Source organism: Streptomyces sp. NPDC107522, assembly GCF_055657525.1.
In genome coordinates this window covers 1-57671 of sequence record NZ_JBVKAU010000003.1, presented here as the reverse complement: position 1 = coordinate 57671, position 57671 = coordinate 1, and the positions used below count along the sequence as shown (strand labels likewise).

50 protein-coding genes (1 of these 50 running past the window's edge) are annotated in these 57671 nt (G+C 69.8%); 29 read left to right on the top strand and 21 right to left on the bottom strand.

All coding sequences use genetic code 11. The features are described 5' to 3' along the window. Nucleotides 1–365 carry the end of a sensor histidine kinase gene (locus ACZ7L6_RS10290; protein ID WP_471921943.1) on the top strand. Its footprint begins 1096 nt before the window's first position, so the window shows 365 of its 1461 coding nt (coding positions 1097–1461); the start codon falls outside the window, past its left edge; its stop codon occupies nt 363–365. Between the two features lie 21 nt (nt 366–386). On the opposite strand, the gene ACZ7L6_RS10285 is transcribed toward ACZ7L6_RS10290, so the two are convergent. The 4 genes from ACZ7L6_RS10285 to ACZ7L6_RS10270 form a co-directional block, all read right to left on the bottom strand. After that, nucleotides 387–863, bottom strand: coding sequence for a MarR family winged helix-turn-helix transcriptional regulator (locus ACZ7L6_RS10285; RefSeq protein WP_471921941.1), 477 nt, complete (start codon nt 861–863; stop codon nt 387–389). Nucleotides 864–986: 123 nt separating this feature from the next. Further along, the gene (locus ACZ7L6_RS10280) at nt 987–1784 is read right to left on the bottom strand and encodes an AIM24 family protein (protein WP_471921939.1); all 798 of its coding nucleotides are present in this window, start codon (nt 1782–1784) and stop codon (nt 987–989) included. Next, a complete protein-coding gene (locus ACZ7L6_RS10275; protein WP_471921937.1) occupies nt 1781–2431 on the bottom strand; it encodes an AIM24 family protein in 651 nt (216 codons plus the stop codon). The genes ACZ7L6_RS10280 and ACZ7L6_RS10275 overlap by 4 nt, the downstream gene beginning before the upstream one ends. 1 nt (nt 2432) lies before the next feature. Continuing rightward, nucleotides 2433–3065, bottom strand: a complete 633-nt coding sequence (locus tag ACZ7L6_RS10270; RefSeq protein ID WP_274249757.1) for an AIM24 family protein — start codon at nt 3063–3065, stop codon at nt 2433–2435. Nucleotides 3066–3291: 226 nt separating this feature from the next. Between ACZ7L6_RS10270 and ACZ7L6_RS10265 the strand changes: the two genes are divergently transcribed. The 9 genes from ACZ7L6_RS10265 to ACZ7L6_RS10225 all read left to right on the top strand — a co-directional run bounded on the left by ACZ7L6_RS10265 (nt 3292) and on the right by ACZ7L6_RS10225 (nt 9510). Further along, nucleotides 3292–3636, top strand: a complete 345-nt coding sequence (locus tag ACZ7L6_RS10265; RefSeq protein WP_471921934.1) for a DUF3817 domain-containing protein — start codon at nt 3292–3294, stop codon at nt 3634–3636. Next, nucleotides 3633–3929, top strand: a complete 297-nt coding sequence (locus ACZ7L6_RS10260; RefSeq protein ID WP_471921931.1) for an MTH1187 family thiamine-binding protein — start codon at nt 3633–3635, stop codon at nt 3927–3929. Before ACZ7L6_RS10265 ends, ACZ7L6_RS10260 begins: the two co-directional genes overlap by 4 nt. 333 nt (nt 3930–4262) lie before the next feature. Further along, entirely contained in the window at nt 4263–5372 is a 1110-nt protein-coding gene (locus ACZ7L6_RS10255; protein WP_471921927.1) for a SchA/CurD-like domain-containing protein, read from the top strand. Between the two features lie 93 nt (nt 5373–5465). Continuing rightward, the gene (locus ACZ7L6_RS10250) at nt 5466–5930 is read left to right on the top strand and encodes a cupin domain-containing protein (protein ID WP_433047856.1); all 465 of its coding nucleotides are present in this window, start codon (nt 5466–5468) and stop codon (nt 5928–5930) included. After that, nucleotides 5927–7195 carry a beta-ketoacyl-[acyl-carrier-protein] synthase family protein gene (locus tag ACZ7L6_RS10245; RefSeq protein WP_471921924.1) on the top strand — a complete coding sequence of 423 codons (1269 nt, stop codon included), beginning with the start codon at nt 5927–5929 and terminating at the stop codon, nt 7193–7195. The genes ACZ7L6_RS10250 and ACZ7L6_RS10245 overlap by 4 nt, the downstream gene beginning before the upstream one ends. Then, nucleotides 7192–8457: a ketosynthase chain-length factor gene (locus ACZ7L6_RS10240; RefSeq protein WP_471921922.1), complete on the top strand. Its 1266-nt coding sequence runs from the start codon at nt 7192–7194 to the stop codon at nt 8455–8457. The genes ACZ7L6_RS10245 and ACZ7L6_RS10240 overlap by 4 nt, the downstream gene beginning before the upstream one ends. A gap of 18 nt (nt 8458–8475) precedes the next feature. Then, nucleotides 8476–8742, top strand: coding sequence for an acyl carrier protein (locus tag ACZ7L6_RS10235; protein WP_471921919.1), 267 nt, complete (start codon nt 8476–8478; stop codon nt 8740–8742). Nucleotide 8743: 1 nt separating this feature from the next. Continuing rightward, nucleotides 8744–9202, top strand: coding sequence for an SRPBCC family protein (locus tag ACZ7L6_RS10230; protein ID WP_471921917.1), 459 nt, complete (start codon nt 8744–8746; stop codon nt 9200–9202). Next, a complete protein-coding gene (locus tag ACZ7L6_RS10225) occupies nt 9187–9510 on the top strand; it encodes a TcmI family type II polyketide cyclase (protein ID WP_471921915.1) in 324 nt (107 codons plus the stop codon). Before ACZ7L6_RS10230 ends, ACZ7L6_RS10225 begins: the two co-directional genes overlap by 16 nt. A 77-nt stretch (nt 9511–9587) precedes the next feature. Here ACZ7L6_RS10225 and ACZ7L6_RS10220 read toward each other — a convergent pair whose 3' ends face one another. Together ACZ7L6_RS10220 and ACZ7L6_RS10215 are read right to left on the bottom strand one after the other, a co-directional pair. Then, on the bottom strand, nt 9588–10559 hold the full coding sequence (locus ACZ7L6_RS10220) for an amidohydrolase family protein (RefSeq protein WP_471921913.1): 972 nt from the start codon (nt 10557–10559) through the stop codon (nt 9588–9590). Nucleotides 10560–10621: 62 nt separating this feature from the next. Continuing rightward, entirely contained in the window at nt 10622–12253 is a 1632-nt protein-coding gene (locus tag ACZ7L6_RS10215) for an FAD-dependent oxidoreductase (protein ID WP_471921911.1), read from the bottom strand. 158 nt (nt 12254–12411) lie between these two features. On the opposite strand from ACZ7L6_RS10215, the gene ACZ7L6_RS10210 reads away from it, so the two are divergent. From ACZ7L6_RS10210 to ACZ7L6_RS10190, 5 genes are all read left to right on the top strand, one after another. Then, nucleotides 12412–13680 (top strand): cytochrome P450 family protein, encoded by a 1269-nt coding sequence (locus ACZ7L6_RS10210; RefSeq protein ID WP_471921909.1) that lies wholly within the window; start codon nt 12412–12414, stop codon nt 13678–13680. A 10-nt stretch (nt 13681–13690) separates the two neighbouring features. Then, nucleotides 13691–14038 carry an antibiotic biosynthesis monooxygenase family protein gene (locus ACZ7L6_RS10205; protein WP_471921907.1) on the top strand — a complete coding sequence of 116 codons (348 nt, stop codon included), beginning with the start codon at nt 13691–13693 and terminating at the stop codon, nt 14036–14038. Nucleotides 14039–14059: 21 nt separating this feature from the next. Continuing rightward, a complete protein-coding gene (locus tag ACZ7L6_RS10200) occupies nt 14060–14569 on the top strand; it encodes a MarR family winged helix-turn-helix transcriptional regulator (protein WP_471921905.1) in 510 nt (169 codons plus the stop codon). 65 nt (nt 14570–14634) lie between these two features. Continuing rightward, nucleotides 14635–14967, top strand: a complete 333-nt coding sequence (locus ACZ7L6_RS10195) for a DUF3817 domain-containing protein (protein ID WP_471921903.1) — start codon at nt 14635–14637, stop codon at nt 14965–14967. Nucleotides 14968–15041: 74 nt separating this feature from the next. Continuing rightward, nucleotides 15042–16742 carry an acyl-CoA mutase large subunit family protein gene (locus ACZ7L6_RS10190; RefSeq protein ID WP_471921901.1) on the top strand — a complete coding sequence of 567 codons (1701 nt, stop codon included), beginning with the start codon at nt 15042–15044 and terminating at the stop codon, nt 16740–16742. A 164-nt stretch (nt 16743–16906) separates the two neighbouring features. On the opposite strand, the gene ACZ7L6_RS10185 is transcribed toward ACZ7L6_RS10190, so the two are convergent. Further along, nucleotides 16907–17530 (bottom strand): TetR/AcrR family transcriptional regulator, encoded by a 624-nt coding sequence (locus ACZ7L6_RS10185; protein WP_471921899.1) that lies wholly within the window; start codon nt 17528–17530, stop codon nt 16907–16909. A 204-nt stretch (nt 17531–17734) separates the two neighbouring features. Here ACZ7L6_RS10185 and ACZ7L6_RS10180 point away from each other — a divergent pair, with 204 nt between their 5' ends. The 4 genes from ACZ7L6_RS10180 to ACZ7L6_RS10165 all read left to right on the top strand — a co-directional run bounded on the left by ACZ7L6_RS10180 (nt 17735) and on the right by ACZ7L6_RS10165 (nt 22113). Then, entirely contained in the window at nt 17735–18712 is a 978-nt protein-coding gene (locus ACZ7L6_RS10180) for a tetratricopeptide repeat protein (RefSeq protein WP_471921897.1), read from the top strand. Nucleotides 18713–19375: 663 nt separating this feature from the next. Further along, nucleotides 19376–20014 carry a DUF6230 family protein gene (locus ACZ7L6_RS10175; RefSeq protein WP_471921895.1) on the top strand — a complete coding sequence of 213 codons (639 nt, stop codon included), beginning with the start codon at nt 19376–19378 and terminating at the stop codon, nt 20012–20014. A 139-nt stretch (nt 20015–20153) separates the two neighbouring features. Further along, entirely contained in the window at nt 20154–20726 is a 573-nt protein-coding gene (locus ACZ7L6_RS10170; RefSeq protein ID WP_471921893.1) for a DUF6114 domain-containing protein, read from the top strand. Further along, nucleotides 20716–22113 carry a hypothetical protein gene (locus tag ACZ7L6_RS10165; RefSeq protein ID WP_471921891.1) on the top strand — a complete coding sequence of 466 codons (1398 nt, stop codon included), beginning with the start codon at nt 20716–20718 and terminating at the stop codon, nt 22111–22113. The genes ACZ7L6_RS10170 and ACZ7L6_RS10165 overlap by 11 nt, the downstream gene beginning before the upstream one ends. A gap of 121 nt (nt 22114–22234) precedes the next feature. Here ACZ7L6_RS10165 and pyk read toward each other — a convergent pair whose 3' ends face one another. The 3 genes from pyk to pta all read right to left on the bottom strand — a co-directional run bounded on the left by pyk (nt 22235) and on the right by pta (nt 27100). Then, nucleotides 22235–23665 (bottom strand): pyruvate kinase, encoded by a 1431-nt coding sequence (pyk, locus tag ACZ7L6_RS10160; RefSeq protein WP_471921889.1) that lies wholly within the window; start codon nt 23663–23665, stop codon nt 22235–22237. A 115-nt stretch (nt 23666–23780) separates the two neighbouring features. Beyond that, nucleotides 23781–24989: an acetate kinase gene (locus tag ACZ7L6_RS10155; protein WP_471921887.1), complete on the bottom strand. Its 1209-nt coding sequence runs from the start codon at nt 24987–24989 to the stop codon at nt 23781–23783. After that, nucleotides 24986–27100, bottom strand: a complete 2115-nt coding sequence (pta, locus tag ACZ7L6_RS10150; protein WP_471921885.1) for a phosphate acetyltransferase — start codon at nt 27098–27100, stop codon at nt 24986–24988. Before pta ends, ACZ7L6_RS10155 begins: the two co-directional genes overlap by 4 nt. 232 nt (nt 27101–27332) lie before the next feature. Here pta and ACZ7L6_RS10145 point away from each other — a divergent pair, with 232 nt between their 5' ends. Continuing rightward, nucleotides 27333–28358, top strand: a complete 1026-nt coding sequence (locus ACZ7L6_RS10145; RefSeq protein ID WP_471921883.1) for an ATP-dependent 6-phosphofructokinase — start codon at nt 27333–27335, stop codon at nt 28356–28358. A 24-nt stretch (nt 28359–28382) separates the two neighbouring features. Here ACZ7L6_RS10145 and ACZ7L6_RS10140 read toward each other — a convergent pair whose 3' ends face one another. The 6 genes from ACZ7L6_RS10140 to ACZ7L6_RS10115 form a co-directional block, all read right to left on the bottom strand. Then, entirely contained in the window at nt 28383–29123 is a 741-nt protein-coding gene (locus tag ACZ7L6_RS10140) for a helix-turn-helix domain-containing protein (RefSeq protein WP_471921881.1), read from the bottom strand. A 368-nt stretch (nt 29124–29491) separates the two neighbouring features. Continuing rightward, nucleotides 29492–30340, bottom strand: a complete 849-nt coding sequence (locus tag ACZ7L6_RS10135) for a carbohydrate ABC transporter permease (RefSeq protein ID WP_471921879.1) — start codon at nt 30338–30340, stop codon at nt 29492–29494. A gap of 4 nt (nt 30341–30344) precedes the next feature. Then, nucleotides 30345–31292 (bottom strand): carbohydrate ABC transporter permease, encoded by a 948-nt coding sequence (locus ACZ7L6_RS10130; RefSeq protein WP_471921877.1) that lies wholly within the window; start codon nt 31290–31292, stop codon nt 30345–30347. A 10-nt stretch (nt 31293–31302) separates the two neighbouring features. Further along, complete coding sequence (locus tag ACZ7L6_RS10125; protein ID WP_471921875.1) at nt 31303–32688, bottom strand: extracellular solute-binding protein; 1386 nt, start codon at nt 32686–32688, stop codon at nt 31303–31305. Nucleotides 32689–32758: 70 nt separating this feature from the next. Next, a complete protein-coding gene (locus ACZ7L6_RS10120; protein ID WP_471921874.1) occupies nt 32759–34657 on the bottom strand; it encodes an ATP-binding protein in 1899 nt (632 codons plus the stop codon). A gap of 163 nt (nt 34658–34820) precedes the next feature. Continuing rightward, on the bottom strand, nt 34821–35699 hold the full coding sequence (locus ACZ7L6_RS10115; protein WP_471921872.1) for a 5'-methylthioadenosine/S-adenosylhomocysteine nucleosidase family protein: 879 nt from the start codon (nt 35697–35699) through the stop codon (nt 34821–34823). 27 nt (nt 35700–35726) lie between these two features. Here ACZ7L6_RS10115 and ACZ7L6_RS10110 point away from each other — a divergent pair, with 27 nt between their 5' ends. Further along, nucleotides 35727–36266: a hypothetical protein gene (locus tag ACZ7L6_RS10110; protein WP_471921870.1), complete on the top strand. Its 540-nt coding sequence runs from the start codon at nt 35727–35729 to the stop codon at nt 36264–36266. Nucleotides 36267–36344: 78 nt separating this feature from the next. Then, the gene (locus tag ACZ7L6_RS10105; protein ID WP_471921868.1) at nt 36345–38744 is read left to right on the top strand and encodes a tetratricopeptide repeat protein; all 2400 of its coding nucleotides are present in this window, start codon (nt 36345–36347) and stop codon (nt 38742–38744) included. On the opposite strand, the gene ACZ7L6_RS10100 is transcribed toward ACZ7L6_RS10105, so the two are convergent. Continuing rightward, the gene (locus ACZ7L6_RS10100; protein WP_471921867.1) at nt 38741–39448 is read right to left on the bottom strand and encodes a response regulator; all 708 of its coding nucleotides are present in this window, start codon (nt 39446–39448) and stop codon (nt 38741–38743) included. The genes ACZ7L6_RS10105 and ACZ7L6_RS10100 overlap by 4 nt on opposite strands. Next, entirely contained in the window at nt 39445–41145 is a 1701-nt protein-coding gene (locus tag ACZ7L6_RS10095) for a sensor histidine kinase (protein WP_471921865.1), read from the bottom strand. Before ACZ7L6_RS10095 ends, ACZ7L6_RS10100 begins: the two co-directional genes overlap by 4 nt. A 183-nt stretch (nt 41146–41328) precedes the next feature. On the opposite strand from ACZ7L6_RS10095, the gene ACZ7L6_RS10090 reads away from it, so the two are divergent. From ACZ7L6_RS10090 to ACZ7L6_RS10060, 7 genes are all read left to right on the top strand, one after another. Then, nucleotides 41329–42747: a cation:dicarboxylate symporter family transporter gene (locus ACZ7L6_RS10090; RefSeq protein ID WP_471923345.1), complete on the top strand. Its 1419-nt coding sequence runs from the start codon at nt 41329–41331 to the stop codon at nt 42745–42747. 255 nt (nt 42748–43002) lie between these two features. Further along, complete coding sequence (locus ACZ7L6_RS10085) at nt 43003–44550, top strand: AAA family ATPase (RefSeq protein WP_471921863.1); 1548 nt, start codon at nt 43003–43005, stop codon at nt 44548–44550. Between the two features lie 302 nt (nt 44551–44852). Beyond that, complete coding sequence (locus tag ACZ7L6_RS10080) at nt 44853–45224, top strand: hypothetical protein (protein ID WP_471921862.1); 372 nt, start codon at nt 44853–44855, stop codon at nt 45222–45224. Between the two features lie 12 nt (nt 45225–45236). Then, complete coding sequence (locus ACZ7L6_RS10075; RefSeq protein ID WP_471921860.1) at nt 45237–49460, top strand: coiled-coil domain-containing protein; 4224 nt, start codon at nt 45237–45239, stop codon at nt 49458–49460. Nucleotides 49461–49538: 78 nt separating this feature from the next. Next, nucleotides 49539–49946: a MerR family transcriptional regulator gene (locus tag ACZ7L6_RS10070; protein ID WP_471921858.1), complete on the top strand. Its 408-nt coding sequence runs from the start codon at nt 49539–49541 to the stop codon at nt 49944–49946. A gap of 14 nt (nt 49947–49960) precedes the next feature. Further along, nucleotides 49961–50275, top strand: coding sequence for a thioredoxin family protein (locus ACZ7L6_RS10065; protein WP_471923343.1), 315 nt, complete (start codon nt 49961–49963; stop codon nt 50273–50275). A gap of 179 nt (nt 50276–50454) precedes the next feature. Then, nucleotides 50455–52671, top strand: a complete 2217-nt coding sequence (locus ACZ7L6_RS10060; protein ID WP_471921856.1) for a HelD family protein — start codon at nt 50455–50457, stop codon at nt 52669–52671. 228 nt (nt 52672–52899) lie between these two features. Here the strand turns inward: ACZ7L6_RS10060 and glgB are convergent, their stop codons facing one another. From glgB to ACZ7L6_RS10045, 3 genes are all read right to left on the bottom strand, one after another. Further along, complete coding sequence (gene glgB / locus ACZ7L6_RS10055; protein WP_471921854.1) at nt 52900–55593, bottom strand: 1,4-alpha-glucan branching enzyme; 2694 nt, start codon at nt 55591–55593, stop codon at nt 52900–52902. After that, nucleotides 55590–57065, bottom strand: coding sequence for a maltokinase N-terminal cap-like domain-containing protein (locus tag ACZ7L6_RS10050; protein ID WP_471921852.1), 1476 nt, complete (start codon nt 57063–57065; stop codon nt 55590–55592). The genes glgB and ACZ7L6_RS10050 overlap by 4 nt, the downstream gene beginning before the upstream one ends. 84 nt (nt 57066–57149) lie before the next feature. Beyond that, nucleotides 57150–57671 (bottom strand): alpha-glucosidase C-terminal domain-containing protein (locus ACZ7L6_RS10045; RefSeq protein ID WP_471921850.1); only part of this gene is annotated, 522 nt, incomplete at its 5' end.

The window sequence follows — 57671 nt, the reverse complement described above, 5'->3', positions numbered from 1 at the left end:
CGGTGGAGGCGTCGGCCGTGGAGGTGGCGGGGGCGCGCGGACAGGTGGCCCGGGTGCTCACCAACCTGCTGGACAACGCCCAGCGGCACGCCCGCTCGGCGGTCACGGTGACCGTCCGGAAGGACGGGGCGTGGGCCGTCGTGGCCGTCGCCGACGACGGGGACGGGGTGGCCGAGGCCGACCGGGAGCGGATCTTCGAGCGGTTCGTACGGCTCGACGAGGCCCGCAGCCGCGACGACGGCGGCGCCGGGCTGGGTCTGGCCATCGCCCGCGACGTCGCCGTACGGCACGGTGGCACGCTCACCGTGGGCCGGGCGCCGGCGGGCGGAGCCCTGTTCGAACTCCGCCTGCCGCAGGCTCGGTAGTCGCCGGGTGCGCCGCCCTGGCTACGGGCGCCCGCGCTGGCCGCGCAGGTGCTCCGCGATCGGCTTGAGGGCCTTGTCGAGCTCCGTCAGTGCCTCGGGGGACAGCAGGTCGATGAAGTGCCTGCGCACGGACGCCACATGGTGCGGCGCGACCTTCTGCATCGTCTCCATGCCGTGGTCGGTGAGGACCGCGTAGAGCCCTCGGCGGTCGGACTCGCAGTTCTCACGCCGGACCAGGTTCGCGTTCTCCATCCTGGTGATCTGGTGGGAGAGGCGGCTCTTGGACTGGAGGGTGGCGGACGCGAGGTCGCTCATCCGCATCCGTACGTCCTCCGACTCGGAGAGATTCACCAGGATCTCGTAGTCGTTCATTGTCAGGCCGAACGGCTGCAGGTCCTTCTCGAGCTGGTACGTCAACAGCCTGTTGACCTCCAGGTGGGTGCGCCAGGCGCACTGCTCCGCATCAGTCAGCCAGGGGGTGGCCGTCTCGGTCTCCATGAATGAAGTCTACCTAAGAAGTTGAAAGGCGAACTAGTGAGGGTTTTCTGTGACATACCCGTGCGTGCACGGTGGCATGACCGTGTGCGCACACGTTCGATGTCACACTCCGCAGACTACCGCTCACAGCCCGAAGCGACGCTGGAGGTCTCCCAGCTGTCCGGGAAGGCGCGGTACACCGGCCATTTGTGAAGGGCCTGTGTGGGTGCCACCGGAACCGGGTACTCCGGCGCCCGGCGGGACCGCCCCCGTGGCCTGCTCGGCCATGAGGGTCTCGGTCGACTGGAGCAGGACCGTACCCGCTCCGACGAACTCGAACTGATGCTCCTCTCCGGAGGCCCCACCGAGGCCTGTCAGTGCACGTAGACCGCCCATTACGCCGGTCATGTAGCCATGGTCGTAGTGGTGGCACGGCGACGGGCAGTCGGCCCAGCCGACGAGTGCCTGCGGGTCCACCCGGATCGGGGGTTCCATGAACACCACCGGACCGTTAGATGCGGCCACGAACTTTCCGGTTCCGATGAGTGTCAGAAAACCCGGCACAATCGATTGCTTGAGGGCAAGACTTGGCTGAAAAGCGAGCAGGTTGCCCGAGCGAATGGTCAGGTTGCCGTCTTCGAGGTCGTACGAGTTCACGTCGAAGGCCCGGTCGGCCAGCAGCATCTTGCCCGAGCCCTCCGCGACGACCCAGTCGCTCGCGTGCAGAGGCGAATGAAAGGACGTACGGACGAGTCGGTCCAGTCGGCCGTGCCCGACGCCGTTGAACTCCATCGAGCCGTAGTAGGCGATCATCTTCCCCTTCTGCAGGAACCACTGGCTCCCCTTGAGCTCCACGCAGAAGGTGTAGGCGTTGACGTTGTCGTCGGAGGGCAGTGTCGCGGGGTCGTGGATCGTGGGCCCGGCGCCCGGGTAGTGGCTCACAGCTTCTCCTCCGACGCCTGGACGTACACCGCACCGCTGCCGCTGAGCTCCAGCTGGAAGGCCTCGCCGGAGCCACGGCCCACCATGTCGCGCCAGCCCAGGGCGGTGGACAGCTTGTTGCGCACGTCGCCGTGGTGGGCGACGTAGGCCTGGGGGTCGACGTGGACCGGCCGCTGCGGGGTGATCGGGATCTCGAAGACGCCACCGTGCGCCATCACGGCCACCGCCCCGTGCCCCTTGAGGGTGGTCGTGAACAGCCCCTGCCCGCTGATCTGCCCCCGGACCATGCCCATGACGCCGCCCTGCGAGCCGAGGAACATCGTGCCCTGCTGGAGCGTGCCCTCGAAGGCGAGCAGGCGGTCCGCCTCGACGCACAGGGTGTCGCCGGCGAGGTTGATCACCTGGACGTGGTGGCCGCCGTGCCCGAAGAGGACCGTGCCGCTGCCCTCGACGGTCATCAGCGGGGTGTCCTCGTTCGCCACCCGGCGCCCGATCATCGACATGATCCCGCCCTGGCCGCCGGCCGTGTTCGGGGTGAAGGACACCTCGCCCTTGTAGGCGAGCATGGCCCCGCGCTGACTGAACAGCCGCTGCCCCGGCATGACGGTCGCCTCGACCATCTTCGAGTTGATCTCGCGGAAGCCCATGTCACACGTCCCCCGCGATCGTGTTGCGCTCGCTCGGCTGTACGTACACCAGCCCGTCCCCCTCGAACCGGATCTGGAAGGCCTCGCCGCCGCCCTCGCCCATGAGGGTGCGGAACGTCACACCGGACTGGAAGGACTGCCGTAGATTCCCCTGGTGGGCGACATAGGCCCCCGGGTCGACGGTCAGCGGGTACTGCGAGCTGACCCGCAGCACCACGGCAGGCCCGTCGGACATGATCGCCGCCTGCCCGTGCCCCTCGACGGTCGTGGTGAACAGCCCGTTGCCCTGCGAGGCGCCGCGCAGCCCCGTGAAGGACGTGCCGGTGCGCAGCCCCGCGTCGGTCGCGAGCAGGTTGCTCGACTCGACGTAGAGCTTGTCGCCCTGGAGGTTCACGAGGTTGATCTCGGAGGCGCGGTCGGCGAACCAGCACGTCCCGTGCCCCTTCACCTCCATCACCGTCATCTGCTCACCGGTGAGCCGCCGGGTCACCATCCCCCGGATGCCCTCACCGCCACCGCTCATCTTCTTGAAGGCCATCTGCCCGTCGTACGCGACCATCGAGCCGTTCTTCGCCTTCACGGCGTCCCCGGTCATGTCGACGGCGAGCACCTTGCTTCCCTGCAGTCGGAACATCGCCACGCAGGGAAGGTAACCGCTGGCGCATGCCGCCGACAGAGCCCGTGGTCGGACTTCACCCCTGACGCCACCCCTACTTCCTGCTCCATCCGGCGTCGACCCGACCCCCGAGCCCCACCCGGCGCCCGGCGTTTGCCACAATGGGCGAGCGTTTGTGCTTGCGTTCACAAGGTGATCCGAGCCGACCGACGTCTCTCCCACCGAACCCCACCGAAGGTGACCCGTGGACATCAAGACCGCCACCGCCCTCCGCCGCCTCCGACTCGTCTCGGCCCCCGAGGCGGTGTCGTTCCTGCTCCTGCTCGTCTGCTCGGTGCTGAAGCGGACCACGGACTTCAACGCGGTACCCGTGATGGGCGCGGTCCACGGCATTCTCTTCATCCTCTACGTGATCTTCTGGGCGGACGCCTGGAACCGCGCCAAGTGGCCGCTGAAGACCGCGGCGGTCTACTTCGTCCTCTCCGTCCTGCCGACCGGCGGCTTCTTCGCCGACCGCAAACTCAAGCGCGAGGCCGAGGACGCGGTCATCGCCGCCCGCGCCCGCAGGGAAGGCAAGGTCAACGCATGATCGTCGCCTTTTCCGTGACGCCGCTCGGCGTCGGCGAGGACGTGGGGGAGTACGTCGCCGACGCCGTCCGGGTCGTTCGCGAGTCGGGTCTGCCCAACCGCACCGACGCCATGTTCACCTCCGTCGAGGGCGACAGCTGGGACGAGGTCATGGACGTCGTCAAGCGCGCCGTGGCCGCCGTCGAGGCGCGCGCACCGCGGGTGTCGCTCGTGCTCAAGGCGGACATCAGGCCCGGTGTGACGGACGGTCTCACCTCCAAGGTGGAGACCGTGGAGCGGCATCTGGCCGAATAGGCCGCAGCGCACGGGCCACAGCGCGCCGGGGCGGACGTACGGAAGCCGTACGTCCGCCCCGGCGCGTCACTGTCTCCAACTCCGCGCTCCGAAGAGGCACTTCGGTTCGTGGTCCGCAACGGCCCGGCCGCCCCGGGACCCGGCTGACACCGCGTCGGCAGGTGATCCGTACCCGCATTCCGGCGTGTCCGGCGGGCAGTTCCCTCAATTGGCCCGCGCGGCTCGCGGACCCCGTGGCCCTGACCCACGATGAAGGCTCAGGGCCGGAACCCGCGTTCCCGCTGGTGGACAGGGACGGCCGCCGCTTGCTCCCGCGAAGGAAGGGTCTTCCGGATGACCACTTCGCCCTACACATCCCAGTCGGCATTCGACGGCTCCAGGATGCGCGTCACCCTGCTGGTCGATCTCCACGAAGGCGCCCAGCAGGAGTTCCTCGACGCCTACGAGCAGATGCGCGACCGAGTCGCGTCGGTCCCCGGTCACCTCGGTGACCAGTTGTGCCAGTCCCTGGAGAACCCGTCCCAGTGGCTCATCACGAGCGAATGGGCGACCGCCCCGCCGTACCTCGCCTGGGTGAACAGTGACGAGCACTTCGAGACGGTCAGGCCCCTGCAGAACTGCGTCCGCGAGCTGAAGTCGATGCGCTACGGCATCGTCCGTGAGACCGGTGGCGCCCGCCCGGGCATCGGCGGACTCCAGACGGACGTACGCGTCGGCGACGGGGTCACGCGCCACGCCCTGACCTTCACCGTCAAGCCCGGCTCCGAGTCCAAGGTCGCGGAGATCCTCGCCGGCTATGCGCCGCCCCAGTCCCGCGTCGACGACTCCACCCGGCTGCGCCGCACCACCCTGTTCCTGCACGGCAACCGGGTCGTCCGCACGGTCGAGGTGGAGGGCGACCTGATGGCCGCCCTGCGCCACGTCTCGCGTCAGCCCGAGGTACGGGCCGTCGAGGAGGCCCTCAACCCGCATCTGGAGCAGCAGCGGGACCTGTCCGACCCCGAGTCCGCACGGGCCTTCTTCGCCCGCGCCGCCATGCCGGCCGTCCACCACGTGGCACGCGGCGGACCCGAACCGGACGACATCACGCGGCACGCCCTCTATTACCCGGCCCGCAAGGGCTGCGGGATGGCCCTGGCCCGGCTGCTGTCGCGGCAGGACGAGACCGCGGCGGCCGACCCGGCCGGCCCCGTGCACCGCAGCACCGTCTTCCAGCGGGAGGACATCGTCGTCCGCCTCATCGACGTACGGGGAGACCCCGAGACCGATCCGGTCCGGGCGCTCGGCATCCACGGCCCGCGCAAGGCCGCCGTACTGGCGCGGCTGCTCGACAGCGCCGCACTCGGCCTCGCGGGAGCGCCCACGGGCGAGCGGGAGGCGACCCGCCTCCTGGCGCACGCCGACATGAGCCTGATCACCGACCGCAGGGCTGCGCAGTCCTGACCGCCAGGGCCTTGTCCGGCCCCGCGACGCCGGCCTGATCCGCCGGACGGGCCCCTAGGGACCCCACCCCATCGACCGACCTGGAGACAGACCATGGAGAAGATGCGCCCGCGCGTCGTGGACGTGAGAGAGATCGAGCCCAACCGGAAGCGCGGCGGCGACCTGCGCACGCTGCTCACCCCTGTCACGGTGGGCGCCACCAGCGGGTTCATGGGCCTGGCCATCATGCGGCCGGGCGAACGCATCAGCGAGCACTACCACCCGTACTCCGAGGAGTTCGTGTACGTCGTCGAGGGCAGGCTGGAGGTCGACCTGGATGGAGAAACGTTTCCCCTCCGTGCCGACCAGGGTCTGATGATCCCGATCGACATGCGGCACCGCTTCCGCAACGTCGGTGACGAGGAAGCCCGCATGGTCTTCCATCTGAGCCCCCTCGCGCCGAAGCCGAGCCTCGGGCACGTCGACACGGAGGCCCCGGAGATCAGCGACGACGTCGCGTCGTACCCGCGCATCCAGGAGGAGGGCGGGCAGCCCGAACGACCGGGGGTCCTGTCGTGACCCGGCGGGTGGCGGTCACCGGCATAGGCGTGGTCGCTCCGGGAGGGATCGGGGTGCCCGCGTTCTGGGACCTCCTCTCGAGCGGCCGTACCGCGACACGTGGCATCACCCTGTTCGACCCCGACGGACTGCGGTCACGGATAGCCGCCGAGTGCGACTTCGACCCGCTCGCCCATGGACTCGACCCCGAGCTGGTCGAACGCGCCGACCGGTACATCCAGTTCGCCCTGGTCGCCGCCACGGAGGCCGTGACCGACAGCGGCGTCGACTTCGCCGCGGAGAACCCCTGGCGCGTGGCCGTGTCCCTGGGCAGCGCGGTGGGCGGCACGACCCGGCTGGAGCACGACTACGTCCTCGTCAGCGAACACGGGCAGCGCTGGGACGTCGACCACCGCGCCGCCGAGCCGGAGTTGCACCGGGCCTTCTCGCCCAGCACCCTCGCGGCGGACGTCGCGGAGCGGTTCGGCGCGCACGGGCCGGTGCAGACCGTCTCCACCGGCTGCACCTCCGGCCTCGACGCGGTGGGCTACGCCTTCCACACCATCGAGGAGGGCCGCGCCGACATCTGCATAGCCGGGGCGTCGGACTCGCCGATCTCCCCGATCACCATGGCCTGTTTCGACGCCATCAAGGCCACCTCACCCAACAACGACGACCCGGAGCACGCCTCCCGCCCCTTCGACGCCCACCGCGACGGATTCGTCATGGGCGAGGGCGCGGCCGTCCTCGTCCTGGAGGAACTGGAGCACGCCCGCGCGCGCGGCGCGCACGTCTACTGCGAGATCGGTGGCTACGCCACCTTCGGCAACGCCTACCACATGACCGGCCTGACCAGTGAGGGCCTGGAGATGGCCCGCGCCATCGACACCGCGCTCGACCACGCGCGCGTGAACCCCACCGACATCGACTACGTCAACGCGCACGGCTCGGGCACCCGGCAGAACGACCGGCACGAGACCGCCGCGGTCAAGAAGTCCCTGGGCGCCCACGCCTACGAGACGCCCATGAGCTCGATCAAGTCCATGGTGGGCCACTCCCTCGGCGCGATCGGCGCGATCGAGGTCGTCGCCTGCGTCCTCGCCCTGGCCCGGCAGGTGGTCCCGCCGACGGCGAACTACGAGACCCCGGACCCCGAGTGCGACCTGGACTACGTACCGCGCACCGCACGCTCCCGCCGCCTCGACCACGTGCTCTCCGTGGGCAGCGGCTTCGGCGGGTTCCAGTCCGCGGTGCTCCTGACGGGGCCGGCTGGGAGGAAACGATGAACGACAGTGGCAGTGACATACGCACCCGGCGCACCGCCGTCACGGGGATCGGTGTGGTCGCGCCCAACGGCCTTCATACGGAGACCTACTGGAAGTCCGTCAAGGAAGGCGCCAGCGTCCTGGACCGGATCACCAGAGAGGGCTGCGAGCACCTTCCGCTCCGGGTCGCCGGCGAGGTCCGCGGATTCGACCCGTCGGCGCTCATCGAGGAGACCTTCCTCGTCCAGACCGACCTGTTCACCCACTTCGCCCTGGCCGCCGCCGACGCCGCCCTGCAGGACGCGGGGCTGACCAAGGCGTCCGCCGTCGCCGAATCCCCGTACTCCGTCGGTGTGGTGACCGCCGCCGGGTCGGGCGGCGGCGAGTTCGGCCAGCGGGAACTGCAGAAGCTGTGGGGGCAGGGGTCCCGGTTCGTCGGGCCCTACCAGTCCATCGCCTGGTTCTACGCGGCCAGCACCGGCCAGATCTCCATCCGCAGCGGGTTCAAGGGCCCCTGCGGAGTGGTGGCCAGCGACGAGGCGGGCGGCCTGGACGCCGTCGCGCACGCCGCCCGGGTCGTGGAGCGGGGCACGGACGTGGTCGTGGTCGGCGCGGCCGAGGCGCCGCTCGCGCCGTACTCGATGGTCTGTCAGCTCGGCTACCCCGAGCTCAGCACGGACGAGGACCCGTCGACCGCCTACCGCCCCTTCACCTCGGCGGCCCGCGGCTTCGTGCCCGCCGAGGGCGGTGCCGTACTGATCGTCGAGGAGGCGGACCGGGCACGCCGCCGGGGCGCGGTCGTACGGGCCACCGTGGCGGGACATGCCGCCACCTTCACCGGCGCCTCGCACTGGGACCAGTCGCGGGAGGGACTCGCGCAGGCCATCCACGGCGCCCTCGACGAGGCCGGCTGTGCGCCGGAGGAGATCGACGTGGTCTTCGCCGACGCGATGGGCGTACCCCAGGCGGACCGCGCGGAGGCCCTCGCCCTCGTCGACGCCCTCGGCCCGCACGGCACCCGGGTGCCCGTCACGGCCCCCAAGACCGGTATCGGGCGGTCGTACTGCGGGGCACCGCTGCTGGACATCGCGGCCGCGGTGCTGGCCATGGAGCACGGGCAGATACCGCCGACCCCGAACGTCTTCGATGTCTGCCACGAGATCGACCTGGTGACCTCCACGGCGCGCTCGGCCGACCTGCACACGGCCCTGGTCCTCAGCCGGGGACTCATGGGCTCCAACGCGGCGCTGATCCTGCGCCGGGGCCCCGGATCCGCTGTCTAGTACGACAAGGAGAACCGCATGACCACCGAAGTGACCCAAGTGACCGTCGAGGAACTGGCCGCGCTGATGAAGAAGGCCGCCGGCGTGTCCGTCGACCCGGACGACCTCGCGAGCCGGGCGGACACCCCGTTCGCCGAGTTCGGCCTGGACTCGCTCGGCCTCCTCGGCATCGTGGGCGAGCTGGAGAACCGGCACGGCGTGGCGCTGCCCACCGACGCGGAGCGGTGCAAGAGCCCCCGCGCCTTCCTCGAGCTCGTCAACGGCGCACTGACGACGGGAGCCTGAGGTGCCAGGACACACCGAGAACGAGATCACCATCGCCGCACCCCTCGACCTCGTCTGGGACATGACGAACGACCTGGAGCGCTGGCCCAAGTTGTTCAGCGAGTACGCCTCGTGCGAGGTGCTGTCCCGCGAGGGCGACACCGTCACCTTCCGGCTGACCATGCACCCCGACGAGAACGGCAAGGTGTGGAGCTGGGTCTCGGAACGGACCGCCGACCGCGAGAACCTCGTCGTGCGCGCCCACAGGGTCGAGACCGGCCCCTTCGAGTACATGAACATCGTCTGGCGGTACGAGGAGACCCCGGACGGCACCCGGATGCACTGGACGCAGGACTTCGCCATGAAGCCCGACGCCCCGGTCGACGACGCCTGGATGACGGACAACATCAACCGCAACTCGCCCATCCAGATGGCCCTCATCCGCGACCGCATCGAGGAGGTCTCGTGCACCACGCCCTGATCGTCGCCAGGATGGCCCCGCAGTCGGCGAAGGACATCGCCGGCGTCTTCGCGGCCTCCGACCGCGGCGAACTCCCGCACCTCGTCGGTGTGACCCAGCGCTCCCTCTTCCAGTTCGGCGATGTGTATATGCACTTCATCGAAGCCGAACAGGACCCGGGCCCCGCCATCGCGAAGGTGGCCGGACACCCCGAGTTCGTCGACATCAGCAAGAGGCTGGAGGCGTACGTCAGTCCGTACGACCCGCAGACCTGGCGGAGTCCCAAGGACGCGATGGCGCGGTGCTTCTACCACTGGGAGAGGGACTGAAGAACACAGCAAGGCCGCCGCCCGCGCTGACCGAGCGCGGGCGGCGGCCTGTCTCGTGCAACCGGTTGGAGCAGCCGTCACAGACGGGACAGACGGGCGAGTGCCGGCATGAGCCGCAGCGCGTTCTGCCGGTTGATGGCCCGGCGCTGCGACTCCGAGAGACAGGGGTCGCTGTCCAGCGCGGGCGCCACCCGGTCGGCGATGACATGGGCGGGCGTGGGCGGCCAGTCGGTGCCGAAGAGGATACGGCCGGGGTCGACCGTCGCCAGCAGCGTCGGCGTGGCCGAGGGGGACATCGGGCCCGCGGTGTCGAAGTAGAACCGGTGCAGGTAGTCACGGACCCGGCCGGGCTCGATGCCGGGCGTGATGCGCCCGCCGAAGAGTTCCAGCCGGGTGGCCATGTAGGGGAGGAAGCCGCCGCCGTGCGGGAGGATGAAGCTGAGGTTCGGATACCGGTCCAGGGTGCCGTTCCTGATGAGGTTGATGGCCGCACGGGTGGTGTCCATCAGGAAGTCGCACACGAAGGGCGGCATGCCCGGCAGTCCCGAGCCGTCCGGCCCGGCCGGCACTTCCATGGGGTGCGTGCTGATGACGGCGGACCGTTCGTTCAGCTCGTGCATGAGGCGTTCGTGCGACTTGTCCCCGAGGACCGCGCCTTCCACGCTCGTCCGCGTGCTCACCCCGACGGCACCGAGTTCGTCGAGGCCGTACCGGACGCTCCAGGACGAGAGCTCCAGGTCGTCGAGGAAGACGGGGGTGAAGAAGGCGAAGCGCGCGGGGTTGCTCTCGGCCACGTCGGCGGCCGCGCGCAGGGCGACACGGGCGCTCTCCTGGCGCTGCACGCGCGAACGGAACCGGCCGAGCATGGCGACGGTCATGACGGAGGTACTGATACCCGTCTTGTCCATGACCTCCAGGGCCGAGTCCAGGTCCCAGCGCGTCCACCAGGGCAGCTTCTCGCGGTTGACCACGCCTTGCGCCTCCGCCCAGTCCAGCCAGGCGGGCGCGGTGAAGTGGTGGTGGACGTCGACGCGTCCGGCAAGGGTCATAACAACGTCCTCCATGTGGGGGGGCGGCAGGGGATTCGGCAGGGGTTTCGGCGGGGGATCGCTCAGTCTCGGCAGAGCACGGTCTGCAGCACGTTCGTCAGGACGCGATCGGCGTCGGGGATCGCGGCGCCCGCACGCCAGGCGACGAAGCCGTCCGGGCGTACGAGGACGGCACCGTCCTCCGCCGTGCCGTGCAGCTGAGCCCAGTCGGCGTCCGGGTCGGGGACGAGGTCGTGATCGGGTTCCGGTCCCACGAGATACGCCTCGACAGGGACGCCCAGGTTCAGGGAGGCCTTCTCCACGGCATTGCGCCACGTCTGCCCGTCCCGCCCGGCGAGCAGCACGAAGGAACGCTCGTACAGGTCGAGCGTGGAGATCCGGCGGCCTTCTCTCCTGACCCACATGTGGGGTGCACGGCTCCCCGGCTCGCCGCCCAGGTTGAAGGCGTCGGGGACGATCGGCCGGTCCGGCGGGGCGCCCACCACGGCGTTCGAGGCGTACCGGTAGCAGAGGGCGACGGTCATCAGGTCCGCCGGGTCGTTGTTACGGCCCGCGGCGGGGCTGAACCCCGGGTGCTGCTCGTCGGCCGCCTGGACGCACGCGCGCGTGCCGGTCGCGAGGGCGACGGGCCGGCGTTCCCGCTTGTAGGAGTCGAGCAGCGGAAGACCGGCCCAGCCGCGCAGGACCGAGGCCAGCTTCCAGGCGAGGTTGTGGGCGTCCTGGATGCCGGTGTTGGAGCCGAACGCCCCCGTGGGCGGCATTTCGTGGGCCGAGTCGCCGGCCAGGAAGACCCGGCCCTCGCCGTAGCTGTCCGCGACCCGCTTCGAGGCGTGCCACGGCGCCCTTCCCGTGATCTCGACGTCGATGTCCGCGACGCCGACGGCCGCGCGGATGTGGGCCGCCAGCCTCTCGTCGGTGAAGTCCTCCAGGGTTTCACCCCGGTCCGGATACCAGGGAACGTGGATCACCCAGCGCTCGTCGTTGTCCACCGGCAGCAGGGCTCCCTCGCCCCGGGGGTCGGTGACATAGCAGACGACGAATCGTTTCTCCCCCACGTGGTTCTTGAGCGCCCGGCTGCGGAACGTGACGCTGACGTTGTGGAACAGCTCGCCCGGCCCTGACTGGCCGATCCCCAGCTGACCGCGGATGGGGCTCCTGGGGCCGTCCGCGGCCACCAGGAAGCCGGCGTCCACGGTGTACGTCTCACCGGTGTCCCGGCGCATGACCTGCGCCTGTACGCCCTCTTCGTTCTGTGTGAAGGACAGCACTTCCGAGTTGAAGCGGATGTCGGCGCCCTGCTGACGGGCGTAGTCCAGCAGGACCGGCTCGAGGTCGTTCTGGCTGCACAGGCACCAGTCCGAGGAGCTGACCCGGGAGATGTCCATGCCGCCGGAGATGTCCCCGATGATCCAGCGGCGCTGCGTCCCCGTGAGTGTGTCCACCTGGAGAATGCCGTCGTTCCCGGCGAGCACACCGGCCGCCTGCCGAATACGCGACTCCAGGCCGGCGGTCCGGTAAATCTCCATGGTGCGCACATTGTTGCCGCGGCCACGAGGGTGCGTCGAAGTCCCGGCATGCCGCTCCACGACCACGTGCTGGATTCCGAGGCGCCCGAGGAAAACCGAAGTGGAAAGACCCACCAGGGATCCGCCGACGATGAGAACAGGTACAGATTCCGCTTCGTGTCCACTCACGTCGACGATGTTTACCAGCTCGGACTCCGGCCCACACGTCCTGCAGGGACCCGACCCATATGGCGCAGTGCCGTTTGCGGCGCGGTGCCGCCCGGGAAACGGTGGCACTGACCGGCGGAATCCGACCGCCGGAATCCACGCCTACCCGGGGACCAGCCATGACGCAAGCGTTCGCATCCGAGGAATCCGAGGCACTGTCGCCCGAAGAGGCCGCGGCCGCGGCCTCGGCGTGCAGCCGGGAGTTCCGCGCCAACCCGCATCCCGTGTACGCCGCGCTGCGGGAAACGGCACCCGTGTGCCCGCTGTCGCCGCCCCACGGTGTCCAGACGTACCTGATCACGCGGTACGACGACGCGCGTGTGGCGCTGGCCGACCCCCGGCTGAGCAAGGACATGTACGGCGCCATCGACGCCTACCACCGCATTTTCGGTGACTCGTCGATCGCGCTGGACGACAACATGCTCTTCTCGGACCCGCCGAAGCACACCAGGCTCCGCAGGATCGTCGGCAGTACCTTCACCCCGAAAAGGGTGGAATCGCTGCGCGCACGCGTCCAGCAGATCACCGACGAGCTGCTGGACCAAATCCCCGAGTCCGGGTCGGTCAACCTGCTCCCGGAGTTCTGTTTCCCGCTTCCGCTCCATGTGATCTGTGAACTCCTGGGGGTCCCGGAAAACGAGCGCAAACAGGCTCAGGAATGGTCCGCCACCGTCGCGCAGACCGGTTTCGGGCCGGAGGCGAGAAAGAAGCTGGAAATCGCCGAGGGAAATCTCCGCGACTATCTCGTGGACCTGTGTGCGCGGAAGCGGAAGGAGCCGGATTCGGGCCTGCTCAGCGCACTCGTCACGGCACAGGACGTGGATGGCGCGCTCACGGACCACGAACTGGTCTCCACGGCGTGGGTGCTGCTGTTCGCCGGCCACAAGTCGACCGCCTACCAGATCGGCAACGCCGTCTACCATCTGCTCGCTCAGCCGGAGCAGAAGCAACTGGCACTCCGGGACGAGGCCGCCATGGCCGCGGCCATCGAGGAGATCTTCCGCTTCGAGACCTCCGTGGAGAACTCGACGTTCCGTCACGCGACAGAAGACATCGTGATGCGCGACACCCTCATCCCCAAGGGTGCGCTCGTCCAGATCTCGATCACCGGCGCCCACCGCGACCCCGAGGCCTTCGCCGATCCGGACCGGCTGGACGTCACGCGCCCGAACGTCCAGGCGGCGCACATCGCGTTCGGCGTCGGTCCGCACTACTGCATCGGGGCGCCGCTGGCCCGTCTGGAAATGCAGATCGCCCTCACCACCCTCTTCGGGCGGTACCCCCGCATGGCCCTGGCCGTGGCGCCGGAGGACGCGCGCTGGCTGACCGTGCCGTTCCCGGCCTTCCGCGGGCTGGCGGAACTCCCCGTCGTTCTCGACCCGTCCTGACGGGAGCGCCATGGAACGCGTGCGTGTCATTCGGCTGCTCCACGTCCGGGAAGGACGGGAGGCGGACTTCGTCGAGTCCTACCAGGGCGTGCTCGAACGCGCCGTGCGGTTCCCCGGGCACCTCGGCGAACAGTTGGGCCGCTCGATCGACCATCCCGCTCGCTGGCTGCTCACCAGCGAGTGGGACAGCCTGGAGTCGGTCGAACAGTGGCGGTCCGACCCCGATCACCAGGCCCTGGTCGCGCCGATGAACGCCTGCCTGCACGACGACCGGTGGACGGCGGTCTTCCGGATCAGGGAGACGGCCGGCACACAGCCCGGTGGACCGAAAGGCGAGACGGGGCTGACCAGCATGTGACCGGCCGGTAAGGTCGGTTCCGTGCCGAAGCCGCTCAGTCTTCCCTTCGACCCCATCGCCCGCGCCGACGAACTCTGGAAGCAGCGCTGGGGCAATGTGCCGTCCATGGCCGCCATCACCTCGATCATGCGCGCCCAGCAGATCCTGCTCGCCGAGGTCGACGCGGTGGTCAAGCCGTACGGGCTGACGTTCGCACGGTACGAGGCCCTGGTGCTGCTCAACTTCTCCAAGGCCGGCGAACTGCCCATGTCCAAGATCGGCGAGCGGCTCATGGTGCACCCGACGTCGGTGACGAACACCGTGGACCGGCTGGTCAGGTCGGGCCTGGTGGACAAGCGGCCCAACCCGAACGACGGGCGGGGCACGCTCGCCTCCATCACCGACAAGGGCCGCGAGGTCGTCGAGGCGGCCACCCGGGACCTGATGGCGATGGACTTCGGACTCGGGGTCTACGACGCCGAGGAGTGCGCGGAGATCTTCGCGATGCTGCGCCCGCTGCGGGTGGCGGCGCACGACTTCGAGGACAGCTGAGCCGGGTCCGGCGCGGGGCCGACCCCGGGCAAGATCTCCCGGAACGGGTGGTTACGCTCGTACGCATGAAGAAGAGCGTCCTGACCCGGTACCGGGTGATGGCTTACGTCACCGCCGTCATGCTGCTCGTGCTGTGCACCTGCATGGTGTTCAAGTACGGCTTTGACATGGGCGAGGACGTCACCCTCGCCGTCTCCCAGGTGCACGGCTTCCTCTACATCGTGTATCTGGTCTTCGCCTTCGATCTCGGCTCCAAGGCCAAGTGGTCGTTCGGCAAGCTGCTGTGGGTGCTGCTCTCCGGGACGATTCCCTTCGCCGCCTTCTTCGTCGAGCGCAAGGTCACCCGCCAGGCGGAACCCCTGGTCGGTGGGCCTGTCCCGGCGGTCGCCAAGGCCTGACCCGCACCGCCGTACGAACGCGTACGGCGGTTTCCCATCGACATTTACTTGGACGTCCTAGTAAATTCGAGGGTATGGACGCTGACGCCATCGAGGAGGGCCGCCGACGCTGGCAGGCCCGGTACGACGCCGCGCGCAAGCGCGACGCTGACTTCACCACGCTCTCCGGCGATCCCGTGGAGCCGGTGTACGGACCCCGACCCGGGGACAGGTACGAGGGCTTCGAGCGGATCGGCTGGCCCGGGGAGTACCCCTACACGCGCGGGCTGTATCCGACCGGCTACCGAGGGCGGACGTGGACCATCCGGCAGTTCGCCGGGTTCGGCAACGCCGAGCAGACCAACGAGCGCTACAAGATGATCCTCGGCAACGGCGGGGGCGGTCTCTCGGTCGCCTTCGACATGCCGACGCTCATGGGCCGGGACTCCGACGATCCGCGCTCGCTGGGCGAGGTCGGGCACTGCGGTGTCGCCATCGACTCGGCCGCCGACATGGAGGTCCTGTTCAAGGACATCCCGCTGGGCGACGTGACGACGTCCATGACCATCAGCGGGCCGGCCGTGCCCGTCTTCTGCATGTACCTGGTGGCGGCGGAGCGGCAGGGTGTGGATCCGGGGGTGCTCAACGGGACCCTCCAGACCGACATCTTCAAGGAGTACATCGCCCAGAAGGAGTGGCTCTTCCAGCCCGAGCCGCACCTGCGCCTCATCGGCGACCTGATGGAGTACTGCGCCGCCGGGATTCCCGCGTACAAGCCGCTGTCCGTGTCCGGCTACCACATCCGGGAGGCCGGGGCGACGGCCGCGCAGGAGCTGGCGTACACGCTCGCGGACGGGTTCGGGTACGTCGAGCTGGGGCTGTCGCGCGGGCTGGACGTCGATGTGTTCGCCCCGGGGCTCTCCTTCTTCTTCGACGCGCACGTCGACTTCTTCGAGGAGATCGCCAAGTTCCGTGCGGCGCGGCGCATTTGGGCGCGGTGGATGCGGGACGTGTACGGGGCGAAGAGCGAGAAGGCGCAGTGGCTGCGCTTCCACACCCAGACCGCGGGTGTCTCGCTGACCGCCCAGCAGCCGTACAACAACGTCGTCCGTACGGCCGTGGAGGCGCTGGCCGCCGTACTCGGCGGGACGAACTCGCTGCACACCAACGCCCTCGACGAGACCCTCGCGCTGCCCTCCGAGCAGGCCGCCGAGATCGCGCTGCGCACGCAGCAGGTGCTGATGGAGGAGACCGGGGTCGCCAACGTGGCCGATCCGCTGGGCGGTTCGTGGTACGTCGAGCAGCTGACCGACCGGATCGAGGCCGACGCCGAGAAGATCTTCGAGCAGATAAAGGAGCGGGGGCTGCGGGCGCATCCCGACGGCCGGCACCCGATCGGGCCGATCACGTCCGGGATTCTGCGGGGGATCGAGGACGGCTGGTTCACCGGGGAGATCGCGGAGTCGGCGTTCCGGTATCAGCAGGCGCTGGAGAAGGGTGAGAAGCGGGTCGTCGGGGTGAACGCCCACCACGGGTCCGTCACCGGGGATCTGGAGATCCTGCGGGTGAGTCATGAGGTGGAGCGGGAGCAGGTGCGGGTGCTGGGTGACCGGCGGGCGGGGCGGGACGACGCTGCCGTGCGGGCCGCGCTGGACGGGATGCTGGCCGCTGCGCGGGGTGGCGCCAACATGATCGAGCCGATGCTGGAGGCTGTGCGGGCCGAGGCGACGCTGGGGGAGATCTGTGGGGTGCTGCGCGAGGAGTGGGGGGTGTACACGGAGCCGGCCGGCTTCTAGATGTTCTCGCCCCCGCCGCCCCTACCCTTCCCGTCCCTGGGGGGCTTCGCCCCCCAGACCCCCCTATCGGCCTGAACGGCCTCGTCCTCGAATGCCGGACGGGCTGGAGGTGGCTGAGCTGGGATCGTCCGTGGACGGCGGACAGGGGCAGGTGGACGTGCTGATCAGTCGAGTGAGTGTGCCAGGCCCAGTGACAGGATTCGGGCAAAGCTTCGGGCCCACTCCTCGTCCGCCGGGTTCGCGCTGACCAGGGTGCGGTGGACCACCGCTCCCGCCACCATGTCGAAGATGAGGTCGACCGTGCGGGCGGACTCCGTGGGGTCGGTCTCCGGTGGGAGTTCGCCGCGGGACTGGGCCCTTGCCCGGCCCTCCAGGACCAGGCGTTTCTGGCGTTCCACGATCGACTCGCGGATGCGTTCGCGCAGGGCCTCGTCCCGGGTCGCCTCCGCCACCACCGCCATCAGGCCACTCTTGGCCTCCGGGCGGGCGAGGATCGCCGCGAACTGCAGGACCACGCCCTCGATGTCGGCGGCCAGGGTGCCGCGGTCGGGGAGTTCCAGTTCGTCGAAGAGTTCCGCCACCGCGTCGACGACCAGCTCGTTCTTGCCGGACCAGCGGCGGTAGAGGGTGGTTTTTGCAACCCCCGCGCGCGTCGCCACGTCTCCCAGGGTGAGCTTGGACCAGCCCACCTCCACCAGGGCCTCCCGGGTGGCCGCCAGGATCGCCGCGTCCGCCGCGGCACTGCGGGGGCGTCCTGTGGCGCGTGGGGCGGGAGTGTGGGTCTGCATCCCATGACCATAAGACGACGGTTCTTGTGAGGCCGTGAGGGAGATCACCGGAGAGTGGTGTTCCGGAGGCACTCGGTGCCATTACGCTACGACTCGTAGCGAAACCACTGGCGTGGGGTGGGGACCCGGCGTCGTACAGCACAGAGCACGACCAGCTCTCATGATGCTTTTCACCAACGCGCGCGGACGGGGGAGGATAGACGCATGCAGCCACGGAACATGTCCATGAGCGGAGTCGTCGACCTCGCCGCGGTGAAGGCGGCCCAGGAGGCCAAGGCGAAGGCGGAGCAGGCGCGTGCCGAGGCCGCCCGGCAGGGCGGGGGCACCGGCGCCGTATCGCCCGCCGATCTTGTTATTGATGTGGATGAGGCAGGGTTCGAGCGGGACGTCCTGCAGCGGTCCGCCGAGGTGCCCGTCGTCATCGACTTCTGGGCCGAGTGGTGCCAGCCCTGCAAGCAGCTGAGCCCGGTGCTGGAGCGGCTCGCCGTCGAGTACAACGGGCGGTTCCTGCTCGCCAAGATCGACGTCGACGCCAACCAGATGCTGATGCAGCAGTTCGGCGTGCAGGGGATTCCGGCCGTCTTCGCCGTCGTCGCCGGGCAGGCGCTGCCGCTCTTCCAGGGGGCGGCCGGCGAGGCGCAGATCCGCCAGACGCTCGACCAGCTCGTCGCCGTAGCCGAGCAGCGCTTCGGCCTCACCGGCCTCACCGTCGACCCGGACGCCGAGCCGGGCGGTGCCCAGCCCGCTCCCGCCGTGCCGGCCGGTCCGTACGACGCGTTGCTCGAGGCCGCCGTACAGGCCCTGGACGCGGGCGACTTGGCCGGTGCGGTGCAGGCGTACAAGAACGTGCTGAGCGAGGACCCGGCCAACTCGGAGGCCAAACTGGGGCTCGCCCAGGCCGAGTTGCTGCAGCGGGTGCAGGGTGCCGACCCGCAGCGGGTGCGCAAGGACGCCGCCGAGAAGCCCGGTGACGCGCAGGCGCAGATCGCCGCCGCCGACCTGGACCTGGTGGGCGGTCATGTCGAGGACGCCTTCGGGCGGCTCATCGACACCGTGCAGCGCACGGTCGGTGACGACCGGGACACCGTACGACTTCGGCTGCTCGAGCTGTTCGAGGTCGTGGGCGCCGAGGACCCGCGCGTGACGGCGGCGCGCAGGGCGTTGGCACGTGCCCTGTTCTGACCGGACCGGCGAGCGGGGCGGCAGCCCCGTTCTGACCAGTCACTAAACGCACGGGCACGTGTTGCCCGAGTGAAAGATCTGCCGATACGGCGTCACTGCGGCCGCGCTTTACCAAATCTTGGTAATCGCGGCCGCAGTTACTGGGGGTAAGTCGCAGGCTTCGTTCTGTCAGAGCCTGTCCGGTGATACCTGGATTTGTCCGGTCGCTTGACGCCACCCTGAGTCGCTGTCCGAGACCGACGGGTCGTTGTTCGGTTATCCGGCCGTTACTACTGAGTAACGAAGCCCCTTGTGCGGGCGGCGAGAATGCACCACGATCGGCCACGCTCGGTCCATTTCCGTACCCCGACAGCCGGTCGGGTCACGGGAGTTCCTGGGTCCCCACCGAGCAGAGTCGGCGGCAGTGGCGCCGGCTCTTGGACAGGGGGGTCTTCGCCCATCCGGCGAAGCCTGTCCAGCAAGGTTGTGCGTGATGCGTGTCAGGCGCGACCAGTGGTTGTCGCTCGGGGGTGATCGCCGGTGATTCGGGTGCGGTTTCGCGCCACCGAGTGCAGGCGCTCTCCTTCCCGAGGACGTAGCACTTCTCCCATCCCTGTCCGGCCGGCCCGTCGACTGTCGGAGCCCGGTCGAGGCCAGGAGATGTACGTCCGAGAAGGAGGAAATATGGAGTCCCAGGTGCGTGGCGGGACCAGATGGAAGCGGTTCGCTGTGGTCATGGTGCCCAGCGTCGCCGCCACGGCTGCGATAGGTGTCGCCCTCGCGCAGGGCGCTCTCGCCGCGTCGTTCAGCGTTTCCGGCCAGTCGTTCAAGGTCACGACCGACAAGCTCGTCGGTACGGGTTTCTCGCAGTACGGCGCTCTTGACGAGGGCTACACGCTCTCCGGCAAGAAGACGGTTCACCCCGTCGCCGTCTCGGGCTTCAAGTCCGCGACGATCAACAGCCTGTGCCAGTCCGTGGTCACCCCCGACGTCCCGATCCTCGGGAGCGTCAGCCTGATCCTGCGGGCGGGCGAAGACCCGAACAAGCCGGTCGAGGCCAAGAACCTCTACATCGACGTCGCCGACCTGAACGCGGACGCGACGTTCGAGAACATCGACATCGGTGTGGCCGCCAAGGACGCCAGCAAGGGTCCGGGCATGAAGGGCGGCGGCGAGCAGGCCAACCCCTTCGGCTTCGCCCAGCAGGCCGACAAGGCCACGCTGACCGACGTGAAGCAGACGGCGTGGGCGACCACCGCCGGAACCTTCAAGCTCAGCGGCCTGAAGATGTCGCTGTCGACGGGTGTCAAGGAGTGCTACTAAGCACTCTCTGACGGGCGGGGGAGCCGATGGCGCCCCCGCCCGTCCACTCTCCGCCCGCTTTCTTCACAAGCGGTCACACGCTCACCAACTCACCACCGCACCACCACCACAGCAACGCCGTACCAGGGAGCTGTTTTCCATGAGCGCCGAGACTCCTGCCGTACCCGGCCAGTTCACCCGCCGGAGGCTGCAGTTCCGCGCCTGGCGGGGTACGAGGCCGTTCTGGGCCGGTCTGTTCGTCATGTTCGGCGGACTCCCGATCGCCTACTTCCCGTATGCGAACCTTCAGATCGGCCACCTGACGCTGGCGATGCAGACCGCGGGCGGCTCCAGTTCGCTGATCATCGGTGTGCTGCTCGTCGTCCTGGGCTTCACCCTCTGGTTCCAGCAGCACGTCCGCACCTTCGCGGGCATCGCGGCGATCCTGCTGGGGCTGGTGTCCATCCCGCTGTCCAACCTCGGCGGCTTCCTCATCGGCTTCCTCTTCGCCCTCATCGGCGGGGCGATGGCCGTGGCGTGGGGGCCGGGAGCGCCGCCCGAGCAGGAGCCGGCGCAGACGGACACGACGGGGACGGGTGGCGCTCCCGAGGGCCTGGACCCCGACACCACGGTCCTCAAGCCCGTCCAGGACACGGCCGAGTTGGGCAAGTCGAACGATCTGTCAGGAACGAGCCCGGCGAACGGGGCGAACGGGAGGCACAGTGCCGGCTGACGAGGTGACCCACGGGACTGAGGTGGACAAGTCCCGTGTGAGAACCGGGCCGCGTCACGCGGCGCCCAAGAAGCCGCTGTTCACCAGGTTCCACATGCCGGCCGGCAAGGCGATAGCCCTGGCGGCGATGCCCACCGCCGTCCTCATGGGGATGGGGTTCACGCCGACGCTCGCGCAGGCCGACAGCAACGACTCGTCGAAGCTGACGTCGAACAGCCTGACGGCGGACGAGTACGACGAGTTCGCGGACCAGTACAAGGAATGCGTGGCGGCCCTGGACGACTCCGAGGACGCGTCGGCCTCGCCGTCGCCCTCCGCGAGCTCCGGTGACTCCACGGACCAGGACGACTCGTCGGAGCCGTCGCCGTCGGCCTCCGCCGGCCAGGACTCCTCGGGTTCCTCCGACTCGTCGGACACGTCCGGCTCCTCGGGTTCCGCGGGCGGCTCCTCGTCGTCGGATTCAGGTTCCGACGACGCGGCCGAGCCCACGCCCACGCCGTCCCCGAGCACGTCGAGCGAGGCCCAGTCCGGCTCCGGCGACACCGCCACGCCGTCCCCCTCGCCGTCGGAGAGCGGCGGCAACCTGCTGGAGGACATCGGCGACGCGATCACCGGTATCTTCACGGGCGGCTCAGGCTCCGGCTCCGAGGAGAGCGCGAGCCCGACGCCGACGCCCTCCGCGAGCGCGAGCGAGGAGACGTCCTCCGGGTCCTCCGACTCCGGCAAGGACACCTCCGAGGGCTCCGACCCCGTCAAGGAGACCGCCGACAAGGTCACCGACACGGTGAAGGACACCACCGACTCGGCGTCCAAGGCCGTCGAGGACACCACCGAGGCGGCCCAGGAGGCCGCGGGGGACGCTGCCGACGCCGCGACGCCGAGCCCCTCCGCGAGCTCCACCACGGACGCCGAGGACTGCCCGGCCGCCACCGACGACGAGAGCGGTGTCGACAACAAGGTGCCGGTGGCGGACGACCCCTGGTACCTGGAGGCCAGCTCGCTGCTGCTGAAGGGCGCGGACTACCAGGGCATCGTCGAGGTGAAGACCGCCAACGGCACCAAGAAGAAGGTGCTGAAGTACGTCATCTCCGACGGCACCGACATCGGCGACCTGCACCAGCTGGTCAAGGACAAGCAGTCCGGCAAGACCTACCACGTGCAGGCGGCCCAGGGCTCGACGTCCACGATCCGCGACGGCAAGACGGTGATGTACACCGAGAGCATCTCCGGCAATCTGCTCGGCCTGATCCCGGTGACGTTCGACCCGGAGCACCCGCCGCCGCTGAACATCCCGTTGATCTACTTCACCAAGGTGAAGGTCGTCCAGGCGGCCCAGTTCGGCGGCACGCTGCACGTGCCCGGGATGCACATGTTCACGACCGACTGATCGTGTCCACGACCGACTGAGCGTCCGCACAAGCCCGTTCGGGAGCCGCGAAACACTGAGGGCGCCCCCTGGAACCAGGGGGCGCCCTCAGCGCCGTACAGGAGCCTTGCCAGGCTTCGGGTCAGTCCCGTGCGCCGCCGCCGAGGTGGTGGACGCGGACCATGTTGGTGGTGCCGGGGACGCCGGGCGGGGAGCCGGCGGTGATCACGACGATGTCGCCCTCGTTGAACAGGCCCATCTTGACGATCTCCTGGTCCACCAGGTCGACCATCTCGTCGGTGCTGTTCACGAACGGCACCACATGCGGCTCCACACCCCAGCTGAGCGTCATCTGGTTGCGGGTGCCCTCGTCCGTGGTGAAGGCCACGATCGGCTGGGCGGCGCGGTAGCGGCACAGGCGGCGGGCGGTGTCGCCGGACTGGGTGAAGGCGACCAGGCCCTTGCCGCCGAGGAAGTCGGCGATCTCGCAGGCCGCGCGGGCCACCGAACCACCCTGCGTGCGGGGCTTCTTGCCCGGCACCAGCGGCTGCAGGCCCTTGGACAGCAGCTCCTGCTCGGCCGCGGCGACGATCTTCGACATCGTCTTCACGGTCTCGATCGGGTACGCGCCGACCGAGGACTCCGCCGACAGCATGACGGCGTCCGCGCCGTCCAGGATCGCGTTGGCCACGTCGGAGGCCTCGGCGCGGGTCGGGCGGGAGTTGGTGATCATCGACTCCATCATCTGGGTCGCCACGATCACCGGCTTGGCGTTGCGGCGGCACAGCTCGATGAGCCGCTTCTGCACCATCGGGACCTTCTCGAGCGGGTACTCGACGGCCAGGTCGCCACGCGCGACCATCACGCCGTCGAACGCCATCACGACGTCCTCCATGTTGGCGACCGCCTGCGGCTTCTCCACCTTGGCGATGACCGGGACGCGGCGGCCGACCTCGTCCATGACCTTGTGCACGTCCTGCACGTCGTTGGCGTCCCGCACGAAGGACAGGGCGACCAGGTCGCAGCCCATGTTCAGGGCGAACCTCAGGTCCTCGACGTCCTTCTCGGACAGCGCCGGCACGTTCACGGCCGCGCCGGGCAGGTTGATGCCCTTGTGGTCGGAGACGACGCCGCCCTCGATGACGATCGTCTTCACCCGCGGACCCTCGACGTCCAGGACCTTCAGCTCGACGTTGCCGTCGTTGATCAGGATCTGGTCGCCGCGCGCGACGTCGCCGGGCAGGCCCTTGTAGGTGGTCCCGCAGATGGACTTGTCGCCCGGGACGTCCTCGGTCGTGATGACGAACTCGTCACCGCGCTCCAGCTCGACCGGGCCCTCGGCGAAGGTCTCCAGGCGGATCTTCGGGCCCTGGAGGTCGGCGAGCACACCGATGGCCCGCCCGGTCTCCCGGGCGGCGGCCCGCAGGCGCTCGTAGCGCCCCTGGTGGTCTTCGTGGGTGCCGTGGCTGAAGTTGAAGCGGGCCACATTCATGCCCGCCTCGATCAGCGCGACGAGCTGTTCATGGGAGTCGACCGCGGGGCCGAGAGTACAAACGATTTTCGAACGGCGCATGGGACGATCCTATCGGTTTGTTTCGCCGCGGAATATTCCGTCTGGCGGAAGATACAAATGAGCTGCGCATTGCTCAGCCGTGTTACTCAGGCGTTCCACACGGCGGAGCCGCATATCAAATGCGTCCGACCAGTGCGTAGGTCTGCGTCGCGATCTCCAGTTCTTCATCGGTCGGCACCACCGCGACCGCCACGCGCGCGTGCGCCGGCGAAATCAGCCGCGGCTCGTCACCGCGTACGGCGTTCAGCTCGCCGTCCACCGCCAGGCCCAGCTCCTCGAGGCCGGCGACGGCCGCCTCCCGCACGGGCGCCGCGTTCTCCCCGACGCCGGCCGTGAACGCCACCGCGTCCACCCTGCCGAGCACCGCGTAATAGGCGCCTATGTACTTCTTCAAACGATGAATGTAGATGTCGAAGGCGAGCTTCGCCTCCGCGTCGCCCTCGTCGACGCGGCGCCGGATCTCCCGCATGTCGTTGTCGCCGCACAGACCGACGAGACCGCTCTTCTTGTTGAGAAGAGTGTCGATTTCGTCGATGGACATTTCGCCAACGCGCGCCAAATGGAAGATGACCGCCGGATCCACATCACCGGATCGCGTACCCATCACGAGCCCCTCCAAAGGCGTCAGCCCCATGGAGGTGTCCACGCAACGACCGCCCCGTACGGCGGACGCGGACGCGCCGTTGCCCAGGTGCAGCACGATGACGTTCACGTCCTCGGGCGCCTTGCCCAGCAGCTCGGCGGTGGTCCGGGAGACGTACGCGTGCGAGGTGCCGTGGAAGCCGTACCGGCGTATCCGGTGCCGGTCGGCGGTCTCGACGTCGATCGCGTAGCGGGCGGCCGACTCCGGCATCGTCGTGTGGAACGCGGTGTCGAAGACGGCGACCTGCGGCAGGTCCGGCCGCAGCTGCTGTGCGGTGCGGATGCCGGTGAGGTTGGCCGGGTTGTGCAGCGGGGCGACCGGTATCAGCCGCTCGATCTCGGCGAGCACGGCGTCGTCGATGACGGTCGGCTCGGTGAAGTGCTTGCCGCCGTGCACCACCCGGTGCCCGATCGCGGCCAGCTCGGGCGAGTCGAGTCCGAGGCCGTCCTTGGCGAGCTCCGCCGACACGGCCTTCAGGGCGGCCTCGTGGTCGGCGATCGGGCCGGTCCACTCACGGCTCTCGCCGCCGCCCGCCATCGGCGTGTGCTTGAGCCGGGAGATCTCCTCGCCGATGCGCTCGACGAGGCCCACGGCCAGCCGGCTGCTGCCTTGCATGTCGAGCAGCTGGTACTTCACCGACGACGAGCCGGAGTTGAGGACGAGGACACGGGTCGCGGTCACTGGGCGCTGGCCTTCTCGGTGAGGGACGGGGCGGGGGACACGGCCGGGCTCTGGGCCTGGATCGCCGTGATGGCGACGGTGTTGACGATGTCCTGGACGAGGGCGCCCCGGGACAGGTCGTTGACGGGCTTGCGCAGACCCTGCAGCACCGGGCCGACGGCGATCGCGCCGGCCGAACGCTGCACGGCCTTGTAGGTGTTGTTACCTGTATTGAGGTCAGGGAAGATCAGAACCGTTGCCTGCCCCGCCACATCCGACTCCGGCAGCTTGGTCGCGGCGACGGACGGCTCCACGGCGGCGTCGTACTGGATGGGCCCCTCGATCTTCAGATCGGGCTGCCGCTCCCGCACCAGCTCGGTCGCCTCGCGCACCTTGTCGACGTCGGCGCCCGAACCGGACGTACCCGTCGAGTACGACAGCATCGCGATCCGCGGCTCCACCCCGAACTGCTCGGCGGTGGCCGCCGACTGGATGGCGATGTCGGCCAGCTGCTCGGCGTTCGGGTCGGGGTTCACGGCGCAGTCGCCGTAGACGAGGACCTTGTCGGCGAGGCACATGAAGAAGACGGACGACACGATGGAGGAGTCCGGCTTGGTCTTGATGATCTCGAAGCCGGGCCGGATGGTCGCGGCCGTGGAGTGCACGGACCCCGACACCATGCCGTCCGCGAGCCCCTCCTGCACCATCAGGGTGCCGAAGTAGTTCACATCGCTGACGACGTCGTACGCCAGCTCGACCGTGACCCCCTTGTGGGCGCGCAGCTGGGCGTACTTCTCGGCGAAGGCGTCGCGCAGCTCGCTGGTGGCCGGGTCGATCAGCTCGGAGTCGCCCAGGTCGATGCCGAGGTCGGCGGCCTTCTTGCGGATCTGGTCGACGGGGCCGAGGAGGGTGAGGTCGCAGACACGGCGCCGCAGGAGCACCTCCGCGGCGTGCAGGACGCGCGGCTCCGTGCCCTCGGGCAGCACGATGCGGCGCATGTTCGAGCGGGCCTGCTCCAGCAGCTTGTGCTCGAACATCATCGGTGTGACCCGGTCACTGCTCGGCGCCGAGACCCGCTTCAGCAGGTCGCCGGTGTCGACGTACCGTTCGAACAGGCCGAGCGCGGTCTCCGCCTTGCGCGGCGTCACCGCGCTCAGCTTCCCCTCCAGGGAGAAGAGCTGCTCGGCGGTGGGGAAGCTGTAGCCGGGCACCGACAGCACCGGGGTGCCCGGGGCGAGGCGGGCGGCCAGGGTGAGGATCTCGTCGCCGGGGCGCTCGTCCAGGGTGAGCAGCACACCGGCGATCGGCGGGGTGCCGGCGCTGTGCGCGGCCAGCGAGCCGACGACCAGGTCGGCGCGGTCGCCCGGGGTGACGACCAGGCAGCCCGGGGTCAGGGCGCTGAGGAAGTTCGGCAGCATGGCGCCGCCGAAGACGAAGCCGAGGGCGTCGCGCGCGAGCCCGGAGTCGTCGCCCAGCAGGACCTTCGCGCCGAGGGACTGGGCGATCTGCGCGACGGTCGGCGCGGAGAGCGCGGGCTCGTCCGGGACGACGTAGCAGGGCACCGGCAGCCGCGAATCGAGCCGCTCGGCGATCTCGTCCCGGTCCTCCCGGGCGACCCGGTTGGTGACCATGGCCAGCACGTCGCAGCCCAGGCTGTCGTACGCCCGATAGGCGTTGCGCGTCTCGGCGAGCACGGACTCGGCGGTCTGCTTGCGCCCGCCCACGACCGGTATCACGGACGCGCCGAACTCGTTCGCCAGCCGGGCGTTGAGGGACAGCTCGTCCGGGAGCTGGGTGTCGGCGTAGTCGGTGCCGAGGACCAGGACCACGTCGTAGTCGCGGGCGACGACATGGAACCGGTCGACGAGCGTGGACACCAGCTCATCCGTCCCGCGCTCGGCCTGGAGGGCGGACGCCTCGTGATAGTCCATGCCGTAGACCGTGGCCGGGTCCTGGGAGAGGCGGTAGCGGGCGCGCAGCAGCTCGAAGAGCCGGTCGGGACTGTGGTGGACCAGCGGCCGGAACACCCCCACCCGGTCGACCTGCCGGGTCAGGAGCTCCATCACTCCGAGCTCGACGACCTGGCGGCCGTCACCGCGGTCGATTCCGGTCACGTACACGCTGCGCGTCACGCGTGCTCTCCGTTTCGTGTGTTCGTCCGTCTGTGCGTCGGTCAGCGGCTTGGCGGAGCCTTCGGTCGCAAATTCGCCCAGTGAGGTGAGCGAAACCCTCTTGACAATACCCTTGCCTGTGGATAAGGCGCCCGTCAGTGCCGTGGGTCGGACATGCGGCGGCGCAAGGCCGGGAACATGAAACAATCGGACTGGCTCACCGGTATCAACAGCGAGCAGGAGACACAGCACGATGCGTATCGGAGTTCTCACCGCAGGCGGCGACTGCCCGGGACTGAACGCAGTGATCCGGTCGGTCGTGCACCGGGCCGTCGCCCATTACGGCGACGAGGTGATCGGCTTCGAGGACGGATACGCGGGCCTGCTGGACGGCCGCTACCAGAGCCTCGACCTGGAGGCGGTCGGCGGCATCCTGGCGCGCGGCGGCACGATCCTGGGCTCGTCGAGACTGGAGCGCGACCGCTTGCGCGAGGCGTGCGACAGCGCCCCCGACATCGCCCGTGACTTCGGCATCGACGCGCTGATCCCGATCGGCGGCGAGGGAACCCTGACGGCGGCACGGATGCTGTCGGACGCGGGCCTGCCGGTGGTCGGCGTTCCCAAGACGATCGACAACGACATCTCGTCGACGGACCGGACCTTCGGCTTCGACACGGCGGTCGGGGTCGCCACGGAGGCCATGGACCGTCTGAAGACGACCGCGGAGTCACACCAGCGGGTGATGGTGGTGGAGGTCATGGGCCGCCACGCCGGCTGGATCGCGCTGGAGTCGGGCATGGCGGCGGGCGCACACGGCATCTGCCTGCCCGAGCGCCCCTTCGACCCCGGCGACCTCGTCAAGATGGTCGAGGAGCGCTTCGCGCGCGGCAAGAAGTTCGCGGTGATCTGCGTCGCCGAGGGCGCCCACCCCGCCGAGGGCACCATGGACTACGGCAAGGGCGAGATCGACCAGTACGGCCACGAGCGCTTCCAGGGCATCGGTACGGCACTGGCGTTCGAGCTGGAGCGCCGCCTCGGCAAGGAGGCCAAGCCGGTCATTCTCGGCCACGTCCAGCGCGGCGGCACGCCGACCGCGTACGACCGCGTCCTCGCCACCCGCTTCGGCTGGCATGCGGTGGAGGCGGCGCACCGGGGCGAGTTCGGCAGGATGACCGCGCTGCGGGGGACCGACGTGGTGATGGTGCCGCTGGCGGAGGCGGTCACCGAGCTGAAGACGGTGCCGAAGGACCGGATGGACGAGGCGGAGTCGGTGTTCTAGGACCGGGTCCCACACGCACGGGCGTCAGGGTGTTCTCCCGACGGTCGTCCAGAAGTGATCGACGATCCGGTCGAGGTACTCCCGGCCGGCCGCACCGGAGTGGGCGTTGTCGCCGCCCCAGCTGAGGGTGGCCGTCATCTGCCCCTGGTAGTCCTGGTGCAGCTCCTGCAGGGCGGTCTCCAGGATGCGCCGGTCCAGGGGCACCATCTTGCCGACCGGGCGTACATACCCCTGCCACCGCGTCGTCACCGCACTGCGCAGCAACTCGGCGAGCTTCCCGTCGCGGCCCGTGACGGTGATGAAGTCCGGCAGCGACAGGCCCAGGATCTCGGCGAGGGCGGCGGACTGGCGGTCGGTGCCGCGCCAGTCGTCGAGTTCCTCCATGCGGAGATAGGCCGGGAGGTCGTGGCCGACGGTACGGGCCACGTCCTCGGGTGCGAGCCCGCGCGCGATGCGGTGCTCACGCAACGTCCGCGGTTTGCCGAGCAGCTCACTGGGCGAGCACCACAGCACCCCCGCGAGCGCGGTGAGCTCACTGCTGCTCGGGGCGGCGAGCTCCCGTTCCCAGGCGACGACCAGGTCTTCGGTGACGTAGGGAAGCCCGTACGAGGCCCGCATGCCGTAGGCGACATGCTCGGGGCCCATGTTGAGGGCAGCGCGGAGTCTGCGGGCGGCGGGGGCGTTGAAAGGGGGAGTGGGCGGGGTCCGGTGGCTTGAGCGGTTGGGGTGGTGGGGCTGGTTCGGTTGAGCTGGGGGTCGGCGCACGGGCCACAACGTAGGCCGGGCAGGGTGCGGTGACTACGGTCTGTTCGGCCAGGATTACGGATTGTAGGAAGCTACGGCTACTGGCGGGTTCATTTACGGGAGGTGATCGTCTGTCGGGCTGGTGGCGAGGGGAGTGGGGTGGGCCCGCAGTGCGGTGGGGTTGGACCCGAACAGTGGTGACCGTCGGTGAACGGCAAGCTCAGGGGGCATATTCGGAGTCGCGCTCCGATGTCGATCTCTTTGTAGCCCGTGGAGGGGGCCCCGCGGCTGTGGATCGTGTGAACGGACATCGAAGAGGAGTACGTCATGGTCGACGTGCCGCGCGGCCGTCGAAGGGTGGGTGAGGGGCGGCTCAATCCCGACGTTCCTCACCCCTTGACCGCCCCACCCAACGCAAACCCCCCACCCACCCGCCGAGCCACCAACACATAAAGCAAAATCACCGGCGTCGAGTAAATAACCGAAAACGCGGCCAACTGCCCGTACGCCACCATCCCGCGATTCCCGAAGAACTCATTGATGCTCACAGCCGCAGGCATCTGATCCGGAGTGAGCAACAACATGAAGGGAACGAAGAAGTTCCCCCACATCATCACGAACGAGAACACCGTCACCACCGCCACCCCCGGCCCCATCAGCGGCAGCACCACCCGCACCAGCGACTGGAGCGACGACGCCCCGTCCGTCCAGGCCGCCTCCTCAAGCTCCTTCGGCACCCCGTCCATGAAGTTCTTCATCAGCCAAATGGCGAACGGCAATTGAGAGGCGGCGAAGAAGAAAATCGTGCCCTGCATGGTGTCGATCAGGTTCACCTGAACGAACAGCGCATACACCGGAACCATGATCGCCGTGATCGGCAGACTCGTGGCGAACAGGATCGTGAGCAGGAACGGCCGGTTGAAACGCGACCGGAACCGCGACAGCGGATACGCGGCCAGCGCCGCGCACACCACCGTCAGTGCGGTGCCCCCGCCGCACAGGAGCAGGCTGTTGAGCAGGGGCGTGAAGGTGATGTCCGGGGTCAGGACCGCGTCGAAGTTGTCCAGGGTCACGCCGTCGGGGAGCTTCACCTGGAGGTTCGCGTTCGTGTCCAGCGAGGAGAGGATCACCCACGCCAGCGGCAGCACGAACGCGGCGGCCACCACCAGGAGGCCCGCGTCGGCGGCCAGGCGGTGCGTGGTCCTGCGGGAAGAGAGAGTCCGGGGCGTCGGGGACATGGCGTCAGACCTCCGTCCGCAGCAGACGCAGATAGACCACCGAGAACAACGAGCCCACCACCAACAACAGCAGGGCGACCGCCGTGCCGTAGCCGATCATGCTCTTCTGGAACGCCTCCTCGTACATGAAGAGCGGCAGCGTCTGGCTCTTGCCGCCCGGGCCGCCCCTCGTCATCACCCAGATCAGGCCGAAGACGGACAGGGTCTGGAGGGTGATGAGCATCAGGTTCGTGCCGATGGAGCGGCGGATCATCGGGAGCGTGATGTGCCACATACGGCGCCAGCCGCCCGCGCCGTCGACCTCGGCCGCCTCGGTGATCTCCTTGGGGATCTCGTTCAGCGCCGCCGAGTAGACCAGCATCGAGAAGGCGGTCCCGCGCCAGACGTTCGCGAACGACACGGCCAGGACGGGGAGGGTGAACAGCCAGTTCTGGCTGGGGAGATGGAGCCAGTCCAGGATGGCGTTCAGGGTGCCCTCGCGGCGGAAGAAGGCGTAGAGGAGGAAGCCGGCGACGACCTCGGGCAGGACCCAGGCCGTGATGACGATGGCGCCCGTCAGTGTGCGCACCGGCTTCGAGGCGCGTTGCATCAGTGCGGCCAGGGCCAGGCCCACGGTGTTCTGGCCGAGCAGGGCCGAGATGACGGTGAAGACGAGCGTGAGCCAGACCGCGTTGCGGAACGCCTCGTCACCGAAAGCCGTACGGAAGTTGTCGAAGCCGACGAACGACTCCTGTGCCTGGCCGGTCAGTTGGAGGTCGGTGAATGCGATGTAGGCGCAGTACGCGATGGGGCCGGCGAGGAAGAGGAGCAGGAGGACGACGGCGGGGGAGAGGGGAAGGGCCCGGGCGAGGGTGCGGTGGAGTGGACGGGGGCGGGGGCGACGTGATGCGGCGTGGGGGGTCGTCGGTCCCCGTCCCGGCCCCGGTACCGGCGTCTTGGCGACGGTCGTCATGCGCGAGGGCTCATTTCTCGATCACCTGGCCGTCCGCCGCCGTCTTCAGCTCCTCGTCGTAGCCCTTCGCCGCCTCGTCCACCGACATGTCACCCGTCGTCACGCCCTCCATCGCCTCCTGGATCGCGGTGGAGACCTTCGGGTACGCCGGGTACGCGGGCCGGTAGTGAGTGCTGGCGACCAGATCCGTGAAGAACTTGATGCCGGGTTGGGCGTCGACGTACGACGGGTCGGCGGCCACGTCTTTCCGTACGGCGATGCCCGAGTTGGCGACGTACCACTTCTGGGCGTTCGCCTTCGTCTGCATCGTCTTGATGAAATCGAAGGCCAGGTCCGGGTTGGCCGCCTTGGCCGGGATCGACCAGGTCCAGCCGCCGGACATGCTCACCTTGCCGGGGGCCTGGCCGTTCTGGGTCGGCATGGCGGCGAGGCCGAGCTCGTCGGACCACTCGGGCCATTCGTGGCCACTGCCGGGCAGCCAGTCCTGCGGCAGCCAGGAGCCGTCGAGGGCGATGGCGAGCTTGCCCTGCGGGAGCCACTCGCCGCGGACGCGGGTCATGACGTTGGGGTCGAGGGCGTCGGAGACGTCCGGGCCGAGTTTCTCCTTGTAGACGGTCTCCACGAAGGTCAGGGCGTCCTTGAAACCCTGGCTGCCCGCGATCCATTTCTTGGCGGACCTGTCGTACAGGGGGTCCGACGTGCCGTCGTTCGTGTTCGTACCCGTGCCGTAGAGCAGCATCTCGAAGGTCTGCATCGTGGCGGCCTCGCCGACGGGCTTGCCCGTGTAGACGTTCAGGGGGATGACGTCGGGGACTTTCTCCTTGATCGTGCGGGCTGCGTCGAGGACGTCGTCCCAGTTCTTCGGCTGCCAGTCGGCGGGCAGGCCGGCCTTCTTGAAGACGTCCTTGCTGAACCACAGGCCCCGGGTGTCCGTGCCGTCCGGGACGCCGTACGTCTTGCCGTCCTCGCCCTTGGCCGCCGCCTTCGCCGTGTCGATGAACTGGTTCCAGTCCTGCCACTTGGAGAGGTAGGGGTCGAGGGGCTTGAGGTAGCCGCTGGTGATGTCCGAGTTGATGAGGAAGGTGTCCTCGTAGACCAGGTCGGGGGCGGTCTTGGGGGAGCGGAGCATCTGCTGGAGCTTGGTGTAGTACTCCGAGTCCGGGGCCTTGATGGGCACGAACTCGACCTTCTTGCCGGGGTTGGCCTTCTCGAACTGCTTCTTGATGTCCGCGAGGTAGGTGTCCATCACCTTGATGGAGTTGTCCGTGGACTGTTTGAAGGAGACCTTGAGGGTGTCCGGGTCACTGCCGGAACCGCTGCCGCAGGATGTGAGTGCGGTGGCGGTGAGGGCGGCGACGAGGAGTGTGGGGAGAACGGCGGTGGGGCGCACGGGCATGACCTCCTGCGGGCGCACGTCGTTGTGGCGCGGGGATGGCTGCCTGGTGAACGTAGGTTGAGTGGTCTAGTCAGGTCAATGCGTCTGCGGCCGATTGGGCGGTGGCGGCTTCGGCCGGGGCGTTGGCTTTTGTGAAGGCTTCGGCGGCCTGGCGGTAGTGGGCTCGGGCTTCGGCGGGGTGATGCTTGTGCTGGTGGGTTAGGGCCAGGGCGTAGAGGGTCTGGGCTGCGCCGTACCGGTCCTCGAACTCGCGGCAGATCTCCAGGTCCTTGCCGTACGCCTCGATCGCCTCCTCCCACCGGCCCAACTTCTGCAGCACGAACCCGATGTTGTGCCATGCCCTGCCCTCGCCGTGGCGGTCCCCGCTGGCCTGGTAGAGCTCTCGAGCACGGGTGTGGGCCTCGACCGCCTCCTCCACCCGTCCCGCCTTCGCCAAGGCGATGCCGAGGCCGTCCCACGCCATTCCCTCGCCGTGGCGGTCCCCGCTGGCCTGGTAGAGCTCTCGAGCGCCGGTGTGGGCCTCGACCGCCTCCCCTACACGTCCCGCCTCCGCCAAGCCGAGGCCGAGGCTGACCAACGCTACGGCGTCGCCTTGGCGGGCCCCGGTGGCCTGGTACAGCTCCTTGGCGCGGCTATAGGCCTCGACCGCTTCCCCCGCCCGTCTCGCCAGCCGCAGGGCGTGGCCGAGGCTGGTACACGCATCAGCCTCGCCCAGCCGGTCACCGGCTTGACGGGCAGCTTCACGGGCGGTGTCGGCGACGGTGATCCAGTCGTCGAAATAGCGCCGCCAGCTCAGGTACGCCATCAGACACTGTGCCAGCTGCACCGCAGTCTCCGTGAACCGCTCTTCCCGCGCCCACTGCACCGCCGCCACCAGCCCGGCCCGCTGATCGTCCAGCCATGCCAACGCCCTTCCACGGTCCGGGAACAACTCCGGTGTCTGCCTCCCCGGCAGCCAATGCAACCAGCCATCGGCCGCCTCAGCCCACCTGCGGTAGAACTCCAGCAACCGCTCCCGCGCTTCCGCCCCCTCCTCGCGGGGCCCGGCATCCCCCGCCACCACACTCACCCCGAACGCTCGCACCAGATCGTGCACCCGCCACCGCACATCCCCACCCGTCGGCACCGGCATCACGAGACCAGCGGCTTCCAGATCCTCCAGCAGGGCCATGACGCCATCCCTGGCCAAGCCCGTCAGGGCGGCCGCGGCCTCCGTGCCGGTGTCGGTGCCGGGGGCCAGGGACAGCAGACGCAGCACCCGGGCCTGCTCGGGCGCCAGCCGTCGGTACGACGTCTCCAGCACCGGGCGAAGGACGAGCGAGCGGCCGTACAGGTCCGTGCCGGGGCTGCCGTTGTCCAGGACGGCGGTGGGGTCCTCGGCCTCCTTGATCTCGGCCACCAGCGAGGCGATGTCACGGTGACGACGCCGACGGAGCATCGCGGCGGAGATGTGCAGGGCAAGAGGCAAGCACCCGCACAGCTCGGTCAGTTCACGCAACGCCTGCGGTTCCCGCTCCGGGCGGTCGTCACGCTCGTCGGCACCGTGGAGGGCACGGGTCACGAGGGCGACGGAGTCGTCCGGGGTGAGTGTTTCAAGGTCGATGAGGCGCACGGGCAAGGTGTGGGGGCGGTCCCGTGAGGTGATCAGCACCCGGTGACGGTCCGTGCCGGGCAGCAGGTCGAGGAACTGGGATGCGTCCGAGGCGTTGTCCAGGATCAGCAACGTCCGGCTCTGTCGCTCGGAGAGCAGCCTGCGATAAACGTCGTACTGGCGCGTAGCCGCCTGAGGCAGGTCCGCGCCCCGCACACCCATCGCATCGAGCAGTGCCAGCACCGCCTGATCGGCCGTCACCGGATTCTCGTCGTACCCCCGCAGATCCACGAACAGCGTCCCACCGGGAAACCACCCCTCCGCACAAGCCCGATGTGCCGCCTCCACCGCCAACGCCGTCTTGCCGATGCCGCCCATACCAGTGACGGCGAAGATGAGAACAGGAGGGACGGCCGAGTCACCCGCATCAGGCGAGAGCTGGGCGAGCAACCGGCCCAGCTCCGCAGACCGACCCGTGAAGCCGAGCGGTCGAGGTGGCAGCACGGCACTCGCGCGCGGAACCGGCCCGTGGACCGTAGCCCTACCGCTGTCCTCCTCCGCTCTGCTTGCCGATGACAGTCCCATAGAAGGTCCCGCCCCGGAAGTCGATGTGGTCTCCCCCGTACGTCGCCCCGCCCTCCCCGCGCCGATGGGGACCCTCCTCGGAGTCGGAGGAAACGGAGGAACCCTTGCGAGGCCGGTGCTTGTGCAGCACCGCGACCGTCACGGCGGCCGCCTGCCTGGCGGCGAGCTCCTGTGAGCCCGAGGCTTCGGCCCTGCTCTTGCCCGCGTCGGCCCGGTCGCTGATGCCCCGGATCACCAGGGCGTTCAGCTGGCCGCTCAGGTGGGCCGCCTGGAGCGCACCGGAGCCCTCCATCTCGATCGCACCCGCGTCGTTGTAGCTCCGCCGGATGAACGCGGCGATCTCGGACTCGGCGTCCGCCAGGACCACGTCGCCCGTGGCGATCGGCATGAAGTGCGCCCGTACGTCGGGCATGTCCCGCACGGCGGAACGGGCCGCCTGTTCCAGCGCGTGCGAGCCCGGCAGGGCCTTCGGCCGGACCAGGAAACCCTCGGGCGACTGCTTGCCGCCGTGGATCTCGTACACCTGCGTGCCCACGACCACGTCGCCGATCCCGACGTCGTCCTTCAGGCTGCCGGCGACACCGACGAAGAGCACGGCCTCCGGATGCAGCCAGCTGATGAGCTGCGTGGTGAGAGCGGCGGCCCGCTCGGCGCCCATGCCCAGCTCGGCGATGGCGACATGCCAGGCAGTGTCGGGTAGTCGGCCCTTCTCGACCCGGGTGCCGTCAGGGTGCACGAGCTCTTGCCGCTCTTCGACGTGCGCGCGTATCGCGGCGTATTCGAGAGGGAGCGCGGTCAGGACGAGAACAGTGGGCTGATTCTCCGGCACACTCATAACGTACAGCTGGGGGAAGGGAATCGAGTGCCGGAACAGGACGTCACCGTCGGGCAGTTGCTGCTTGCCGAGTACCAGAGCGTGAAGGACGAGCAGAAGGCGCGGATCGGGTTCCGGGACAACCTGCTCTACGTGACGCTGGGCGTCGTGGCCGCCGTCATCGCCGCTGCCGCGCAGGCCAAGCAGACGTCGATGCTGCTCGCGCTGCCGCCGGTGTGCGTCGTGCTCGGGTGGACCTACCTCGTGAACGACGAGAAGATCTCGGCGATCGGCAAGTATGTGCGGGAGGACCTCGGACCGCGGCTCGCGGCGATGGCCGAACCGGGTGGCGGCTTTCAGGCGTTCGGCTGGGAGACCGCGCATCGTGGGGACGCGCGGCGCAGGTCGCGGAAGGCCCTGCAGACTGTCGTGGACCTGACCGCGTTTTGCGCCGTGCCGCTGGCTGCGCTCGTGCTGTTCTGGGCGGACGGTGACGGTGGCGGGTTGCTCGTCGCGTTGTCGGTGCTGGAGGCGCTCGCCGTGGCCGGACTCGCCTCGCAGGTTCTGTGGTACGCGAAGGGGGCGTGAACTCCCGCCTGACGCCGTACCTTTGACGTACGTCATGCGCTGGCCGACGGGGGCGAGCACGGGGTAGGGAACGGGCGGATGAAAGCGGCGCTACTGGCGGCCCTGGCCGAGGGCGCGGGTGGGGACGGCGGACGCCGGGCGGTGGAGCGGCTGGCGCGGGCCGTGGGGCTGGACGCCGGGGCATCCGCCCTTGATATCGCCGAAGCGGCGAAAGATCCGGCACGCAGGGATGCCGTACGGGAGTGGGGCGAGGCCGTGGCCGACCTGCTCGCCGCCGATCCGCGGGGCGTGGCCGGTGCCGTCGCTCGGGCCATGGAGCGGTGTGCGCCGGGGAGTGAGACGTCCTGGTACGACGGCGACCATGCCGACTTTCGGGGTGGGGTGTTCCTGCGCGAGGTGGTCGGCGTACAGGTCGTGATTCAGCGGAGCGGGGCCGCAGCGCCGGAGGCCATGGCCTCCCTGCCACCGAGGCCCGGCGGCTTCACCGGACGCGGCGACGAGACCGACGCGCTGCTGCGCGCCCTGGACCCGGCGGCCGTGCCCCGGTCGCCGGACTGTGCGGCGGTCCTCGTCGCCGCCGTGTCCGGGCTCGGCGGCATCGGGAAGACCGCGCTCGCCGTCGAGACCGCGCACCTGGCCCGTGAGAAGGGCTGGTTCCCGGGCGGGGAGCTCTTCGTCGACCTGCACGGGTACGACGATGACCCGGTCACCGCCGACCAGGCACTCCAGTCCCTGCTGCGCGCCCTCGGGGTCCCGCCGGAGCACATCCCCGCCACGGCCGACGACCGTGCGGCCCTTTACCGTTCGGCGCTCGCCGAGCGCGCCAGGGAACGCGGACCGGTGCTGGTCCTGGCCGACAACGCGTCGTCTCCGGACCAGGTCCGCCCGCTCATCCCGGGCGACACCCGCCACCGCGTCCTGGTCACATCCCGCGACCGCCTGCCTCAACTCGGCGCCCGGCTCATACGCTTGAGCCAGCTCACGCCCGAGGCCGCGTACGAACTCCTCGGTCTCGCCCTGCGCATCGCCGACCCGGACGACAGCCGTGTCACCGACGCCCCCGACGCGGCCGAGCAACTCGCCGCCCTCTGCGGACACCTGCCGCTGGCCCTCCAGATCGCGGCCGCACTGCTGGCGGAAGACCCGGACAAACCGGTCGCAGAACTCGTGGACGAACTCGCCGCGTCACACGACCGCCTCGACCCCCTTGACGACGGCGACCGCAGCGTCCGCGCCGCCTTCGACCTCTCCTACCGCCGTCTGCAGCCCGAGCAGGCCCGGCTCCTGCGCCTGCTCGCCCTCGCACCCGGGCCCGAGGTGAGCGATGAGGTCGTCACCGCGCTGGTCGGGGCCGAGGCTCCTCCACTGCGGGACCTGAGGGCGCTCGCCCGCGCGCACCTCGTCGAGCGGGGGAGCGGGCGTGGGCGGTGGCGGTTGCACGACCTGGTGCGGGTGTTCGGGGCGGGGGTGGTGGCCGGGGATGCGGGCTTTCGGGAGGAGGGGGAGGCGGCGCGGGACCGGGTGCTGGCGTTCTATTGCCGGTGGGCGTACGCGGCTGATGGCCGGTTGCGGTGGTTGCCGGGGAGGGTGGAGCCGGAGCGGTTTGCGGACCGGGGGCGGGCGTTGGCATGGTTGGACTCCGAGCGGGCGGGGCTGGTGGCGGCGGTGTTGTGGGCGCGGGAGGAGCGGTACGCGGATACGGCGGTGTCGCTGGCCCTCTGCCTGGGGTCGTATCTCGACTGGCGGCGGTACTTCGAGGACTGGATCACCGTCAGCCGTGCCGCTCAGGAGGCCGCGCACCTCGCTGGGGAACGCCAGTGGGAGGCCGCGGCGTGGAACAACCTCGGCAACGCTCTGCGGGAGGCGGGCAGGGTGAGGGAGGCGATCGACGCCCACACCCGTGACCTTGGCCTGTGCCAGGCCGCCGGGGACCGCCATGGCGAGGCCATGGCGTGGACCAACCTCGGGGTCGCCCTACAGGAGGCGGGCAGGGTGGAAGAGGCGATCGACGCCCACACCCGCGCCCGCGACCTGTGTCAGGCCACCGGGGACCGCCACAACGAGGCCACGGCGTGGAACAACCTCGGCATCGCCCTGCGGAAGGCGGGCAGGCTGGAGGAGGCGATCGACGCCCACACCCGCGACCTCGACCTGTGTCTGGCCGCCGGGGACCGCCACGGCGAGGCCAGCGCGTGGAACAACCTCGGCATTGCCCTGGGGGAGGCGGGCCGGGGGGAGGAGGCCATCGAGGCGTATGGCAGGGACCTGGAGGTCTGCCGGGAGTTCGAGGACTGGTACGGGGCGGGCCAGACCCTCAAAAACCTGGCCCTCGCCCACGAGGACGCCGACCGCCCCGCCGACGCCCGCACTTACTGGCTTCAGGCCGCCGACGCCTTCACCCGCGCCAACGCCCCCACAAAAGCCGCCGAAGCCCGCACCCGAGCCACCGACCTCGACGAGACCGAGGCCACCCCCTAACGCCCCCGCTCCGCCACCCCCCGAACCCACCGATAAACCAACTCTGGCCTCCCCACCTGCCCATAAACCGGCTTCCGCTCCGCCCTCCCCGCCTCCACCAAATGCTCCAGATACCGCCGAGCCGTAATCCGAGAAATCCCCACAGCCTCAGCCACCCCCGCCGCGGTAAGCCCCTCTTCGGCCTCCCGCACAGCCCCCGTCACCCGCTCCAGCGTCGGCCCGCTCAACCCCTTCGGCAGCGCCGCCGGCCCCGGCGCCCGTAGCGCCGCCAACGCCCGGTCCACCTCGTCCTGCCCGCTCGCCTCGCCCACCGCCGCATGGAACTCGGCGTACCGCACCAGCCGGTCCCGGAGCGTGGCGAATGTGAACGGCTTCAGTACGTACTGCACGACCCCCAGCGACACCCCCTCCCGCACCACCGCCAGGTCCCGCGCCGACGTCACCGCGATCACATCCGCGTGATGCCCGGCCGCCCGCAACGACCGCGCCAGCTGCAGCCCGTGCACATCCGGCAGGTGCAGGTCCAGCAACAGCAGATCCACCGGCGTCCGCTCCAGCGCGCGCCGCGCCTCCGCTCCCGTATGCGCCTTGCCGACCGCGACGAAGCCGGGCACCCGGCCGACGTACATCATGTGTGCGTCCGCCGCCACCGGGTCGTCCTCCACGACCAGGACGCGGATCGCCTGCTCGTCCGCCGCCGTCATACGTCACCTCTCGAAACCGCCGCGCCCTGAGAAACGGCCCCCTCCCACTCGGCCTCATGAGACCCGGCCTGGTGCACCCCGGCCCCCTCCACCAACGGCAACCGCACCTCGAACACCGCCCCGCCCCCCTCGGCCTCCGCAACCGACAACTCCCCCTCATGCCGACTCACGGCCTGCCGCACCAGCGCCAGCCCCAGCCCCCGGCCCCCCGGTCCCGCCGGCTTCGTCGAGAACCCGCGCTGGAACACCGCCTCGGCATGCGCGGGGTCCACCCCGGCCCCCGTGTCCGACACCCGCAGCACCAGCTCGCCGCCCTCGCCGCTCTCGGCGTACGCCGTCACCGTCACCCGAGCCCCCACGCTTCCCTGCGCCGCGTCCACCGCGTTGTCGATCAGGTTGCCCAGTATCGTCACCAGGTCCCGGGCGGGCAGGGTGTCGGGCAGCAGGCCGTCGTCCAGCCGACTGTCCTCCGACACCACCAGCTCCACGCCCCGCTCGTTCGCCTGCGCCGTCTTCCCCAGCAGCAGCGCCGCCAGCACCGGCTCGCTCACTGCGGCCACCACCTGGTCGGTCAGGGCCTGAGCGAGCTCCAGTTCTGCCGTCGCGAACTCCACCGCCTCCCCGGCCCGCCCCAGCTCGATCAGCGAGACCACGGTGTGCAGCCGGTTCGCCGCCTCGTGCGCCTGGGAGCGCAGGGCCTGGGTGAAGCCCCGCTCGGAGTCCAACTCGCCCATCAGGGACTGGAGTTCGGTGACGTCCCGCAAGGTCACCACCGTTCCGCGCCGCTCACCGCCCGACACCGGCGAGGTGTTCACCACCAGCACGCGCTCCGCCGTCAGATGCACCTCGTCCACCCTGGGCTCCGACGCCAGCAGCGCCCCGGTCAGCGGCGCGGGCAGGCCCAGCTCCGCCACCGACCGTCCCACCACATCGCCGTCCACACCCAGCAGCTCCCGCCCGCCGTCGTTGATCAACGCCACCCGGTACTGCCCGTCCAGCATCAGCAGCCCCTCGCGTACGGCGTGCAGCGCGGCCTGGTGGTAGTCGTGCATGCGGCTGAGTTCGGCCGCGTTCATGCCGTGCGTATGGCGGCGCAACCTGGCATTGATGACGTACGTCCCGATCGCGCCCAGCGCGAGCGCCCCCGCCGCCACCCCGATCAGCGCTGCGACCTGGTCCTGCACCCGCTTGCTGATCGCCTCGACCCTGATGCCCGCGCTGACCAGCCCGACGATGTGCGCCGGGTCCCTCCCCCCGTCGTAGATCGGCACGACCGCGCGCACGGACGCGCCCAGCGTGCCGGTGTACGTCTCGGTGAAGGGCTCACCGCGCAGCGCGCGCTCCGTGTGGCCGCGGAAGTGCTGGCCGATCTGATTCTTGTCGGGGTGCGTCCAGCGGATGCCCTGGGGGTTCATGATCGTGACGAAGTCGACGTCCGCGTCGTGCTGGACCCGGAGCGCGTACGGCTGGAGCTCGGCCGTCGGGTCGGCGGTGCGGATCGCCTCCCGCACGGACGGGGCGTCCGCGATCGACTGCGCCACCGCCATGGCCTGCCGCCCCGCCGCGTCCTCGGCCTGCCCGCGGTCGCTGACGTAGGTGAACACCGCGTACCCGGCGACGAGCACGGCTATCAGCACGGCCTGCATGGCGAAGAGCTGAGCGGCCAGGCTGCGGGGTCGCGGGACACGGATGCGCATGTCGTCAGTCTGCCTCCATGGCTGATTGTGAACTAAATGAACGGAAGGGTGACCGCCCTCACACGGCGGGAGATAGTCACCGCATCGCTGAATACGACCCCCGTCCCCAGGGCGTCGTCCCCGCACCGGGGCGCGGCACCCGCTCAGCGAACCCCCACCCCGGACGTGAGCCGCACGCCGGTGATGCCGACGAAGACGTCAAGGAGGGCAGCCGTGGCCGCCGCCAGTTCCCCCGATACGGCACCTGCCGCACCCGTCGCCAAGCGGGACCGTACGCACTATCTCTACATCGCCGTGATCATCGCGGTGGCTCTGGGTATCACTGTGGGCCTGGTCTCCCCCGACCTCGGCGTCGAGCTCAAGCCACTCGGCACCGGCTTCGTGAACCTGATCAAGATGATGATCTCGCCGATCATCTTCTGCACGATCGTGCTGGGCATCGGCTCGGTACGCAAGGCTGCCAAGGTCGGTGCCGTCGGCGGTATCGCGCTGGCCTACTTCACGGTCATGTCGCTGATGGCCCTGGGCATCGGTCTGGTCGTCGGCAACATCCTGGAGCCCGGCACGGGCCTGCAGATCACCGACTCCGTCAAGGACGCCGGGCACGAGCAGGTGGATGCCGAGGCGCTGCCGCCGGTCGAGTTCGCGCTCTCGATCATCCCGAAGACCCTTGTCTCCGCCTTCACCGAGGGCCAGGTCCTGCAGACCCTGCTGGTCGCCCTGCTCGCCGGTTTCGCCCTGCAGGCCATGGGCTCGGCCGGGCAGCCGATCCTGCGCGGCGTGGAGCACATCCAGAAGCTGGTCTTCCGCATCCTCGCCATGGTGATGTGGGCCGCCCCGGTCGGTGCCTTCGGTGCCATCGCCGCCGTCACCGGGTCCGCCGGTTTCGACGCGCTCAAGGAGCTGGCCATCCTGATGCTCGGCTTCTACGTCACCTGCTTCCTCTTCGTCTTCATCGTGCTCGGCGTGCTGCTGCGGATGGTGGCCGGCCTCAACATCCTCACGCTCTTCAGGTACCTGGGCCGTGAGTTCCTGCTGATCCTGTCGACCTCGTCCTCCGAGTCCGCGCTGCCGCGCCTCATCGCGAAGATGGAGCACATGGGCGTCAGCAAGCCGGTGGTCGGCATCACCGTCCCGACCGGCTACTCCTTCAACCTCGACGGCACCATGATCTACATGACCATGGCGTCCCTGTTCATCGCCGACGCCATGGGTACGCCGATGTCCATCGGTGAGCAGATCCCGCTGCTGCTGTTCCTGCTGGTGGCCTCGAAGGGCGCCGCCGGTGTCACCGGTGCGGGTCTGGCCACGCTGGCCGGTGGTCTGCAGTCCCACAAGCCCGCCCTGGTGGACGGCATCGGCCTCATCGTCGGCATCGACCGCTTCATGAGCGAGGCCCGCGCCCTGACGAACTTCGCGGGCAACGCCGTGGCCACGGTCCTGATCGGCACCTGGACCAAGGAGATCGACCGCGAGCGTGTCGACCAGGTGCTCGCCGGTCAGCTCCCGTTCGACGAGAAGACCCTCCTCGACGACGGCCACGGCGCCCCGGCCGCCGAGGTGCCGGAGCAGGGCGGAGAGAAGGAACTCGCAAAAGCCTGATCTCCGGCCCGGTCCGCCTCCCAGCTCCGGACGTCCGGCCCCGCCTGAACCGGGGCCGGACGTCCGGCCAGATGCTCCGGGCGGCTGAGATGCACCCCCGTCGCTCAGCCGCCCGGCCCCATCGCTCTCAGGCGTACGGCAACGGCCGTACGCCTGATGGCATTTCCGGGTTCGCGGGGTTCCCCGCCGCCACGGGGAGCCCCTCACCGAAATCCTTTGACCTGCCGCCCGGCGGGGCCCACGCTGGAGCCCCTGATGCAGACCGTCCCCCAGGAGGCGGGCATGGCGGAAGAGGCGTCAACCGGCTCGCGCGTTCAGGAGCCGGCACCGGTCCCACCGGCCCAGGAACCGTCCCCCGTCTCGCTGGAGCAAGTGAACGACCTGTTCCACGAGTTCCTGATGGCGGTCGCCCGCGCACCGCGCAAGGACCAGGAGGACGGCCGTAACCTCAGCGCACGGCTGATGGCCCACCTCGGCTCCACCCCGACCGACCGGCCCGTGGTCAAGGCGGCGTACGCACCGTACGACCTGCCCAACGTCCATCTCGCCCTTGAGCGCTGGTTCGCCGCCGACGCCACCCGCTCCCACGAGCTGATCGGCCTGCGCGGCGGCCGGCACCACGGCGACCTCACCCTCGGCGACATCCTCGACGCGGCCGACCGCTACGAGCGGTTCGTGATCGGCGCCGTCGACTACGCCCATCTCCCGGTCGCGCCGGACACCGAACTGGCCTGCGTCTCCTGCGGGTTCTACCTCGGCCGCGAGGGCGACGAACGGTTCGCGGTGCTGCTGCGCGGACCGCAGGACGAGTACGGGCGCAACAAGGTCGAGGTCGAAGTCCTCGCGCGGGACAAGGAGTTCGGGGACCGTCTGCTCGCCGAGCTCGACACCCTCGTACGCGAACACAACGTCTTCCGCGGACAGGTCCTCTCCTTCGAGGGCTCGGAGTTCGGGCACGGCCTCGGCCCCTTCCGCTTCCACCGCCGCCCCGCCCTCACCCGCGACGACATCGTGCTCCCCCCGGGCCTCCTCGAACGCCTGGAGCGCCAGGTCGTGGGCGTGGCCCGGCGTCGCGAGCAGTTGCGCGCGGCGGGCCAGCACCTGCGCCGCGGACTGCTGCTGTACGGCCCACCCGGCACCGGCAAGACCCACACGATCCGCTATCTGCTCTCCCATCTCCCGCAGTTCACGGTGGTGATCCTGGCCGGCACCAGCATCTCGGCGATCGGACCCGCCTGCGCCCTGGCCCGTATGCTCCAGCCGGCGCTCGTCGTCCTGGAGGACTGCGATCTGATCGCCGAGGCCCGGGACTACGGCGGCGGCGACCAGCCCCTGCTCTTCCAGGTCCTGAACGAGATGGACGGCCTCGACGACGACGCCGACGTCGCCTTCCTGCTCACCACCAACCGTGCCGACCTGCTGGAGCCGGCCCTGGCGCAGCGCCCCGGCCGGGTCGACCTCGCCGTCGAGATCCCTCTCCCGGACGCCGGCGGCCGCGCCCGCCTCCTCGACCTCTACGGCGCCGGACTCGGTCTCGGCAAGGACATCACGGACGAGGTGGTGACCCGCACGGGGGGCACGACGGCGTCCTTCACCAAGGAGCTGGTACGGCGCTCAGTGCTGATCGCGGCCGAGCGCGAGTCGCCCCGCACGGAGCCGGACGACGTCCGCGCCGCCCTCGACGAACTCCTCTCCGACCACGACCGCCTCACCCGCCGTCTGCTGGGCGTGCGGGGCGAGGACGATCCCCCGGACGACGACGGAGACAGCGACAAGGATGTGCTGGGATCGCCACGTCGATAACCGCCCACAGCGGCAGGATGAATGTTTCTGACGCTGCAACAACCCCACAAAGTGCGGAAATCCTCTCTCCATCAAACGCCGGCATGGGGCAGCGACCTGCTCTCGCCTGCCGCTGAGACGGATTTTGATTCACGCTCTGATTATTCTTTTCTCCTCTTCTGAGACAGATTTCTGCATCCCAGAATCGGTCCGAAGGTTTCGGGCCGACAGGCGTACAAAAAGGGGAAGTGGAAATGTTCTGGGGTTCTTCCGGGAGGAGCGAGTCCGGGTTGTGGACTCGGTTGGTTCGGCGCGGAGCCGGAATGGGCGCGGGGGTCGCCTCCGTCGTGATGGCTGCGGCGGGGCCGTGCGCCGGCTTGCCGGTGGAGCCGGTGGGCGGGCATGTGCGGGCGTCCTCTGCTGGGCAGGCCCCGGTGGCCGCGGGCATGTCGGCGCAGCCCGGTGCGGGACAGGCGGAGCCGTCGGCACTGCCGTCGCCGTCCCAGGTGCCGGTGACGGTCGAACAGCCGCCGGGTGTCAGTGGGTATGTGCCGGTGGAGTACCTGCTTCCGTTGATCGGTCTTTTCCTGATCGCTTTTGCTGCTTCGCGTCCTGGTGGTCGAGAGGCGGTCAAGGCCTTGCTGGAGGTGCTTCGCGGGTCGGGCGGCGGAGGGACGCCGCCGCAGACGCCCTGATGGGTGCAGTGGGTGGCCGCAGACCCTGGTGTCTGTGGCCACCCCACTGTGTTTCCTGTGCCGTCCGGGAACCGGGCGCTTCGTCAGATGTTGGTGTATAGGCTGCGCGTGGGTGGCTGGGGCGCCTCGGTGCAAGGGACGAGTTCGGGGGGCGATGCTGTGGAGACGTCACAGGATCACGGGCCGGGCAAGGATGTCGAGCTCAAGAGGGCGGGGCGGCCGCCCGAGCTGGATGCCGCGGCACCGCAGGAGAGCCAGGAGCTGGCGCTGCTGCTGCGGGAGCTGGTGTTCGATCCGCTGAAGGCCCTCGGTCGCAACTTGCGGAACATCAGTTCTGCCCTGGGTGACGGCTACAGCACGGCGACCATGTCGAGGATCTCGCGGGCGCTCAAGGTCCCGAGCTTCACCGAGCTGGACCGGCTCCTGACCCTTGCTGAGCAGGTCATCGGCGCCGACTTCGGCATCGAGCAGCGCAGGACGGTGCAGACTGCTCATCTGCGGGCGCTGCAGACCGCCGACCCACCGCGGTATGAGCTCTTCCTGGCCGAACAGGCATGTCAGGCGTACGGGATGGAATGCGAGCAGGCCCGGGCCCGTGAACAACACCAGCGGCAGGAGCTGCTGCAGGCTCACCGCGAGCTGGACAGGGCACGCCGTCGGGAGGCGAGGGCACAGGCGGCGGAAGCCCGGATGCGTCAGCAACGTGACCAGGCCGTAGCACGCCTTGCCGCATCTCGCTCAGCTCTGGAGCAGGTGCGAGGGGAGGCGGTGCTGGACGTCGCGGCCCTGCAGAGACAAGTTCTGGTGCTGCGGCGGCGATTGGATGACGCGTCCACGGCCCGCCGACAGGCGGAGCAGGCCGAGGCCGGGGCGTTGCGCAGGTTGGCGGAGGCGCAGGAGAAGCTGCAGAACGAGGTCGCCGACAGGCAGGCGGTGGCCCAGGAGCTGGACGTGGTGACGGCGACACTGCAGCAGGTGCGGGCGGAGCGCGACCAACTGCGGCAGGCAGCAGCCGCGAACACGTCCGCGGCGTCCGTTCTCGCGGAGGCGGATACCACGGTCCGCAAGGCTGAGCGCGAGTTGTCCCAGGAGGAGATCCGAGTCGGTGCTGCGGTTCCTTCCGGCGGTGCAGGATCCGACGAACCCGATGATGCGGCCCGAGAAGAGCTGCTGGAGGCGGCATTGTTCGCCCCGGAAGGTGAACTGGCCGACCGGCTCGCCGATTTGAGCGACAACGGGGACGGCGAGGCCGTGGCTTTTGTGCTGACTGCCGCCGCCGCTCGTGCGGGAGCCGAGGTCGCCGCGCTGCTGCAGGCCCTGGGAGAGGCCGGTGACTTGCGGCACCGGGACCAGCTGCTGGCGCACACCGTCGAGCAGCCGGCCGAAGCCGTGGTGGAGCTGCTGCAGGTCCTTGAGGCCAACGAGGCCCTGACCGACATGGCGCTGTTGTTCGATGCCGCGGCCCTGGGCGATGTCGCCGGTCTGGCGCGCTGTCTTTTGCAGCAGGACCTGCGTGTGCACACGGCCCGGCTGCTGGATGCTGCCGTGCCCCGGCGGCCCGTCAAGGACATCGTCGGCCTGGTGCAGGCGCTCCAGGGCGACGGTCGGCGTGAGGAAGCCAACGGCCTCGTCCGTGACGCGGCCACGCGCCGCAGCCCCCGGGATGTGCTGGCGCTGCTCACCCAGCTGCAGGACCTGCCCGACGCATCGCTCCTGACCGAGGTAGCCGTCCGATCCACGGCGCGTCGCAAGCCGCAGGCGGTGGCCACGTTAAGTCGTGATCTCATCGACGCCGGCCAGGATGCCCTGGCTGCCGGGCTGCTGGAGCAGGCCGCGGCGCAGCCGGTCGCCGCGGTGGCCGAGGTCCTCGCCCTGCTTGCCGCCGACGCCGCAGACGACCGTGGGCTGGGCTGGATCGTGACCCACTGGCTGCAGCACCGGTCCCAGCATGCCTGGCAGCTGCTGGCCCATGTGGTCCCCCGTTCCTTGCCCGCGGTGGCCCGCACTCTGGAGGCTTTCGGTCACCTCGCCCCCACCGACGTCCTGGTACCGCTCGCCGGCCAGGTAGCGGATGCACTGCCGCCGCTCACACCCCAGTCCAGCGAGCCGGACGTCACCGGCGTCGACCTGCTGCTGCGCCGCGCCGCGGCACGCGGGCCGGCCTTTCTCGCCCAGCTCGCCGGCGCACTGGGACAACAACGACCGGACCTGATGGGAACTTTGATCAGGCATGCCCTGAGCACGCAGCCGGTTGCTGCCGTCCAAGCCGTGGAAGCCCTCCTGTGTGAGGACATCGACGAATCCGTCCTGACCGACCTGGAGGCCAGTCACGTCCGCGGCCTCGACAACGTCCTGATGCTGGCGAGAGAACTCGACGGGCGCGACCACCGTCGGCACGCTGCCCACCTGGTGCACCGCGTCGGCGCCCACGCGTCGTTCAGCGCTGGAGAGATCGCCGACGCGCTGTGCCATCAGCACCCTGGCTGGCTCGTACACGGTCTGCTGGACGGCGTAGCCACCCGACACGAACACCTCGTCGCCGAGCAGGCCCGAAAGCTGTACGACCGTGGACTGCACGCCTACGTGCAGCTGCTGTTGAGCACCGTGGCGGCCGCACCCGAGCGAGCTGTGGCCGCGGCTCACGCGCTGTGGAAAGCAGACCTGGCAGCCGATGCCGAGTGGCTGTGGACCCGCTACGCCGCAACATCCTCCGTCGACGCCGTAGGCCACGCCCTGTCCCAGGCTCCACCCGACTGCGTCGACGCCTTCGTCCGCAGCTCCCTGCAGACCGTCACCGGCCAGGAAGCAGCCCGGGTCGTCGACGCCCTGCTCGGTCGCGACAGTGCCCACCTGCGGCTGGCGGTCCTGTCCGAGGCGGGCAGGGCAACGCCTTCGTGGCGGGCCGCCTGCGCCGACGAGCTCGCCGCCCAGAAACGGACGCGGCAGGCGGCCTGGCTCAGGCAGGTGGTGAGTGCGCCCAAGGATGGCTCGGGATGGCCACCGCCGGAGACCGCAGTCGAGGCCGCCTCAGCGGCCGCCACTCTCTACCGCCTCGGTCGGGAAGATCTCGCCGATGCCGTGCTGGGACATGCGGTGGCGCCGGACTACGTCGTCGACGCAGGCGCTGGCGTCGTTGAGCTTCGCCTGCTCCAGCTCGTCGAACAGGTGCCGGAGGGCTGCCGGCAGCGTGTGCTGTCCGCCCTCACGGAACTGCCCGGCCTCGTCATCGGCACCTCGCCGCAATACCTGCGGGACATGCTTGGTTTCCTCAGCGACGCCCCAGCCCTGCGCGCCCGGTTACTCGCCCTTCCAGCCCGCCACCAGACCGATCACGTGGAGTCCCTGCTCGCGACGCTGGACCTACTGCCCGCAGACGACCCCGTGCGTCAGGAAATCCTCGAGGTCGGCACCAGCCTGTCCGACGTCCCGCAGCTCGCGGGCATCGTCCGCCGCATCCTCGCCGCACAGAGAACGGACACCGCACAACAACTGATCCGGCACGCCGTCCAGCGTCGCCCACTGGACGGCCTCGCCCCCTTGGTCCGTCTCGCCGTCACCCAGCGCCTCGCCACCCGCCAGGACATCCACGAACTGCTGCGGCGCGTCCACGGCGACTCGGAAGCTGTCCTCACCTGCATAGACGAAGCCTTTCGCCCCGAGTTCGATCCGCAGACGCCACTCACCGGCCACCGGCCGCTGATCCTCCCCCCGCACATTCACAGCGCCCTCCGGGAACACGCCATTGACGCATTCCCCCACCCGGCGCATGGCCTCGTGGTCGGGCCCTCCGCCTCAGTCCGCCTCACCCGCTGCATCCCCGTGGACGACGCGCCGGCCCTCCCGGTCGACGACGCCCCTGCCTCAATCTCACACGTGGCCCCTGTTGCCCCTGCTGTTGCGCTCGAGCCGAACACCCAGGCCAAAGCCGTCTACTACACCGCTCCGTCCACCCTCCCGTACCCCTCCCCGCTGTCCGTCGCCCGCGTCACCCCCGCCGCAGAGCGCTACCTCATCGTCGAAATCCAGCAGGACCCCGACTCGGGTCAGCTCGGCATTGCAGGAATCCGCTCCTTTCTCCTCCACGATGACGCCATCACCGAGGAGCCCGTTCGGGTCGCACCGAGAGATGGTGAACCACCCCCTTGGCGGGTCCGCAGCGAGCAAGAACGCCCTCCCCGCAAGGAGAAACGCCGACTCACACGCCCGTCACCCAAGGGAAGCGGACCGATGAGCTGAGAACGTGAAACCGCCGACGCGCGAGCGTGCGGAAACCACTGTTGCCCTGACGTCGGCGTCAAGGCTTACGTTCGTGGCATGCGAATCGGCGAGCTGGCCGCGCGGGCCGGGACCACGACGCGCACGTTGCGCTACTACGAGTCGCGGGGGCTGCTGCCCGCGCGGCGCAGCGGCAACGGGTATCGGACGTACGACGAGGGCGATCTGAAGCTGCTGCGGCAGATCAGGACGCTGCAGGACTTCGGGTTCGACCTGGAGGAGACCCGGCCGTTCGTGGAGTGTCTGCGGGCCGGGCACCCGGAGGGCGACTCGTGTCCCGCCTCGCTCGCGGTCTACCGGCGCAAGCTGGACGAGCTCGACGCGCTGATCGGCGAGTTGCAGGCCGTGCGGGCCAAGATCGGCCTGCGGCTGGCGATGGCCGAACAGGAGACTGTGCTGGCCGAAGGGGAACCACCGTTGTGCGAACTGGGAGGGCAGGAGCTGTGATCAGGGCAGCAGGCGTGGCCGAGGTGACGGACGCGGACTTCGAGGCGGAGGTGATCGGGGCGGAGCTGCCGGTGCTGGTGGAGTTCACCGCCGACTGGTGCCCGCCGTGCCGGCAGATGGGGCCGGTGCTCAGCGCCCTCGCCTCCGAGGAGGGGGAGCGGCTCAAGGTGGTGCAGCTGGACGTGGACACCAACCCGCTGACCACGAACGCCTACAAGGTGCTGTCCATGCCGACGTTCATGGTGTTCCGCGGCGGTGAGCCCGTGAAGTCGATGGTGGGGGCGCGGCCGAAGCGGCGGCTGCTGGAGGAGCTGTCCGACGTGCTGTGAACATCGTCCGGTCCCGCCGGAATACGAAAAAATCCCTCGAGCAATTGCGCTCGGGGGATTTCTTTGCGTATATTCAATGGTTCGCGACTTCAATCGGGTTGGGTCGCGGAGAAGTTCAGTGAGCACAGTATATCCGGGCGGGAGCGGAATTGTCAAACACCGAATTTCAAGACGGTGAAATGCGGCGTGAGCAGGAATTCATCGACGACCTGTACGCGCGCGTGGACGCGCTGCGCGGTGACACCGAGACCTCCGTCACGGACGCGCTCGCCCAGGGCAACACGCCCATGCAGGCGCGGCTGGAGCGGGACATCCTCGTCGCCGAGCGCTCGGGGCTGCTCGCCGCGCTGAACGCGGTGGACGGCTCGCTGTGCTTCGGCCGGATCGACCTCTCCTCGGGCGTCGCCCACCACATCGGCCGGATCGGTCTGCGCACCGACGACGCCGAGCGCACCCCGATCCTCATCGACTGGCGGGCCGACGTCGCCCGCCCCTTCTACCTGGCCACCGGCCACACCCCGATGGGGATCAGGCGCCGGCGGCACATCACCACCAGCGGCCGTACCGTCACGGCCCTGCACGACGAGATCCTCGACCTGGGCGACCAGGAGCGGACCGGCCACGAGGACCCCACCGGTGACGCGGTCCTGCTCGCGGCGCTGAACTCCGCGCGCACCGGCCGGATGAACGACATCGTGCAGACCATCCAGGCCGAGCAGGACGAGATCATCCGGGCCCCGCACCGCGGAGTGCTGGTGGTGGAGGGCGGCCCCGGCACCGGCAAGACGGCGGTCGCCCTGCACCGCGCCGCGTATCTCCTCTACGAGCACCGCGAACTCCTCGCCAAGCGCGCGGTCCTCATCGTCGGCCCCAACCCCGCCTTCCTCGGCTACATCGGCGAGGTCCTGCCCTCGCTGGGCGAGACCGGTGTGCTGCTGGCCACGGTCGGCGAGCTGTTCCCCGGCGTGCGGGCGACGGCGGCCGACAGCCGTGAGGCGGCCGCGGTGAAGGGGCGCGCCGGCATGGCGGACGTGCTCGCCGAGGTCGTACGCGACTGGCAGGCGCTGCCCGACCCGGTGATCGCGATCGAGCACGACCGCGAGATCCTGATGCTCGACGACGGCCTGGTGAAGGTGGCGCGCGAGAAGACCCGCGCCGCACGGCTGCCGCACAACGTCGCGCGCGAGCACTTCGAGGGCCACATCCTCAACACGCTCACCGAGCTGTACGCCGAGCGGGTCGGCACCGACCCGTACGACGGCACCAGCCTCCTCGACGCCGCCGACATCACCCAGATCCGCGACGAGCTCGCCGAGAACCCCGAGGTGTGGGCGGCCGTCGACCAGTTGTGGCCGCGTCTGACCCCGCAGCGCCTGGTCGCGGACTTCCTCGCCGATCCGGTCGGCTACCTTCCCGACGAGGACGTGGCCGCGATTCGCCGGCCGGTGACGCGGGAGTGGACCGTGGCGGACGTGCCGCTGCTCGACGAGGCGGCCGAACTGCTCGGCGTGGACGAGCGGGTGGCGCGGGCGCGGGCGGAGCGTGAGCGGGAGACGCAGGTCGCGTACGCGCAGGGCGTGCTGGACGTCTCGTACGCCTCGCGGACGTACGAGTTCGAGGACAAGGACGACGAGGACAGCGAGGTGCTGTCGGCGCACGACATCATCGACGCCGAACGCTTCGCCGAACGCCAGGAGGAGGACGACCACCGCAGCGCCGCCGAGCGGGCTGCGGCCGACCGGACCTGGGCGTTCGGGCACATCATCGTCGACGAGGCGCAGGAGCTGTCGCCGATGGCGTGGCGGCTGCTGATGCGCCGGTCGCCGACCCGTTCGATGACGCTGGTCGGTGACCCGGCGCAGACCGCGGAGGCGGCGGGCGTCGGCTCCTGGTCGGGGATCCTCTCCCCGTACGTCGAGGACCGCTGGGAGCACACCCGCCTGGGCGTCAACTACCGCACACCGGCCGAGATCATGGAGCTGGCGGCGGCGGTGGTGCGCGCCGAGAACCCCGACTTCGAGCCGCCGAGTTCGGTGCGCTCGACGGGGGTACGGCCGTGGATCCGCGCCACCGACGACCTGCCCGGTGCGGTGGCCAAGGCGGTGGAGGAACTGACGCCCGCGGAGGGGCGCCTCGCGGTCATCGCGCCACGTCATCTGCATCGCAGGCTGGCGGCGGCGCTGGACGGGGTGACGGCGGGGGCGGAGCCCGATCTCACGCAGACCGTGGTACTCCTCGACCCACGTCAGTCGAAGGGGCTGGAATTCGACTCGGTTCTGGTGGTGGAACCGGGGCTGTACGGCACGAGCGACCTGTACGTTGCCCTGACGCGGGCGACGCAACGGTTGGGGGTGCTGCACACGGGCCGCCTGCCGAGGGCGCTGGCCACCACCTGAACCGGTCTCGCCCCCGCCGCCCCTACCCGTCCCATCCCTGGGGGCTGCCGCCCCCAGACCCCCGCTTCGGCCCTGAAGGGGCCTCGTCCTCAAACGCCGGACGGGCTGAAAAACCAGCCCCTCCGGCGTTTGAGGAGCGGGGGTCCAGGGGGCGGAGCCCCCTGGCGGGGTCGAAGGGGCTCCGCCCCTGGGGGATGGGAATGGGTAGGGGCGGCGGGGGCGAAGAACCTAGGCCGGCCGGAGCCAGACGGTGGCCAACGGCGGCAGCGTCAGCCTGATGCTCGCCGCGCGGCCGTGCCACGGCTGGGCCTCTGGCTTGATCGGGTCGGGGTTCGTCACGTCGCTGCCGCCGTAGCGCGCGGCGTCCGTGTTCAGCGTTTCGTGCCACGCCGGGACATCATCCGGCACCCCCAGCCGGTACTCGTGCCGCACGACCGGCGACATGTTCGACACCGCCAGCAGCGGAGCGCCCTCCGCGTCGAAGCGGAGGAAGGCGAAGACGTTGTCGTCGGCCGCGTCCCCGACCACCCACTGGAAGCCGGACGGGTCGGTGTCCCGCTGCCAGAGGGCCGGGGTGTGCCGGTAGACCGTGTTGAGGTCGCGGACCAGGTCCCGCACCCCCCGGTGGTCCGGCTCCGCCCCGTACGCCGGGTCAAGGAGCCACCAGTCGGGGCCGTGCGCCTCGGACCACTCGGCGCCCTGTGCGAACTCCTGCCCCATGAAGAGGAGTTGTTTGCCGGGGTGGGCCCACATGAAGCCCAGGTACGCGCGGTGGTTGGCGCGCTGCTGCCACCAGTCGCCCGGCATCTTCGACACCAGCGACCGCTTGCCGTGGACGACCTCGTCGTGGGAGATGGGCAGGACGTAGTTCTCGCTGTAGGCGTACACCATCGAGAACGTCATCTCGTTGTGGTGGTACTTGCGGTGCACCGGCTCCTTGGACATGTACTCCAGCGAGTCGTGCATCCAGCCCATGTTCCACTTCAGGCCGAAGCCCAAGCCGCCGAAGCCACCGGGGCCCGACACGTGCGTCGGGCGCGTCACGCCGTCCCAGGCCGTCGACTCCTCCGCGATCGTCACGACCCCCGGCACCCGCCGGTACACCGTCGCGTTCATCTCCTGCAGGAACGCCACCGCGTCAAGGTTCTCCCGCCCGCCGTGCTCGTTCGGCACCCACTGGCCCGGCTCACGCGAGTAGTCCAGGTAGAGCATGGAGGCGACGGCGTCCACCCGCAGCCCGTCGATGTGGAACTCCTCGCACCAGTACGTGGCGTTGGCGACGAGGAAGTTGCGCACCTCCCGCCGCCCGAAGTCGAACTCCAGGGTCCCCCAGTCGGGGTGCGCGGACTTCAGCGGATCCTCGTGCTCGTACAGCGGGCGCCCGTCGAACTCGGCCAGCGCCCAGTCGTCGCGCGGGAAGTGCGCCGGCACCCAGTCCATCAGCACGCCGATCCCGGCCTGGTGCAGGGCGTCGACGAGGTACTTGAAGTCGTCGGGGGTGCCGAGGCGGGCCGTGGGCGCGTAGAAGCCGGTGACCTGGTAGCCCCAGGAGCCGCCGAAGGGGTGCTCGGCGACCGGCATCAGCTCGACGTGGGTGAAGCCCAGGTCCTTGACGTAGGCGGGGAGCTGCTCGGCGAGTTGACGGTAAGTCAGTCCCGGGCGCCAGGAGGGGAGGTGGACCTCGTACACCGAGAACGGCGCCTCGTGCGTCGGCACCGTCCCGCGCCGCTCAAGCCATGCCGCGTCGCCCCACTCGTGCTGCGAGGCGTGCACGACGGACGACGTGTTCGGCGGCGCCTCGGTCCGGCGGGCCAGCGGGTCCGCGCGCAGCGTCTTGGAACCGTCCGGCCGCGTGATCTCGAACTTGTACAGCTCGCCCTCACCGATGCCGGGCACGAACAGCTCCCAGACGCCGGAGCCGCCGAGCGAGCGCATCGGATAACCCGTGCCGTCCCAGTAGTTGAAGGTGCCGGCCAGGGACACACCGCGCGCGTTCGGCGCCCACACCGTGAAGCGGGTGCCGGTCACGCCCTGGTGCGTCATCGGCTCGGCGCCGAGCGCCCGCCACAGCTGCTCGTGCCGTCCCTCACCGATCAGATGCAGGTCGAGCTCGCCCAGTGCGGGCAGGAAACGGTACGCGTCCTCGGTCTCCTGGACCGTCCCGTCGTAGGCGATGAGGAGCCGGTAGTCCGACGGCACGTCCCGCAGCGGCAACAGGCCTGAGAAGAACCCCTCCCCGTCGTCGTGCAGCTCGGCCCGCAGGCTGCCCGCGACGACGGTCACCGACAGGGCGTACGGCCGGAAGGCCCGGAAGGCGACACCGCCGGGCACCGGATGCGCGCCGAGGACGGAGTGCGGGTCGTGGTGGGTGCCGCTGAGGAGACGGTCGCGGTCGCCGGCGTCGAGAGCGGGGGAGACGGCCGCCTCGGCCACCTCGACGGGCGCCAGGGGTTCGGAGGGCCTCGGAGTGGCTTTCCCGGGAACCGCCTTCTGCGCGGGAATCTTCTTGGGCGTCGTCTTCTGCGCCGGGATCTTCTTCGCCGCGGCCTTCTTCGGGGCGGTGCTCTTCGATGCCGTGCTCTTCGATGCAGCGGTCTTCGATGTCGTCGTCTTCGCGGTCGCCTTCTTGGCCACGGCCTTCTTCGCGGCGGCTTTCTTGGTGGTGGTCTTCTTGGCGGCGGCCTTCTTCGCCGGGGCTTTCTTAGCCGGCGCCTTCTTGGCGGCCGTCTTCTTCGCCGCGGCCTTCTTCGTCGTCCCCTTCTTCACGGCCTCCACGGCCTTCTCGGCGGCTTTCGCCGTCTTCGTCGTCGCCTTTTTCGCGACGCTCGTCGTCGCGGCCTTCTCCTCGGTCGTGTCCACGACCGGCTTCTCGGCCGTCTTCTTCGGATCCGAACCGCTGGAGGGAGTGGTGCGGGGGGTCACGGGCGGGGCCTCCTCGGCGAAGGTGGGGATGCGGGTGCGGGGGTGGAGGGGGACGGGGAAGGTGACGGTGACGGGATCGGGGTGCCGGAGTCCGCGGCGAGACGGCGTATCGCGGACAGCGGTACCGGGAGCCAGTCGGGGCGGTGGCGGGCCTCGTAGACGACCTCGTAGATCGCCTTGTCGGTCTCGTACGCGCGCAGCAGCACCGGATCGGTCCGCGGATCGACGCCGCCGACCTCCGCGTATCCGGAGCAGTACGCGGCCCGGCAGGTCTCGGCCCAGCCCGGTATCGGCGGGTCGGCCGAGTGGGCCGCGTAGTCGAAGGAGCGCAGCATCCCCGCCACGTCCCGCACCGGCGGCTGCGGCATCCGCCGCTCGGCCAGCGGCTTCGACGGCTCGCCCTCGAAGTCGATCAGCCACCACTGACCGGCGGGCGAGCGCAGGCACTGCCCGAGATGCAGGTCGCCGTGGATGCGCTGGGCGGTCCACGTGCAGCCCTCGCCGGCCAGGTCGGCCAGCGCCTCGAAGGCGGAGCGCAGACCGGGGGCGTACGGCCGCAGCGCGGGCACCGCCTGGGCGGCCGCGTCCAGCCGCTCGACCATGCCGTCGACCAGCTGCTGCACCTGCACGTGCCCCAGAGTCACCGTCGGCAGCGTACGGGCCAGCGCCGTGTGCACCTCGGCGGTGGCGCGCCCGAGCGCCCGTGCCGCGGCGCCGAAGTCCTCGCCCTTGGCCAGTTCACGCAGCGCCAGCTCCCAGCCGTCCGCCGCGCCCTGCACGAAGGGCTGGAGCACGCCGAGGACGTACGAGTCGCCGGAGAGCTCCGCCCTGATCCACGCCGTCGGCGCGGGCACCCGGTCGCAGCCCTCGCGGGCCAGCGCCAGCGGGAGCTCCAGGTCGGGGTTGACGCCGGGGACGACCCGGCGCAACAGCTTCAGGATGAACGTATCGCCGTAGACGACCGACGAGTTCGACTGCTCGGAGGTGACCAGGCGCGGCACCAGGCCGGACCGGATCTCCTGGCTCGCGTCCCGTTCGAAGCGCAGCCCGCCGATCCGGGCCCCGGCGCGCAGTGCTTCCAGAAGCAGCTCGGCGGGGCGCAGGTCGTACAGGGCGTCGTACACGGTGCGTCCGGCGAGCGGGCCCTCGGCCACGTGTCCGATCAGCGCGGGCGCCAGCCGGGGCGGCAGCGCCTCGCGCTCTCCTATGAGCAGCTGGTAGCAGTCCGCGGGCTGTTCCGGGGCGCCCGGCACCGGTACGAGGGGCTGATGGGCGCGCACCAGCAGGTGGTACAGGCCCAGCTTGCCGCCGGGTGGCAGCAGCTCGGTGGCCGCCACCAGCGAGAAGCCCGTGACGGGACGCCCCTTGCCCGCGAACCACCGTTGCCGCGGCAGCCACTCCCGCAGAAGTGGGTCCAGCGACGCGAGGAGACCGGGAGAGGTCCTGAAAGTACGGGTGACGGCTTCCGACATGGCGTCGCGTCCTTTCCCCGGGCCGGTCGGGGTGTTACTGATGCGTGCCCCGGGCGGGGCGGGAGAAACCGCCCCGCCGGGCTCTCAGGCGGCGTCCTTGCGCAGCCGGAACCAGTAGAAGCCGTGGCCCCCGAGGGTCAGCAAGTACGGGAGCTCACCGATGGCCGGGAATCGCACCCCGCCGAACAGTTCGACGGGATGCCGCCGGTTGAACCTCCGCAGATCCAGTTCCGTCGGCTGTGCGAACCGGGAGAAGTTGTTCACGCACAGGACGAGATCGTCCTCGTATTCGCGCAGGAAGGCGATCACGGCCGGGTTCGACGACTGGAGTTCGGTGTACGTGCCGAGTCCGAAGGCCGGGTTCTGCTTGCGGATCTCGATCATGCGGCGGGTCCAGTGCAGCAGCGAGGACGGCGAGGACATCGACGCCTCGACGTTCGTCACCTGGTAGCCGTAGACCGGGTCCATGATCGTCGGCAGGAACAGTCGGCCCGGGTCGCTCGACGAGAAACCGGCGTTGCGGTCCGGGGTCCACTGCATCGGCGTGCGGACGGCGTCGCGGTCGCCGAGCCAGATGTTGTCGCCCATGCCGATCTCGTCGCCGTA

Coding starts and splice junctions, on each gene's coding strand:
- ACZ7L6_RS10285 (WP_471921941.1), bottom strand. CDS start 863: ATGGAGACCGAGACGGCCACCCCCTGGCTGACTGATGCGGAGCAGTGC.
- ACZ7L6_RS10275 (WP_471921937.1), bottom strand. CDS start 2,431: ATGGGCTTCCGCGAGATCAACTCGAAGATGGTCGAGGCGACCGTCATG.
- ACZ7L6_RS10270 (WP_274249757.1), bottom strand. CDS start 3,065: ATGTTCCGACTGCAGGGAAGCAAGGTGCTCGCCGTCGACATGACCGGG.
- ACZ7L6_RS10260 (WP_471921931.1), top strand. CDS start 3,633: ATGATCGTCGCCTTTTCCGTGACGCCGCTCGGCGTCGGCGAGGACGTG.
- ACZ7L6_RS10255 (WP_471921927.1), top strand. CDS start 4,263: ATGACCACTTCGCCCTACACATCCCAGTCGGCATTCGACGGCTCCAGG.
- ACZ7L6_RS10250 (WP_433047856.1), top strand. CDS start 5,466: ATGGAGAAGATGCGCCCGCGCGTCGTGGACGTGAGAGAGATCGAGCCC.
- ACZ7L6_RS10240 (WP_471921922.1), top strand. CDS start 7,192: ATGAACGACAGTGGCAGTGACATACGCACCCGGCGCACCGCCGTCACG.
- ACZ7L6_RS10235 (WP_471921919.1), top strand. CDS start 8,476: ATGACCACCGAAGTGACCCAAGTGACCGTCGAGGAACTGGCCGCGCTG.
- ACZ7L6_RS10220 (WP_471921913.1), bottom strand. CDS start 10,559: ATGACCCTTGCCGGACGCGTCGACGTCCACCACCACTTCACCGCGCCC.
- ACZ7L6_RS10210 (WP_471921909.1), top strand. CDS start 12,412: ATGACGCAAGCGTTCGCATCCGAGGAATCCGAGGCACTGTCGCCCGAA.
- ACZ7L6_RS10205 (WP_471921907.1), top strand. CDS start 13,691: ATGGAACGCGTGCGTGTCATTCGGCTGCTCCACGTCCGGGAAGGACGG.
- ACZ7L6_RS10195 (WP_471921903.1), top strand. CDS start 14,635: ATGAAGAAGAGCGTCCTGACCCGGTACCGGGTGATGGCTTACGTCACC.
- ACZ7L6_RS10190 (WP_471921901.1), top strand. CDS start 15,042: ATGGACGCTGACGCCATCGAGGAGGGCCGCCGACGCTGGCAGGCCCGG.
- ACZ7L6_RS10185 (WP_471921899.1), bottom strand. CDS start 17,530: ATGCAGACCCACACTCCCGCCCCACGCGCCACAGGACGCCCCCGCAGT.
- ACZ7L6_RS10180 (WP_471921897.1), top strand. CDS start 17,735: ATGCAGCCACGGAACATGTCCATGAGCGGAGTCGTCGACCTCGCCGCG.
- ACZ7L6_RS10175 (WP_471921895.1), top strand. CDS start 19,376: ATGGAGTCCCAGGTGCGTGGCGGGACCAGATGGAAGCGGTTCGCTGTG.
- ACZ7L6_RS10170 (WP_471921893.1), top strand. CDS start 20,154: ATGAGCGCCGAGACTCCTGCCGTACCCGGCCAGTTCACCCGCCGGAGG.
- pyk (WP_471921889.1), bottom strand. CDS start 23,665: ATGCGCCGTTCGAAAATCGTTTGTACTCTCGGCCCCGCGGTCGACTCC.
- ACZ7L6_RS10145 (WP_471921883.1), top strand. CDS start 27,333: ATGCGTATCGGAGTTCTCACCGCAGGCGGCGACTGCCCGGGACTGAAC.
- ACZ7L6_RS10135 (WP_471921879.1), bottom strand. CDS start 30,340: ATGTCCCCGACGCCCCGGACTCTCTCTTCCCGCAGGACCACGCACCGC.
- ACZ7L6_RS10130 (WP_471921877.1), bottom strand. CDS start 31,292: ATGACGACCGTCGCCAAGACGCCGGTACCGGGGCCGGGACGGGGACCG.
- ACZ7L6_RS10125 (WP_471921875.1), bottom strand. CDS start 32,688: ATGCCCGTGCGCCCCACCGCCGTTCTCCCCACACTCCTCGTCGCCGCC.
- ACZ7L6_RS10120 (WP_471921874.1), bottom strand. CDS start 34,657: ATGGGCGGCATCGGCAAGACGGCGTTGGCGGTGGAGGCGGCACATCGG.
- ACZ7L6_RS10115 (WP_471921872.1), bottom strand. CDS start 35,699: ATGAGTGTGCCGGAGAATCAGCCCACTGTTCTCGTCCTGACCGCGCTC.
- ACZ7L6_RS10105 (WP_471921868.1), top strand. CDS start 36,345: ATGAAAGCGGCGCTACTGGCGGCCCTGGCCGAGGGCGCGGGTGGGGAC.
- ACZ7L6_RS10100 (WP_471921867.1), bottom strand. CDS start 39,448: ATGACGGCGGCGGACGAGCAGGCGATCCGCGTCCTGGTCGTGGAGGAC.
- ACZ7L6_RS10095 (WP_471921865.1), bottom strand. CDS start 41,145: ATGCGCATCCGTGTCCCGCGACCCCGCAGCCTGGCCGCTCAGCTCTTC.
- ACZ7L6_RS10090 (WP_471923345.1), top strand. CDS start 41,329: ATGCCGACGAAGACGTCAAGGAGGGCAGCCGTGGCCGCCGCCAGTTCC.
- ACZ7L6_RS10085 (WP_471921863.1), top strand. CDS start 43,003: ATGCAGACCGTCCCCCAGGAGGCGGGCATGGCGGAAGAGGCGTCAACC.
- ACZ7L6_RS10080 (WP_471921862.1), top strand. CDS start 44,853: ATGGGCGCGGGGGTCGCCTCCGTCGTGATGGCTGCGGCGGGGCCGTGC.
- ACZ7L6_RS10070 (WP_471921858.1), top strand. CDS start 49,539: ATGCGAATCGGCGAGCTGGCCGCGCGGGCCGGGACCACGACGCGCACG.
- ACZ7L6_RS10060 (WP_471921856.1), top strand. CDS start 50,455: ATGCGGCGTGAGCAGGAATTCATCGACGACCTGTACGCGCGCGTGGAC.
- ACZ7L6_RS10050 (WP_471921852.1), bottom strand. CDS start 57,065: ATGTCGGAAGCCGTCACCCGTACTTTCAGGACCTCTCCCGGTCTCCTC.